Below are 54,972 nucleotides of genomic sequence, written 5' to 3' on the forward strand. Positions count from 1 at the left end.
ACACCGGCTTCGAACTGCAAGTGCCGCTCTTCTGCAACATCGGCGACAAGATCGAAATCGACACCCGCACCAACGAATACCGCAGCCGCGCGTAAGACGTAAGCCTTACGTCTTCACGCCGAGAGCGGGGCGGCGGTTCCGACGCCGCCCTCCGCCGCTGTTACGAAAAAGCGCCCCATCGCGGGCGCTTTTTCTTTTGCATGAAGTTTTTGACAAATTCAGGCAAACTTTACCGGCCATCGTCGCGTTTGTCGTGCGGTCGCGCTGGTTGAAACGCCGGGCTTCGCGCCCCTTTTCCTTGCCGAATCAAGCGCCGTCGCGCCGGGCAGTCAGCAATAATCGCTTGGCACAGTTCCTGCTCAGTTGGCTTGATACGGACCAAACAACACGACATGCGCAACTCGCCATTCATCTTCGGCCGATTGATGATCGTCGCGGCGCTTGCTCTTCCTGCCTTTTTCATCGCGGGATGCACGTCGACACCGACCAGCGAATCTGCCGGAGATTACGCGTCGGATGCGTCGGTGACCGCGCGCGTGAAGGCGGCGCTCCTGGCCGATCCGGGATTGAAGTCGCTGGCGATGAGCGTCTCGACGTATCGCGGAGTCGTGGTGTTGTCCGGTAACGTGAATTCGGAGGAACAGATTCAGAAGGCCGTCGCCGTAACCCGCAGCGTGTCGGGGGTGCAATCCGTCAACAACGATCTGCACGTGAAGCCGCAATGACGCAATAGTCCGATCCAATCGCAGGACGAAGACAAACCGCAGCGGGATGCACGCGCCGATCCGATGCTCGACCGAGACGAGACGCCGCAGCCCGACCACGAGCGCCCGAGTTTCAAGCGCCGCCCTCGCCCGGCGACGCATGCGGCAACGGCTCATTACAGTCCACTTTGATACGTTGTGTCTGCCATGCCACACGCTCTGATTGTCGAAGACGATCCCAATAGCCTTTCTGGCCTGTCCGCGATCCTGTCCGCCGACGGCTTCTCGGTCGACACCGCCACGACGCTCGCCGAAGCCCGCTCCGCACTGACGCGCTTCATCCCGGACGTCGTGTTGATCGACCTGAACCTGCCCGACGGCAGCGGACTCGACCTCCTGCCGAGCCTGCCCTCGCAACCGCCCGACGGCGCGCTTCCCGTTATCGTGATGACGGGCAACGCGACGGTCGAAAGCGCGATCGAGGGCCTGCGCCACGGCATCTGGGATTACCTGCTGAAACCCGTCAACATCCCGCGCCTGCGCAGCCTGCTCGCGCGCATTCCGCGTCCCTACGAGCTGACCGAAGAAGTCCAGGCGCTGCGTTCGACGCTGCGCGAACTCGGTCATTTCGGCGACATGCTTGGACGCAGCGTGCCGATGCAGCACGTCTACGATCTGATCGAACACACCGCGCCGACGGAAGCCGCCGTGCTGATCTGCGGCGAGCCGGGAACGGGCAAGAAACTCGCCGCGCACACCATTCATCAGTTGAGCCGCCGTCGCAAGGGACCGTTTATCAGTTTCGACTGCTCGACGATCCGCGAAGAAGGCGCGCACCGTTCGATGGACAGCATTCTGTTCGGGCACGAGCGCAACGCGTTCGCCGGCGCGGAAAATCGCGAGCCGGGCCTGCTGGAACAGGCGGGCGGCGGCACGCTGTTCCTCGATCAGATCGATTCGCTGCCCGCCGCGCAACAGGAAGCGTTGCTGCGCGCGCTGGACTCGCAGACGTTCATGCGCGTCGGCGGCAGCAATCGCATCATGACGGACTTCCGCCTGATCGCGGCATCGCGCACGCCGGTACGCGATGCGGTGTCGAGCGGCGCGCTGCGCGAAGACCTGTTCCAGCGCCTGTCGGCGTCGTCGATCGTGCTGCCGCCGCTGCGCGAACGCGACGACGACATCGCGCTGATGGCCGAGCAGTTCGTCGACGAGCTGAACCGCGAGAACCACATCGCGGGCATCACGAGCGGGTCGCCAAAGCGCATCAGCCCGGCTTTCCTGCGCGAATGCCTCGCGAACGACTGGCCGGGCAACGTGCGCGAGATGCGCGAGCGCGTGCGGCGCGCATACCACGCGTCGGGCGAGACGATCGAGACGTTGCGCGTCGACGAGCCGGGCGGGATCGGTGGACGCGGACTCAACGGCAGCAGCGTGCAGGTGACGGTCGGCACGGCGCTCGCGGATGTCGAGGACATGCTGATTCGCGCGACGCTGGAAGCGGTCGGCGGCACGCGGCATCGGGCGGCGACGCTGCTCGGCATCAGCCCGAAGACGCTCTATAACAAGCTTCAGCGCATGAAGCTGGAATCGTCGTAAAGAGCCCTGCGCTTCCCCCGAAAAAACGCCACAGCCGTGGCGTTTTTTTCCATTCCCAGCAGGCGATTCAGCCCAGCGCGCTTTTCACGAGCTGACGCGCGGCCTGATACTCCGGCTGACTTTGCAGCTTGCTCCAACGCAGCGCCTTGCCGCGCGGACGCATCTGCTTGATGCGCTGCTGCGACGCCTTCGTCGGCGTGAAGCGCAACTGCTCCAGCACCTTGCCCGCCTCCTCCGGCTGATTGCAGATCAGCACCATGTCGCAGCCGGCGGTGAGCGCGGCCGTCGCGGCTTCGGTGAGCGTGCCGCCCGCGCGGGCGGCTTCCATCGAAAGATCGTCGCTGAAAATCGCGCCGTTGAAGCCGAGCTTGCCGCGCAGAATGTCCTGCAGCCAGATGCGCGAGAAACCGGCGGGCTTGTCGTCCACTTGCGTGTAGATGACGTGCGCCGGAATCACCGACGCGAGCGAGTGCCCGAGCCAGTCGTACGGACGGACATCGGCGGCGAGGATGTCGTCGAGCGGGCGATCGTCCGTCGGCAATGCGACGTGAGAATCCGCCGCCGCGAAGCCATGCCCCGGAAAGTGCTTGCCGCAGTTCGCCATGCCCGCGAGCGCGAGACCGTGATTCAGACTCTTCGCGAGCATCGTCACCACGCGCGGATCGCCATGCAGCGCGCGGTCGCCGATCACCTGCGACTGTCCGTAGTCCAGATCGAGCACCGGCGTGAAGCTCATGTCGATGCCGCACGCGCGCAGTTCCGACGCGAGCACGTAGCCGAATGCCGTCGCCGCCTTGCTCGCGGCCAGCACGTCCCGATCCCACAACGCGCCGAGCTTGCCCGGCGCCGGCAGGACCGTGAAGCCATCGGTGCGAAAACGCTGCACGCGCCCGCCTTCGTGATCGACCGCGATCAGAATGTCGTCGCGCACGGCGCGGATCGCGTCGGTGAGCGCCACCAGTTGCGCGCGATCCTGAAAGTGCCGCGCAAAGAGAATGATCCCGCCCGTCATCGGATGCGACAGGCGCTCGATATCCGCGTCGGTGAGCGTCGTGCCGGCGACGTCGAACATGACGGGGCCGGGAATGCGTTTCATCGGATTCAATTGGCTTCTTGTTGTGGTGTGGGTGTGATGATTCGGCGCGATTACGCCTTATCCGCGATTTCGGCGATAACGAACGTGACCGCGTAGTCGCGCTCGTCGCTGAGCGTCACCTGCGCCGTGATGCCGCGTTCTGCGAGCCATTCGGCCAGTTCGCCCGATGCCGCGATCACCGGCTTGCCGCTCGGCTCGTTGAGCGTCTGCAGCGCGCGCCAGGTCATCGGCCAGCGCATGCCGAGGCCGATCGCCTTCGAGAACGCTTCCTTCGCGGAAAAGCGCGTGGCGAGAAACGCGAGCCCGCGCACTTCCGAGCGCGCGCGCCGCGCGTGATAGATGCGCAGTTCGTCCGGGCCGAGCACTTTCTCGGCGAAGCGCCCATTGGTGCGCTCCATGACGCCCGCGACGCGGCTCACTTGCACGAGGTCCGTGCCGATTCCGTAGATCGCCATGGCTGTGCTTAACGCTTCGTCTGCGCGGCGAGACGCGAGGCGACCATGATCGCCTTCATCTCGCGCACCGCGTTGTCCCAGCCCGCGAAGATCGCGTGCGCGACGATCGCGTGTCCGATGTTCAATTCGACGATGCCATCCAGCGCGGCGATCGGCTGCACGTTGGTGTAATGCAGACCGTGGCCCGCGTTCACCTTCAGGCCGAGCGAATTGCCGAACTCGACGCTCGCCGCGACGCGCTCGAATTCGCGCTGCTGCTCGGCTTGGTCGGTCGCTTCGGCGTAGCGCCCCGTATGCAGTTCGATGACGGGCGCGCCCGCTTCCTTCGCGGCGCGAATCTGCGTCTCGTCCGGATCGATGAAAAGCGACACGCGGCTGCCCGCGCCCGCAAGCTGCGCGCACGCGGCCTTCACGGCTTCGAACTGGCCGGCGACATCGAGGCCGCCTTCGGTTGTCAGTTCCTGGCGCTTCTCGGGCACGAGGCAGACGTCGTGCGGCTTGATCTCGCACGCGATGTCGAGCATTTCGCGCGTCACGGCGCATTCGAGATTCATGCGCGTCTTGAGGAGCGGTCGCAGCGTGCGGACGTCGGCATCGACGATATGACGGCGATCCTCGCGCAGATGCAGCGTGATGGCGTCCGCGCCCGCTTCTTCGGCGGCGAGCGCGGCGCGGATGGGATCGGGATACGACGTGCCGCGTGCGTTGCGCAGCGTGGCGACGTGATCGATGTTCACGCCGAGATCGATCACGTTCGCGGGCGATGAGAGAAAGAAGCTCATAGATTTTGCAGGTCGATCAGAATCTGACGGGTGGCGAGCGGCGCGCCGCCCAGATGATAGTTGAGCAGAAAGCGCATCAGCGTCTTGCTCTGCGCGCCGGTCTGCGGGCTCGTGTAGTCGTCGCGCTCCATGTCGATCAACGTCTGCCCCGCGATGACCGGCCATTGCGCGGGAAGATCGTCGGAGGCTTCGCGCACGCCGCGCTCGGGATCGAAGGTATAGCGGCCTTCGGGCAACACGGCCTGCCGCGTCACCGTGCGCGTGAGCGCCATCGCGTAGCCGGTTTCGCGCAGGAGCACGCGCTCGAACGAACGTAACACCTGCACGGCGGGTTCGTCGTGCGCGAGCCGCGACAGCGTCAGCACGTAGTGATTGAAGAGCGCGGGATGCGGGTCTTCGCGCGCGCAGAACTTGACGAGCAGCTCGTTGACGTAGAAGCCGCACAGAAGCGCGTCGCCTCGCAACGGCAGCATGCCGCCGACCCATTCGGCTGTGGTCAACGTGCGGACTTCGCCCTTGCCGGTCCACGAGAGGCCGAGCGGCTGGAAGGTTTGCAGCACGCCGCGCAGCGCGGAATGCGGACGCTTCGCGCCCTTCGCGACGAGCGCAATGCGGCCGTGATCGCGCGAGAACACGTCGATGATGAGGCTCGTCTCGCGGTATGGATAGCTGTGCAGCACGAAGCCCGGCTGCTCGCTGACGCGAAAATCGGAGCGCGGACGCGGACGCGGGCGTGGCGCGCTCGTGCCGGCCGCCGCCGTGGACGACGATGCCCGCCGCCGCTTCGGCGCGGGGCGCTCGCTCGCGCCGAAGTCGTCCTCGGGACGATCGTCGGCGGGCGGGGTCATCCACGCGTCGTTCGAGCCGGCGTCCATGAGCGTCGTCCGGGGCTCACTCGTAGCCGTACGCGCGCAGGCCCGCTTCGTTGTCGGCCCAGCCGCTTTTCACCTTGACGAAGGTTTCCAGATACACGGGACCGTCGAAGAGCTTCTCCATGTCGAGCCGCGCCTCGGTGCTGATCTGCTTCAGCTTCGCGCCCTTCTGGCCGATGATCATCGCCTTGTGGCCGTCGCGTTCCACCAGAATGGTCGCGAACACGCGGCGCAGGCGCCCTTCGGTCTCGAACTTGTCGATCAGCACGGTGCTCGTGTACGGCAACTCGTCGCCGGTCCAGCGGAACACCTTCTCGCGCAGGATTTCAGCCGCGAGAAAGCGTTCGCTGCGGTCGGTCAGATCGTCCTCGCCGTAGATCGGCTCGCCTTCCGGCAGATACGGCTTCACGACCGACATGAGGCGCTTGATGTCCTCCGGATGCTTCGCCGACAGCGGCACGATTTCGCGGAAGTCGCGCCGCGCGGACATCTGCTGCATGAACGGAAAGAGCGAATCCTTGTCGCCGACGCGGTCGAGCTTGTTCGCGATCAGGAGCGTCGGCGTGCCCGCCGGAATCAGATCGAGCACTTTCTCGTCGTCGGGACCGAAGCGGCCCGCTTCGATCACGAAGAGGATGGCATCGACCGACGTGAGCGTGGACGTGACCGCGCGGTTCAGCGAGCGGTTGAGCGCGCCGCTATGGCGCGTCTGGAAGCCGGGCGTATCGACGAAGATGTACTGGGCGTCGTCGACCGTGTTGATGCCGGTGATCCGATGGCGCGTCGTCTGCGCCTTGCGCGACGTGATGCTCACCTTCTGGCCGACGAGCGCGTTCATGAGCGTCGACTTGCCGACGTTGGGCCGGCCGACGATTGCGACCATGCCGCAGCGGAAACCGGAAGATGTAGGAGCGTTCATAGTGGTGTGCGGCGAAGGTTCGTTGAGCGCAATGTTGCGATGGCGCGATGCGGGCGCGAGGCGTGTCAGTGGCCGGCGTCGGCGGCGCGCACCACGCGGCTGGCCGGTGCGTCGGCGCTGGCGCTGCTGCGCTCGTCGTCGGGAGACGGCGCGCTGCCGGCGTTCGCATCCGTCGCTGGCGCCGTTTCGCTGCGGACTGCCTTGTCCGGACGATGGATGACGTGCCGCTCGGGTTTCTCGGCGGCGGCATACGAAGCAGCGGACGGCTCGACGTGCGTCGCGCGGATCACGGCGAGCGGCGCGGTCGCGGTTTGCTCGCCCGGCGCGCTCGCCTCCGAAGCATGACCGCGCTGACGGTCGCGTTCGCGGCGTTCCGGCGAGCGCAAGTCGAGCGCGGCCTGCACGCCGGTCACGCCCGGCACCACTTCGACCTGCGCGAGCTTGGCCGCGCGCGCGCCCTTGCGCTTCGGCTTGACGCCGAGCGTCGGCGCGGCAGCTACCACTTCGTCGAGCGCCTTCTTGGCGGCCGCCTGCTCCGCCGCGCGGCGGCTCGCCCCGGAGCCGGACACTTTCACGTCGAGCTTCGGCACCGAACATTCGACTTCGAACTGCTGGTTGTGCGCGGCGCCGTGCGTCGCGACCACCGTGTAAGTCGGCAGCGCGATCTTGTGCCCCTGCAGATATTCCTGAAGCAGCGTCTTCGCGTCCTTGCCGATCGTCCGCGGATCGATGTGATCCAGCACCGGCGTGTAGAGCCGCTTGATGACGGTCAATGCGGCGTCGAAACCACCGTCGAGGAAAATCGCGCCGAAAATGGCTTCGAGTGTATCCGCCAGAATGGACGGACGCCGAAAGCCGCCGCTACGCAGTTCACCTTCGCCCAGACGCAGGCCTTCGGATACGTTGAGCGCCTGCGCGATCTCGTAAAGTGATTGCTGTTTGACGAGGTTGGCCCGCACGCGCGAGAGATCGCCTTCGTCGAGCTTGCTGAATCGTTGGAACAAAAGCGCCGCCACCACGCAATTAAGAACGGAGTCGCCGAGAAATTCGAGCCGTTCGTTGTGCGTGGCGCTGTGACTGCGGTGGGTCATCGCCTGGCGCAGCAATTCCGCATTGCGGAATTCGTACTGCAGCCGGCTTTCCAACGGAGAAGATGGCATGGACAGAGTATAACGCGCCCGCGCGGGCGGCCGATTCCGCCCGGCGAGCCGGGAAAACGCGTGGCGAGACGGTCTTAGCCGCGCTTCTTCACGCCGTTTCGAAGCAGCGCCGCCGCGTGCGCGACGGCACTGCGATGGGTCACTGGAACGAGCCGATGCGCTTCAGGTTGCTGAAGTTCATCCAGATGAAGAACGCGCGGCCGACGATGTTCTTGTCCGGCACGAAGCCCCAGTAGCGGCTGTCGGCGCTGTTGTCGCGGTTGTCGCCCATCATGAAGTAATGACCCGGCGGCACTTTGCAGGTCACGCCCTGCGCGTTGTAGACGCAGTTGTCGCGGAACGGAAAGTCGTCCGCGCCGATGACGAACGGCGGCACTTGCGGGTTGTTCAGGATCGCATTCTTGCGGCCGTCGAGGTCTTCGACGAATTGCTTCGCGTAGCCGATGCGCTCGTCGTCGAAGTAATCCGCCTGCGGCGTTTCCGGCACAGGCTTGCCGTTGATGGTCAGCTGCTTGTTTTCGTACGCGACGGTATCGCCCGGCAGCCCGATCACGCGCTTGATGTAATCGACCGATTCGTCCTTCGGATAGCGGAACACGACCACGTCGCCGCGCGTAAGCGGCTTGCCTTGCGTCAGCTTGGTGTTCGTGATCGGCAGGCGCAGGCCGTATTCGTATTTGTTCACGAGGATGAAGTCGCCGACGAGCAGCGTCGGCACCATCGAGCCCGACGGAATCTTGAACGGCTCGACGATGAACGAGCGCACCACGAACACCGCGAGAATCACCGGGAAAAAGCTCGCCGTGTACTCGAGCCACCACGGCTGGCGCAACGCCTCGCTGCGCAGGCGCGCGCGCGTCTCTCCAGCGTTTTCATCGGCGAAACGCTCGCCCACGCGCTCCTGCTGGCGGTCGAACTCGGCCACCGCCGCATCCGCCGCGCGGCGGCGGTGCTTAACGAACATCAGTTTGTCCAGCACCCATGCAATACCCGTCACCACGACGAGGATCAAAAGAATCAATGCGAAATTCATCAATCGCTTCCAGTTGTTATCGTCGATTGTTCTGCGCCTGAAGGCGCGCGAATGTCAGTCGTCCACGCGCAGGATGGCGAGAAAAGCCTCTTGCGGAATCTCGACCGAGCCGACCTGCTTCATGCGCTTCTTGCCGGCCTTCTGCTTTTCGAGCAGCTTCTTCTTGCGCGTGATGTCGCCGCCGTAGCACTTCGCGAGCACGTTCTTGCGCAGCGCCTTGATGTTTTCCCGGGCGATGATGTTCGAGCCGATGGTCGCCTGAATCGCCACGTCGTACATCTGGCGCGGGATCAGTTCGCGCATCTTCGACGCGACTTCCCGGCCGCGGCTCTGGCTCTGCGAGCGGTGGACGATGACGGACAACGCATCTACCTTGTCGCCGTTGATCAGCATGTCGACCTTCACGACGTCCGCCGCGCGGTATTCCTTGAACTCGTAGTCCATCGACGCGTAGCCGCGCGACGTAGACTTCAGGCGGTCAAAGAAATCGAGCACGATTTCGGCCATCGGGATTTCGTACGTCAACTGCACCTGACGGCCGTGGTACTGCATGTTGATCTGCTGGCCGCGCTTGTTCGTGCACAGCGTGATGACCGAGCCGACATACTCCTGCGGCATGTACAGGTTCACGGTGACGATCGGCTCGCGCACTTCCTCGATCTTGGGAGGCTCCGGCATCTTCGCCGGGTTCTCGACCTGAATCGTGCTGCCGTCGCGCTGGACGACTTCGTAGACCACCGTCGGCGCGGTGGTAATGAGGTCCATGTCGAATTCGCGTTCGAGCCGTTCCTGCACGATTTCCATGTGCAGAAGGCCCAGGAAGCCGCAACGGAAACCGAAGCCCAGCGCCTGCGACACTTCCGGCTCGAATTGCAGCGACGCGTCGTTCAACTTCAGCTTTTCGAGCGATTCACGCAGCGCGTCGTACTGGTTCGCTTCGACCGGATACAGCCCCGCGAAAACCTGCGGCTTCACTTCCTTGAAACCCGGCAGCGGCTCGGCGGCCGGGCGATTCGCGACGGTCACGGTGTCGCCGACCTTCGCGGCCGTCAGTTCCTTGATACCCGCGATCACGAAGCCGACCTGCCCCGCCGCCAGTTGCGAAAGGTTCGTCGACTTCGGCGCGAACACGCCGAGATGCTCGACCGGATACTGCGCGCCGGTCGCCATCATCTTGATCTTGTCCTTGGGCTTCAGCGTGCCATTGAAGATGCGCACGAGCATCACGACGCCGACGTAATTGTCGAACCACGAGTCGATGATCAGCGCCTGCAGCGGCGCGTCCGGATCGCCCTTCGGCGGCGGCACTTTCGCGATCAGCGATTCGAGCACGTCTTCCACGCCCAAGCCCGTCTTTGCGCTGCAATGCACGGCGTCGGTCGCGTCGATGCCGATGACGTCTTCAATTTCCGCGATCGCGTTTTCCGGATTCGCGGCGGGCAAGTCGATCTTGTTCAGCACCGGCACGACTTCGACGCCCAGTTCGATCGCCGTATAGCAATTTGCAACGGTTTGCGCCTCGACGCCCTGACTGGCATCGACGACGAGCAGCGCGCCTTCGCAAGCGGAAAGCGAACGGCTGACTTCGTAGGAGAAGTCGACGTGTCCCGGGGTATCGATCAGATTGAGGTTGTAGACCTGGCCGTCGCGCGCCTTGTAGGTGAGCGCCGCCGTCTGCGCCTTGATCGTGATGCCGCGCTCGCGTTCCAGGTCCATCGAATCGAGCACCTGCGCTTCCATCTCACGATCGGACAGCCCGCCGCATAACTGGATGATGCGGTCCGCGAGCGTGGACTTGCCGTGATCAATGTGCGCAATGATCGAAAAGTTACGAATATGATTCATTCAGTGCCGATCAAGCGAAAAAGGCGCGCCCTCACACACGCGGAGCACGCCTTGAAAATTTGGGGAAAAACTTCTGTATTTTAGCCCAAACGGGGGTGGACAGGCGGTTTCGGCGTTGGACGCCTTCATGCGCCCCGCGCGGCGAGCGCCGTCTGCACGGCTTTCGCGTCCAGCCGGTGCTCGCACAACTCGACGCCGTCCAGCATCAGCACCGGCACGCGCTCGTTGTAACCCGCTTCCAGCAGCGGATCGTCGTCGATATCGATCCAGTCTATCGGCACGCCAAAGCGTTGCGCGATCGGCTCCAGTTCGGCGCGCATGTCCTCACAGAGATGACACCACGCGCGGCCGTACAGCAGGAACCGCGCGCCTGCGTTCGCGGTCATCGCGCTTTGTCACTTCTGCGCGGGAACGCGCGGGCGCAGCGGCACGAACTGCGTGTTGTCGCCACGGCGCACGAGAACCGCGACCATCTTGCTCGCGTCCAGACCCTGCGCGACCGATTCGAACTGCTTCGCGCTCGTGATGTCCGTGTCGCCGATCCGCATGATGATGTCGCCCTTCTGGAAGCCCGCGCGAGCCGCCGGGCCTTCGACCGCGTCCACCTGCACGCCGCTGTTGAGCTTGAGCGCCTTCTTCTGGTCGGCCGGAATGTCGCTCACGGCGAGCCCGAGCGAATTGCTCGCGCGCTCCTTCGGCTGCGGCGCGCGGCGTTGTTCCGTCTTCGCGACCTTGTCCGGCTGCATTTCCGCGATGGTGATCGGCAGATCGCGCGACTGGCCCTTGCGCCAGACGGTGATGGTGGCCTTCATGCCCGGCTTGCTGTCGCCGACCATGCGCGGCAGGTCGGTCGCGGTATCGACATTCGCGCCGTTGAACTTCAGGATGATGTCGCCCGGCTGGATGCCGGCCTTGTCCGCGGGGCCGCCCGCCTCGACGCTGCTCACGAGCGCGCCCTGCGCTCTCGGCAGGCCGAGCGAATCGGCGACGTCCTTCGTCACTTCCCCGATCGCGACCGCGATCCGACCGCGCGTGACCTTGCCCGTCGTCTTCAGCTGATCGGCCACGCGCATCGCCTCGTCGATCGGAATCGCGAACGAAATGCCCATGAAGCCGCCGGTCCGGCTGTAGATCTGCGAATTGATGCCGATGACTTCGCCCGCCATGTTGATGAGCGGACCGCCCGAGTTGCCGGGATTCACCGCCACATCGGTCTGGATGAATGGCAGGTAGTCGCCCGTGTCGCGGCCCTTGGCGCTGACGATGCCGGCTGTCACCGTATTGTCGAGGCCGAACGGCGAGCCGATGGCGAGCACCCATTCGCCGACGCGCACCTTGTTCGAATCGCCGATGGTGATGGCCGGCAGGTTCGACGCGCTGATCTTCACGACCGCGACGTCCGTGCGTTCGTCCACGCCGATGAGCCGCGCCTTGAACTCGCGCTTGTCGGTGAGCGTGACGTAAATGGTGTCCGCGTCGTCGACGACGTGCGCGTTGGTCATCACGTAGCCGTCGGTCGACAGGATGAAGCCCGAGCCGACGCCGCTGCTCTGCTCCGAGTTGTCCTGGCTGTCGTCGGGCGGCAGGCTGCGGCTGCCGCCTTTGCCTTGATCGCCTCCGCTGCCGCCACCGCCGTGACCGCCGCCACCGTTGCCGCCACCCCCATTACCGCCGCCACCGTTGCCGCGCGGCGAGCCCGGCTGTCCTGGCATCGGAATGCCGAAGAAACGGCGGAAGAACTCGGACATGTCGCCGTCATCGAGGCCGGGCGGCAAGCCGTGCATGTCGCCCGAGGAGCCGACGCGCGAAGTCGTGCGGATATTCACGACGGAAGGCCCGACCTTGTCGACGAGCGAGGTGAAGTCCGGCAGGTTCACCGTGGGCGCTGCTGCCGCCGCGTGCGAAATGAACGGCAGGCACACGGCGAGCGCCGCGGCCGCGATGAACTTGCGCAGCGAGTAGTTGCTCATGGATGGAAGGCCGAGGGATTCGATTACTTGGAAGGCTTGTATTCTATGGTAGAAGCAAATTGCTGCAACGTGGCTTGCGGCACTTCACCCAGCAAAGTAATCCAGAAATCGCCGCGACGCTTCACGAGCACATGTGTGGCGCCGCTATTACCCGCGCCTTCCTTGCGGGTATTCTTTTCGACCGGCTCGACGAACACGGAAATGGCGGCAAGGCCATCCGAGAAGACGGCCTGATCGACCGGAATCGGCGGCTGGCCCTGCTCGCTCGACGCCATCGGCCGGCGCAGTTCGCGAATCAGCCTGAAGCCGGGGATGGTCGGCTTGATTTGCCAGCCTTGCGCCTGCATGTCGACCGGCTGCACCGGCGGGCGCACGATGTTCCACCCTGCCGTGGCGCGCATGCCGCTCGCAATCGCCGCCTTATCGATGGCCCCGCCGATACGCACCTGCGAGAACGAAAGCTGTTCGAGCACCTGGCCGTCCGGATCGAGCGTCTGCGCGCGCAGCAGCAGTCCGGTCTTCGCGTCCGCCCACAGTTTGTAGGCAAAACGATAGGAATCTTTTGGATCCAGCTCGATGACTTGACTCTCGATGCCGGCGACGCGGTCATTGCCGAGCAGCTTCGGCTCGTATACCGCCAGCACCTGATCGCCGCTCGTGGCAAGCAGCGAGGGAAACGAGTCCTTGCTCTGCCGATGCTCCATGACGAGCAGATGCCGCTCCGGCACGAACGTGAACATGTCGTCGTCGTGGCGCAGCATTCGGCGCGGCGCGCCGTCGAGACTTTCGAGCGATTCGTAGTCGCCGTCGCCGTGCGTGGCGACGTGCGTGATGCGCGACGACTGAACCGTCGCGCCGCGCTGATAAAGGAACGTGCCCTCGTAGTTCTGCTGCTGGGCCGCTTCCTGAATGCGGTTGAGCAGATTGGCAGCGGTTTTGCGATCCGGCGCGTTGCCGCTGTCAGCGAACGATGCCGATGCCGCGCACAACAACGCGGCTGCGCAGACCATCAATGCCGGCAGCCGCCCCCAATATCTAGTTTTATTCAACCGCACACCTGCCTTCAGTTATTGGCTCTGCGTCGTCACCGCGGCGCGAATCAGTGGCATGGAGCCGGGCATCGCAGGCTGCTGCGAGAACTGCTGATGCGCCTCGAGGTATTGATCGAGACTCGCGTCGCGGATGATGTTCGCCTCGACGACCGGCGCTGCCGTGGTCGCCGCCGGCACGGACGCGAGCGCGACGCGCTGCACCGCATCCGGCTGGGCGACGCTCGCCACCTGCGCGCCCGGGTGGAAGCCCACGCCCTGCATCTGCGGCACGACGATCCACGTGAGCGTCGCCGCCGCGGCCGCCACCGCGAACGCAGGCACCACGCGCCGGCGCAGCATGCCGCCGCGCGCCTTCGCGGCCGATGCAGCAGGCGCCAGCACATGCGCTTCGGACTCGAAGCGCGCCGCGAACGACGTCATGAACGCGCGGCTGCGGGCCGGGCTTTCCGCGAGATCGTCGGAACGCAGCGCGTCGCCGATCAGATGATAGTCGGACCACGCCGCACGGTCCTCTCTGGCCAGTTCTGCGAGAAACTGACCGATATTTCCGATTTCGCCGAGCGATTCACCGTCGACGAACGCCGACATGCGCTCGCCGCGCGAGCTTGCCTGCGGATTTGTGTACGAATCCGCGCGCGTATTTGCGTTCGATTGCATCGAGACCGACCCCATGATGCTCCCCAATCCTTCGAAACCAGCCGTAGTGACACCAACTAACCCAGATATCGCGTCCCTGTCCCGAGGCGTGAGCCGTCTCACCAGCGTTTGCCTTCGGGAGTGTCCAACAACGGACGCAATTTTGCCGCAATGGCTTCCCGAGCACGGAAAATTCTCGATCTGACGGTGCCGATCGGGCAGTCCATCATCTCCGCGATTTCCTCGTAACTCAATCCTTCGATTTCCCGGAGCGTGATGGCGGTGCGCAATTCTTCCGGCAGCAGCGCCATCGCAGCATTGACCGTTTGAGCGATCTGCTTGCTCATCAACATTGACTCGGGCGTGTTGATATCCCTTAGTTGGTCGGCATCGGAGAAAGTTTCCGCTTCTTCCGCATCTGCTTCGGTAGAAGTGGGCGCGCGGCGTCCCTGGGTGGCCAGGTAGTTCTTCGCCGTGTTGACGGCAATGCGGTAGAGCCAAGTGTAGAACGCGGATTCGCCGCGAAACTGCGGCAGCGCGCGGTAGGCTTTGATGAAGGCGTCCTGGGCGACGTCCTCGACTTCGGCGGGGTCGCGCACGAGGCGCGAGATCAGTCGAATGATCTTGCGGTGGTATTTGGCGACCAGCAGTTCGAACGCGGCTTTGTCGCCCTTCTGCACGCGTTCGACCAGCACTTGGTCGATTTCTTTTTCGCTCACCTGGAAATCCGTTTGACTTGGGGCTGTTGCGCGGACGGGTATTGTAGCCTCACCGACTTCGCGTTATCCCGGACGCTCATCGACCGTTACAGTCGTTACAGGTACGCGCTCGCGGCGCGGCGGGCGCGTACGGCAAGCTGGCGGAAGGAGTCGGAATCGATGGAATCCGCTGCGACGAGGAGCGTGCGCGGCCTGCCTTTTTCCGATGACAACGTGAGCGCAATGAGCCGCGCGCTCCATTGCGCACAGCCGACGATCCGCCGATAGCGCGCGTGCCCCGCGCGGTCCCAGACGGTGATGCCATCCGCATGCAAGCCGATGGCAGCGGGCTGGCGGCGCGCCCAGCGCCCGGCCGCGAGCCCGAGTCCGCCCAGGCACGTGAGCGCGGCAACCGCTGCGTGAAGCAGCCCGACGTGCGGCAAGACAGCCTGAAAGACCGCTGCGTCCGCCACCGCGATGAATCCACAGACGCAGCCGAGCAGAAACCGCGACGGCCGGATCGGAATGCACGGCGGCGCGCCCGCTTCCCCATACGGCCGGTTCATGTGCGCGCCCGTCATTGCGTTCCCCGTCCTGACGAGCGCGCCGTGCTCAGTGACGCTTGAAGACGAGCGAGCCGTTCGTGCCGCCGAAGCCGAACGAGTTCTTCACCGCGACGTCGATCTTCATTTCCCGCGCCGTGTTCGCGCAGTAATCCAGGTCGCACTGCGGGTCCTGATTGAAGATGTTGATGGTCGGCGGCGAGATCTGGTGATGCACGGCAAGCACCGTGAACACCGATTCCAGCCCGCCCGCGCCGCCGAGCAGGTGCCCGGTCATCGACTTCGTGGAGTTCACGACGACGTTCTTCGCGTGATCGCCGAGCGCGCGCTTGATGCCGATGGTCTCCGCGATGTCGCCAAGCGGCGTGGACGTGCCGTGCGCGTTCACGTAGTTGACCTCGTCGGCGTTGACCTTCGCGTTCTTGAGCGCGTTGACCATCGCGCGGCGGCCGCCGTCGCCGTCTTCGGGCGGCGCCGTCATGTGATACGCGTCGCCGCTCATGCCATAGCCGAGCACTTCCGCGTAGATCTTCGCGCCGCGCGCTTTGGCGTGCTCGTATTCTTCGAGCACCATGACGCCCGCGCCTTCGCCGAGCACGAAGCCGTCGCGGTCGGTGTCCCACGGGCGGCTGGCCGTGGCGGGATCGTCGTTGCGCTGCGAGAGCGCGCGCGCCGCCGCGAAGCCGCCGATGCCGAGCGGGGAAACCGTCGCTTCCGCGCCGCCCGCGATCATCACGTCGGCGTCGCCGTATTCGATCAGACGCGACGCTTCGCCGATGCAGTGCAGGCCGGTAGTGCAGGCCGTGACCATCGACAGATTTGGGCCCTTCAGGCCGAAACGGATCGACAGATGGCCGGAGATCATGTTGATGATCGACGCGGGCACGAAGAACGGCGAGATGCGGCGCGGGCCGCGATTGAGCAGCTCCGTTTGCGTGACTTCGATCATCGGCAACCCGCCGATGCCCGAGCCGACCACCACGCCCACGCGCTCCGCGTTATCGTCCGTGATCGCGAGGCCGCTGTCCTGCATCGCCTGAACGCCCGCTGCGAAGCCGTAATGGATGAAGGTATCCATGTGGCGCGCTTCCTTGGCGGGCATGTAGTCTTCGATGTTGAAGCCCTTCACCTCGCCCGCGAAACGCGTGGAGAAGTTCGTGGCGTCGAACTTCGTGATGTTGGCGATGCCGGACGTGCCCGCCACCAGATTGGCCCAGCCGTCGGCAACGGTATTGCCGACAGGCGAAACGAGCCCAAGGCCTGTAACAACAACTCGACGACGGCTCACGGTAACCCCTTATCCATAAAATGACAAAAAGCAAAAGCCACAGCGGCCACAGGAAACCGCCCTGTGTGCCCTGTGGCTGTTAAATCGGTCTTTGCAGCGACGATGCTTCAAGCTCGAAGAGCGACGGGTCGCTGGCGCGTCCGGCCTTAGGCCTTGACGTTGGCGCGAGCGTAGTCGATCGCTTGCTGAACCGTGGTGATCTTCTCGGCTTCTTCATCGGGGATTTCCATGCCGAACTCGTCTTCCAGCGCCATCACCAGTTCGACCGTGTCGAGCGAGTCAGCGCCCAGATCGTTCACGAACGACGCTTCGTTCTTGATTTCGGCTTCCGCCACGCCCAGTTGTTCGGCGACGATCTTCTTCACGCGCTGTTCGATGTTGTCCATGCAGCCCTCCGAGGGAATAAAAGTTCAAAAATACAAGTGCGCGCATTTTATCAGGTTTGTACCCGCAAAATACGGCGCGTCAGTTCCATGCTTCGCCGCCTGCTGCGCTTCATCAAGGCGCTGGCCGACGGCCTGCATCGTTCGTTGCTGCCGCGCTGCGACGGGGCGCGCATGCCGGTGACAGCATTTTGCGCGCCTGTCTGCCGCGCGGATATTAAGCGAAATTCGGCGAAATGCCTATTACATGTACATGCCGCCGTTCACGTGCAGCGTCGTGCCCGTGATATAGCCGGCAAATGGCGACGCCAGGAACGCCACCGCATGCGCGATATCGTCCGGACTGCCGAGCCGGCCGAGCGGAATCTGCGCAGTAAGCGCGGTCCGCTGCTCTTCCGGCAGCACCTTCGTCATGTCGGTGTCGATGAAGCCCGGCGCGATGCAGTTCACGGTGATGCCGCGGCTGCCGATCTCACGGGCGAGCGCACGCGTCATCCCCGCGACGCCGGCCTTCGCCGCCGCGTAGTTCGCCTGTCCCGGATTGCCCGACGAGCCCACCACCGACGTGATGTTGATGATGCGGCCGCCGCGCGCTTTCATCATCGGGCGCAGCACAGCGCGCGACAGACGAAAGACTGCGCGCAGATTCGTGTCGATGACGGCGTCGAATTCGTCGTCCTTCATGCGCATGGCGAGCTGATCTTTGGTAATGCCCGCGTTGTTCACGAGCACGTTGAGGCCGCCGAACTCGTTCACGGTGGCGTCGATGAACGCGTCGGCCGCTGCGGCGTCGTTCACGTTTAGCACCGCGCCGCGGCCTTTTCCGCCTGCCTGCGCCAACGCTTCGCTGATACCCGCCGCGCCGCTTTCGCTCGTGGCCGTGCCGATGACCGTCGCGCCCTGACGCGCCAGTTCCAGCGCAATGGCGCGCCCGATGCCGCGCGAGGCGCCCGTGACGATAGCTACGTGATTGTCCAGATTCATGTCGTCGCCTCCTATCCAGCGATCAGTTTGCGCGTTTCCTCGAGCGAAGCGGGATCGAACACCGCGCCGCCGACGAGATTGCCGTCGATGCGCTTCGTCAGACCCGCGAGCACCTTGCCCGGACCGCATTCGATCACGTGCGTCACGCCTTCGCGCGCCATCGCCTGCACGCATTCGACCCAGCGCACGGGGCCCGCAGCCTGACGCACGAGCGCGTCCTTGATTGCAGCGGGATCCGAGACCGTGGCGACGTCGATGTTATTGATCAGCGGAATGCGCGGCGCCTCGATGCGAACGTTGGCGAGATAGTCGCGCAACTGGTCGGACGCGGGCTTGAGCAGCGACGAATGGAACGGCGCCGACACCGGCAGCGGCAATGCGCGCTTCGCGCCCTTCGCCTTCGCCACTTCGCAGGCTTTTTCGACGGCCGCCTTGGCGCCCGCGATCACGACCTGCGACGGCGCATTGAAGTTGACCGCTTCCACGACGCCCGCCGACGCGCTTTCCGCGCACACCGCGCGCACGGTGTCGTCGTCGAGGCCGAGAATCGCCGCCATGCCGCCCTCGCCGACCGGCACCGCGCTCTGCATCGCCTGCGCGCGAAAGCGCACGAGCGGCACGGCGTCCGCGAATGCGAGCGCGCCGGCCGCGACCAGCGCCGTGTATTCGCCAAGGCTGTGGCCCGCGACCAGCGCGGGCGCGAGGCCGGTCTCTTTTTCCCACACGCGGTAGATGGCGTACGCCGCCGTGAGCATGACGGGCTGCGTGTTCGTCGTCAGGTTGAGTTCTTCGGCAGGGCCTTCCGCGATCAGCTTGGCGAGATCCTGACCGAGCGCATCCGATGCCTGCTGCACCGTCTCGCGCACCACGGCGTGATCGGCGAACGCGTTGAGCATGCCGATCGATTGCGAGCCTTGGCCCGGGAAAACGAACGCAAATTTCATATCGTCCTCGTTGGATTGGAATGATCCGCGTAGGCGTCGAGGGCGCGCGCGGCGTCGCCGGTTGCGCACGCGGCGCGCGGCTTCATCGACAGCGGATCAGTTGCAGATTAAGGGAGGGAGAGGGATGAAAGAATCAGTAGCGGAATACCGACGCGCCCCACGTGAAGCCGCCGCCGACGCCCTCGATCAGCACGTTCTGTCCGCGCTTGATGCGGCCGTCGCGCACGGCGACGTCGAGCGCCAGCGGAATCGACGCCGCCGAGGTATTGCCGTGCTCGCCGACCGTCACGACCATGCGCTCCTGCGGCAAGTGCAGCTTGCGACAGGTGCTCTGCATGATGCGGATGTTCGCCTGATGCGGGATCAGCCAGTCGATTTCCTGCGGCGTCAGATGCGCTTTCTGCAGGGCTTCGATCGCGACCTTCTCGAGCACGTTGACGGCGAGCTTGAACACCGCCTGGCCGTCCATGTGCAAGAACGCGCTGCCGCTAATCACGCCGCCGTTCACGTTGCCCGGCGTGCAGAGAATGTCGGCATAGCTGCCGTCGGCGTGCAGCGCGCTCGCGAGCACGCCCGGCTCTTCCGAAGCCTGAAGCACGACCGCGCCCGCGCCGTCGCCGAACAGCACGCAGGTCGTGCGGTCCTTGAAGTCCAGAATGCGCGAGAACGTTTCCGCGCCCACGACGAGCGCCGTGCGATGCATGCCGCTACGAATGAAGCTGTCCGCCGTCGCCATGCCGTACGCGAAGCCCGAACACACGGCCTGAACGTCGAACGCCGCGCCGTTGTTCTTGATGCCCAGCTTGTTCTGCAACAGGCACGCGGTGCTCGGAAACACGAAGTCGGGCGTCGAGGTGGCGACGATGATGAGATCGATCGACTGAGGATCGATACCTGCCGCCGCGATGGCCTTTTGCGAGGCGATGAGCGCGAGGTCGCTGGTGGTTTGATCGGGAGCCGCGAAGTGCCGCGCATGGATGCCGGTGCGCGCGACGATCCATTCGTCGTTCGTCTCGACGCCTTGCTGCGCGAGACGGTCCGCCAATGCCTGATTCGTGATGCGCTCGGACGGCAGATAGCTGCCGGTGCCGAGCACGCGAGCGTAGAGATTGGATTGAGCCATTATGCCTTCGTGTGTTGCGCGGTGCCGGACGCGTCCGGCGGGTTTGGCGAGGGGTTCGGCTGGAGCGCCGCCGCGTTGGCGGACGCATCGGCAGCCGTTGCGCTCGTGCCCGCGTCTCGCGCGGACGGCGCATTCTCGTCCATCGCGCGCACGAGGCGTTCGAGCACGCCATTTTTGACCGCATCATACCCGCGTTTGATCGCCCACTCAAAGCCGTAGGCTTCCGCCGAGCCGTGACTTTTGATCACGAGTCCGCGCAGGCCGAGCAGCGCGGCACCGTTGTATTGCGCGGGATCGACGCGCTTCCTGAAACGCTTGAGCACGGGCATGGCGACGAGCGCCATCAGCTTGCTCGACAGCGAGCGCGTGAACTCTTCCTTGATCATGTCGGAGAGCATCTTGGCGAGCCCTTCCGACGTTTTCAGCGCGACATTGCCGACGAATCCATCGCACACGACCACGTCGGTCGTGCCTTTATAGATGTCGTTGCCTTCCACGTTGCCGTAGAAGTTGAGCGTGCTCGCGCGCAGCAGTTCGCCCGCGCGCTTGATCGTTTCGTTGCCCTTGATGACTTCTTCGCCGATGTTGAGCAGCCCGATGGTGGGCCGCTCGCGCCCTTCGATCGCGGACACGAGCGCGTGGCCCATCTCGGCGAACTGCAGCAGATGCTCGGGCTCGCAATCGACGTTCGCGCCGAGATCCAGCACGGTCGTGTAGCCTTTCTGGCTCGGCATGGCGAACGCGATGGCCGGCCGCTCGATGCCCGCGAGCGTTTTCAAAACATAGCGCGACACCGCCATGAGCGCGCCCGTGTTGCCGGCGGAAATGCAGGTCTGCGCCTCGCCTTCCTTCACGAGGTTGAGCGCCACGCGCATCGACGAATCTTTCTTCTTGCGCAGCGCGACTTCGACCGGATCGTCCATGGCGACGACTTCGGTCGCGGGAACGACGGTCAGGCGCGGTTCGTCGAGCGCCTTCGACTTTTTCAGCTGAGCGCGGATGGCCTGTTCGATGCCGACGAGCATCAGGTGCGCGTCGGGATGCGAGCGCACGAAATTGACAGCGGCGGGAACGGTCACGGCCGGACCGTGGTCGCCTCCCATGCAGTCAATGGTTATCTTTACGGTCATGGAAAGCGACGAATTTCAGGCACAAAAAAGCGGCAGTGAAATGCCGCCTTCTTGTCGTACCGAGAAAGTGTCAACAGCGTGCCAGGCGCGAGCCACCGAAAGACGGCGATGCACGCGCGGCAAGCGTAGAACGAACGCTTAGTCGTTCTTCGTCTTGACGACTTTCTTGCCACGATAGTAGCCGTTCGGGCTCACGTGGTGACGCAGATGCGCTTCACCCGTGCTCGGTTCGACAGCCAGCGGCGCCGTCGGGAGGAAGTCGTGGGAACGATGCATGCCGCGCTTCGACGGCGACTTCTTGTTTTGCTGAACTGCCATGATTACTCCAGAAAAATTTTGCGAATTCTAACATAGGGCGGCCCGTCTCCGCGTTCGCGGAAGAACTCCGGCCGTCCCGGCCACCGCTCGAAGCGGGAGACTGCGTGCGGCGAAGACTCGCCGCACTGCGCCATCAATGCTTCTTGTCGTCAGGATCGCTCGTCTTGAGCTTCTCCAGAACGGCAAACGGATTCGGTTTCTCAGCTTCTTCGTCGCCTTCGACAGCTTCGTCTTCCGCGCTGGCCGAAAGCAGGCTTTCATGCACTTCCGGACAAACGCTGTGCTTCGGCACGAGCGGCAAGGAGAGCAACAACTCTTCTTCGATCAAGTCGACGAGATCGAACTGGCGCGAGCCGACGATCACTTCGATTTCATCTTCGTCGAGCGGATACTCGTCCGCCTCTTCCTCCGTCGCGACGATCCGATACGTCGCATCGACGTCGAGATGCTGCGAATACGGCGAAAGGCAGCGTTGGCACGTGAGCCACACCGAACCGTGCACCGCGAGGCGCAGATAAGGCTGCGGCGCTTCCGTGCCGTCGTCCTGCAATTCCGGCTGGGTCGAGCCCTCGCCCTGCCAGGTGAAGACGGTGTCGTCCTCTGGCGCATCCGCCGGCACTTCGGCTAACATGCGCGGCATTTGCGACGTACGCAACCCACCCGCTGCCTGCCGCTTGTTCTCGGCGAAGTCGTAAAGGTCGAGCGCGCGCAGGTCAGCGGGGCTCGCAGGTTTGCCAGGATTCTGAGTCATGTGCGCTCCTGCCTATGCCGAATTGTTCGTTGTTTCATCGACCGATGCGGCGTTTCTCTGCAAGCAGCCGGCCGTCCAAGGTTCCGTGTGCCTCAGTATGCACCGGCCAGCCTTACCGGAGCACGCGTCACTCGCTCGGATTTACACCGCTTGCGTCCGCGTGGACTGTCTGCGTGGTGCTTGGTGGTGCCTGGTGATGTCTGTTCGGTCTTACTGCCCCGGCCAAACGGCCATCCCGCGCGAAACGCTCTGCCAGCCGATGAAAAGCCCAAAATCATATAGGCTTTATTCTTTCGAGTCAAATAGTTAAGGCTGCGCACGCGGTCCGTCGTTTATCTGCCCCATTCACCGGTTCCGAACATGTCGATTCCTCAAGCGCCGCGCCTCGTGCTGGCGTCCAGTTCCCCGTATCGGCGCGAGTTGCTGCAACGCCTGCGCATTCCGTTCGATGTCGTTTCGCCCGATATCGAAGAAACGCCGCTCGCCAGCGAAACGCCCGACGCCACGGCCGTGCGGCTTTCGATCGCGAAGGCGCGCGCCGCCGCGCAGCGCATGACGGACGCAGGCGGCGCGCTCGTGATCGGCTCCGATCAGGTCGCGACCCTCGATGGCCGTCAGCTCGGCAAGCCGGGCACGCACGATAACGCCATCGCGCAGCTTCGGTCGATGCGCGGCCGCAGCGTCGAGTTTCATAGCGCGCTCGCCCTCTTCGACGCGCGCACAGGCGACGTGCAATCCGCCGATATCGTCACGCGCGTGCGCTTTCGCGACTACTCCGACGCCGAAATCGAAGCCTATCTGCGCGCCGAAACGCCTTACGACTGCGCGGGAAGCGCGAAGTCGGAGGGGCTCGGCATCGCGCTTCTGGACGCGATCGACTCCGACGACCCGACGGCGCTCATCGGCCTGCCGCTCATCGCGCTGACAAAAATGCTGCGCGCCGCCGGCTTTCCTGTTCTGGGGGCGGCATGAGCGGCGTCCTGTATTTGATTCCCAACACGCTTGGAGAAGGCGACACCGCGGCGCTCGCGTCCGTGCTTCCGGAGCCGGTGCGCGCGCGGGCTGCGGCGCTCGGCTACTACATCGGCGAAAACGCGAAGACCACGCGGGCGTTCCTGAAGAAAGTCGGCACCGAGCGGCCGATTCAGGAAATCGAGATACGCGAGCTGAACGTGAACACGCCGCGCGCCGAAATCGACCGGCTGCTCGCGCCGATTCTCGCGGGCGCCGACGCGGGCCTCGTTTCGGAAGCGGGCTGTCCCGCCGTCGCCGATCCGGGCGCGCTGCTCGTGCGGCGAGCGCACGAACGCGGCGTGAAAGTGGTGCCGTTCGTCGGTCCGAGTTCGATCTTGCTGGCGCTGATGGCTTCGGGCATGAACGGCCAGAGTTTCGCGTTCAACGGCTATTTGCCGGTCGATGCCGCTGAGCGCGGCAAGCGCCTGCGCGAACTGGAACAGGTGTCGCGCAAGGCGAATCAGACGCAGATTTTCATCGAGACGCCGTACCGTAACCGCGCGATGCTCGACACGCTCGTTGCGGCCTGTGCGCCTTCGACGCTCATTTGCGTGGCCGTCGATCTGACGCTGCCGGGCGAAACCATCGTCACGCGCACGGCAGCCGACTGGAAGAAAGGGGCCGCGCCGGACCTGCACAAGCGCCCAGCCATTTTCCTGCTGCTCGCGTCGTAAGAACGCGTCGTAAGGATCAGCGCAATTGCACCTTGCCGCCGAGCGTCAACGCGCGCACGGCGGCATCGCCCACGGAGGCGCCGAAGCGCCGCACCACGCGCGCGCTGATGCTTTCCTTCTGCGTGTAATCGACGATATCCGGCTGCTTGATGATCTCGCGCGCCACGTAGTTCGCGTCACCGAAGCCGTCCGCAAGGCCGAGCTGCACGCTTTTCTCGCCAGTCCAGAACATGCCGGAGAAGAGGTCCGGATCGTCCTTCAGACGCTTGCCGCGACCCTGCTTCACCGCATCGATGAACTGCGTGTGAATTTCGTCGAGCATCGCCTGTGCGTGCGCGGTCATCTGCGGCGTTTCGGGCGAAAACGGATCGAACGCGCCCTTGTTCGCGCCCGACGTGTGCATGCGGCGCTGGATGCCGAGCTTGTCCATCAGGCCGGTGAAGCCGAAACCGTCCATCAGCACGCCGATCGACCCGACAATGCTCGCGCGATCCACATAAATTCGATCGGCCGCCGCCGCGACGTAATAGCCGCCCGACGCGCACATGTCGTCGACGACCACGTACAGCGGCGTCTTCGGATATTTCGCGCGCAGCCGGCGAATCTCGCGATTGATGATGCCCGCCTGCACCGGACTGCCGCCCGGACTATTGATGCGCAGAATCACGCCGGCGGTGCCGTCGTCTTCGAACGCACTTTCCAGCGCGCCGTCGATGTTGTCGGCGCTGGCGTCGCCGTTCGCCGAGATTTCGCCCTGGAGGTCGATCAGCGCCGTGTGCTTGCCGGATTTGGCGACGTGATCGCCGGTGAAATCGAACACGCCCCACGCGATCAGCGCGAGCACCGCAAGGAAGACGAAGCGAAAGAAGATGCGCCAGCGGCGCGCGGCGCGTTGCTCGCGAATGGCGGCCAGCGCGACACGTTCGAGCGCGTCGCGCTCCCAGTTGTCGTTGCCGTGCGGGTTGGGCGAAAGGTTATCGGACATGCGTGATCTTCCGGGCGTGCAGCCGCGTCAAGGGATAGAAAGGGGAAATCAGGCGGGCCGAAGCGCGTCGTCGGGCAGCCAGAAGACCGCGCGGCCTTCCGGCGTCTCGCGCTCCTCGACCGCGACAGGCCGAAGCCGCGCGCCGCGGCACGGGCCGCCGACGCACTTGCCGGTGTCCGGCTCGTAGATCGCGCCGTGCGTCGCGCACATCAAGTATAGGCCCGAGCTTTCGAAGAACTGGCCCGCGGCCCAGTCGAGTTCCATCGGCACGTGCGCGCAGCGGTTCAGATAGCCGTACGGCTTGCCGTCGTAGCGGACGAAGAACACGACCGCCTCGCCGCCCGCGTCCTGCGCGTCGAGCCGGACGCCCGCGCCGCCGTCGACGAGTTCGTCCGACGCACAGACGCGCACCGCTTCCCGTGTCGGCTCGCTCATGCGTGTTCCCTGAGCCAGCCGGCGAGCGACGCGACGCTATCCGCGCAGAAACGCGGCTGCAACGCGGTGAGCGAATTCGCCGGATGCGCGCCGTACGCGACGCCCACGCCCGCCGCGCCCGCGTTGATCGCCATTTGCAGGTCGTGCGTGGTGTCGCCGATCATCAGCGTGCGGGACAAGTCCTGCCCCAGTTCGCGCGTAAGTTCCTGAAGCATCGCGGGATGCGGCTTCGAGAAGGTTTCGTCGGCGCAGCGCGTGCCGTCGAAAAGGCTCGTCAACCGCGACTGATCGAGCGCCCGGTTCAGCCCGACGCGGCTCTTGCCCGTCGCGACCGCCAAAAAATAGCCCTCGTCGCGCAATTCCTGAAGCAGTTCGCGCACACCGGCGAAAAGTTCGGTCTGCTGACCCATCGTCAGAAAATGGAAGCGATACCGCTCCGCGAGGCGCGGATAGTCCTTCGAATCGAGCGTCGGCGCGCAGATTTGCAGCGCGTCCTTCAGGCCGAGGCCGATCACGTAACTCGCGGATTCGTCGGCGGGAACGGGCAGGCCGAGATCGCGGCAGGCAGCCTGAATGCTCCGCGTGATATGGACGGTCGAGTCCATCAGTGTGCCGTCCCAGTCGAAAACGATCAGATCGAATTGCTGCCGCGCCATTTATGTCTCTCGGTTTTTGAGTTGTTCGATGAAGCGCCTGCACTCGGCTGGCAGCGGCGCTTCGAACTGCAGCGGCGCGCCCGTCGCGGGATGCGTGATTTTTAGTCGATATGCGTGCAAAAACATGCGCTTGAGCGAAGGCATCGCCTTCGGGCGCGCGAGTTCCTTGTTCAGCGCGAAGTCGCCGTATTTGGCGTCGCCCGCAATCGGCAGGCCGATGCTTTGCATGTGGACGCGAATCTGGTGCGTGCGGCCGGTCTTGAGTTCGGCTTCGACCCACGCGTAGTCCGGCCAGCGTTCGATCAGATTGAACACCGTATGCGACGCGAGCCCGTTTTCCTGAATACGCACGCGCCGCTCGCCGTCCGCCGCCACATATTTGTGCAGCGGCGCCTTGACGATGCGCCGCCGGCCCCAGTCGTTCTGCCAGTCGCCGTGGCCGAGCGCGTAATACCGCTTGTCGACGCGGTTCTCGCGAATTTGCTCGTGCAGATTCACGAGCGCAGCGCGCTTTTTCGCGAGCATGAGCACGCCCGACGTTTCCCGGTCCAGCCGATGCACCAGTTCCAGAAACTTCGCCTGCGGCCGCGCATTGCGCAACTGCTCGATGACGCCGAACGCCACGCCGCTGCCGCCGTGCACCGCGACGCCCGAGGGTTTGTCGATGACGATCAGGTGGTCGTCCTCGAAAATGATCGGGAATTCGGCGGCGGGCGCGTTCGACGACACGGGCGCTTCGTCGGCTTGCGCGGTGCGAATGGGCGGCACGCGCACGAGATCGCCCAGTTCCAGCCGGTACGCGGCGTCGATGCGGCCCTTGTTCACCCGCACTTCGCCGCTGCGGAGAATCCGGTAAATATGGCTTTTCGGCACGCCCTTGCAGACGCGCAACAGGAAATTGTCGATGCGCTGCCCGGCAGCGGTTTCATCGACTTCGATCATCGACGTGCGCTCGCTTGCAACTTGTTTATGGGATGTTTTGCCTAACTCATTCATTCTGAATATAATTTGCGAGCAGCCTGAAAAGGCCGGACTCGACTCAGTTACCCATGAGGAGCTACGGCGCGATTCATCAGACTGTACAGGTGCAAGCGATAAACCGTTATTTTACTTGCGCCCAGGGCCGGTTGCTCGCCCGGAAAATCGAGCAACGAGTTGCACGCACGGCGAGATCACCGGCAGGGACGGAGCCCACAGGCGCGTTCGGTCGGGTCGATCGCCGATCGGTAACGGATTTTTGGTCAAAAAGAATTTCATCGGCGAGAACCGACGGCGTCCGGCGTTAAACCGGCCGCCCGCCCGATTCAGCCCTGCCATCGAGCGAGGGTTAAGAGGGCACATCGAGGCTCGCCGATTTGCGAACAACGGCGACGCATCTCGCTGCTGCGCTGATTCCTGCGAAGCGCGAGACGCGAAAAAAACGCCGCAACGAGGCGAGACACGGCAAGCAGGCGGGAGCACGTAGCCCGCTGCTGCCGGCGCGGCCCGTCCGCGATAACGAAGATCGGTAACGAAGCATCGCGCCGGTTCGCGCGACACCGCTCTTCCTTTCGCGGACGCCGTCGGGAGGGAAAGGCTCTGTTGAAAGAGCGCAGTGGCTTCGGCGCGTCCATTTTGAGACGCGGAAAGCCCCGCGCCGCCGTTCGTCCTTGCCACGGGCCGCATCGCCTCTGCGCGCTGCCGTTGTCGCATGTGCCCCATGGCCCGGCCGCCGCGTTCGTCGGCCCTAAGCCAGCTTTCGGCAATTCTCCCGCCTAGAATCCGCTCCGGCGTGCTTTTGTGACAACACAAAAAGCGTGGCACGCCCACCCTCCCGCTTCGCGCGCCGATGTTCGAATCCGCGCCGATTCGCCAGACGAGGAAGGGTCAAAGCCGCTCTGGAGCCGTTCAATGAAACGCATGCTGTTCAATGCGACGCAGCAAGAAGAACTGCGCGTCGCCATCGTCGATGGCCAGAAGCTCATCGACATCGACATCGAAACCGCCGGGCGCGAACAGCGCAAAGGCAACATCTACAAGGGAGTCGTCACCCGCATCGAGCCGTCGCTCGAAGCCTGCTTCGTCAACTACGGCGAAGACCGCCACGGCTTTTTGCCGTTCAAGGAAGTCGCCCGCCAGTATTTCCGCGACGGCGTCGAGATGCGCTCCGCGCGCATTCAAGACGCGCTCCGCGAAGGCCAGGAACTCATCGTTCAGGTCGAAAAGGAAGAGCGCGGCAACAAGGGCGCGGCGCTGACCACGTTCATTTCGCTGGCCGGCCGCTATCTCGTCCTGATGCCGAACAATCCGCGCGGCGGCGGCGTGTCGCGCCGGATCGAAGGCGACGAGCGGCAGGAACTGCGCGAAACCATGGCGCAGCTCGAATTGCCGGAAGGCATGAGCATCATCGCGCGCACGGCGGGTATCGGCCGTTCGGCGGAAGAGCTCCAGTGGGACCTGAACTACCTGATGCAACTGTGGCGCGCGATCGAAGCCGCGTCGCAGAGCGGCGTCGCTGGCCAGCCGATGCTCATCTATCTCGAATCGAGCCTCGTCATCCGCGCGATTCGCGACTACTTCCAGCCGGATATCGGCGAAATTCTCATCGATACGACCGAAATCCATGATCAGGCGCGCGCCTTCATGGATATCGTGATGCCCGACAACCTGCAAAAGGTGAAGCGGTATCACGACGACGTGCCGCTCTTCTCGCGCTTCCAGATCGAGCATCAGATCGAGACGGCGTACTCGCGCACGGTGCCGCTGCCCTCGGGCGGCGCGATCGTGATCGACCACACCGAGGCGCTCGTCGCCATCGACGTGAACTCGGCGCGCGCCACCAAGGGCGCGGATATCGAGGAAACCGCGACGCGCACCAATCTCGAAGCCGCCGACGAAGTCGCACGCCAGCTTCGTCTGCGCGATCTGGGCGGCCTGATCGTGATCGACTTCATCGACATGGAGTCGGCCAAAAGCCAGCGCGAAGTCGAGCAGCGTCTGAAAGACGCGCTCAAGCACGACCGTGCCCGCGTGCAAATGGGCAAGATCTCGCGCTTCGGTTTGATGGAACTGTCGCGTCAGCGTCTGCGTCCGGCGCTGTCGGAAGGCAGCCACGTGACCTGCCCGCGCTGTAACGGCACGGGCCATATCCGCGATACCGAATCGTCCGCGCTGCAAGTGCTGCGGATCATTCAGGAAGAAGCGATGAAGGAAAACACCGCGGCAATTCATTGCCAGGTGCCGGTCGAAGTCACCGCCTTCCTGCTGAACGAAAAACGCTCGGAAATCAACAAGATCGAGTCGCGCTTCAAGGTCAACGTCGTTCTGATTCCGAACAAGCATCTGGAGACGCCGCATTACAAGCTGGAACGTCTGCGCCACGATGACGCGCGTCTGGACGAACCGCGCGCCTCGTGGAAGATGGCCGTCGAAGCGGCGAGCGAACTGGAATCCGAAACCGGCTACAGCAAGCGCGCCGAGGAAGTGAAGCCGAAGCAGGAAGCGGCGGTCAAGGGCATCACGCCCGAGAAGCCGGCGCCGAGCGCGCCGGTGAAGCCCGCGCCCGTCGAGGCCGCGCCTGCCCCGGCTCCGGTGGCCGTGCCGGCGAGCGGCGGTTTCATCGCGTGGATCAAGAATCTGTTTGGCATTCAGCCGGAAGTGAAGCCGGCGCCGGCGCCCGTCGAAGCGCAACCGGCGGCGCGTCCGCAGCGCGAGCGCACCGAGCGCGGCGAACGCGCGGGCGGCGGCGACCGCAACCGCAATCGTCGCGGTGGCGCGGGCCGTGAAGGCGCGGCCGCCAACGGCGCGGCGCTCGGCGGCAACGGGGCGGGCCGTCAGCCTGCGCGTCGGGAAGATCGCGAAGCGCGTGGCACACGTGAAGGCCGTGAGCCGCGTGAGGGACGCGAAGGACGCGAAGGCCGCGAACTGCGTGAAGCACGGGAACCGCGCGAGGCACGTGAGCCGCGTGAAGCACGTGAGCCGCGCGAGACCCGCGAAGCGCGCGAGCCGCGCGAGCCGCGTGAGACGCGCGAGGCACGGGAGCCGCGTGAACCGCGCGATCGCGGTCAGGAGCGTGGCGCCGAGCGTGCGCCGCGTCCGGAAGCCGCCGAGCGTCAGGAACGCCGCGAGCGTCCGGATAGGGTCGAGCGTGCCGAACGCGCTGATCGCGGCGAACGCGCCGACCGCGGCGAACGCGCGGAACGGACGGAGCGTGCGGAACGCCCCGAGCGCGCGGAGCGCGGCGAGCGCCGCAAGCCGCAGCCGGAAGCCGCCGTCGAGGCATTGACGCAAGGTGAAACGGTGGCATCGGAAATTGCGGATACCACGCCGCTCGATGCCGATGTGCCGCAGCAAGACATCGACGCCCTCTCCGCCGATCAGGCCGCAGCCGCACGCGAAGGCGAAGAGCGCCGCCGCCGCCGTCGTGGCCGCCGTGGCGGCCGTCGCGATCGCGATGAGGAAGGCATGACCGTCAACCACGCCGCCGATGTCGCGGAAGCCGAAGGCGCAGCGGAAAGCACGTCGGCGCAGGCCGGTGTCTTCGACGCCGAAGCCGCGCAGGAAGCCGCCGCGCGCCGCGAAACGCGCCCGGGCGCCGTCGAAGCCGAGCCGGTCGCGGAACGCCGCGAAGCGAAGCCACAGGAAGCCGCGCCGGTGGCCGTGCAAGCCGCGCCCGCGCAGCCTCTGGAAGCCGCGCCAGCCGAGCCGTCGGAAGCCAAGGAAGAAGTGAAGGTCGAAGCGAAGGTCGAAGCGAAGGCGGATGCCCAGCCCGCGCCCGATATCTTCGCGAAGCCCGCTGCGGCGCCGGCCGTCGAGAACCCGTTCGGGTCGTCGCCGAAGGTTGCGGAAACGAAGCCTGCCGATCCGTTCGCGCCGGTGGTTGCGCACGAGCCGAAGCCTGCCGAAGCCGCGACTACCAGCGAAACGGTAGCGGAAGCCGCTGAAATCTCCGAGCCGGTGAAAACCGCCGCGATCGCTTCGACGCCGGCTGCAACCGCCGTCGAGCCGATTCAGACGGAAGCCGCGCCGGTCGCGAAGCCCGAAGTGACGACGCAGCCGTCGGCCCCGGTCGTTTCGGAGCTGGTGAAGCCTGCCGCGACGCGACCGACGCCCGCTGCATCGTCTACGGGAACGGAAGGCTTGAAGCCGATGCTCGACACCGCCGGCCTCGTCTGGGTGAACACGGACGCCGACAAGCTGCGCGCGGCCGACGCCGCCGCCGCACAGGAACCCGCGCCGGTTCGCGTGCCGCGCGAGCGCAAGCCGCTTCCGCCGGTCGACGCCGCGCCGATGCAGCAGGTGGAAACCGGCAAGAGCGCGCATTGACCGGATCGCGCGGCGCCCAAGGGCCGCGCAACGAAGTCTGCCAAACGCCATCGACGCCAAGTCGATGGCGTTTTTCTTTTGGCACTAGTGGAAAGCCCGGTCCGCCGAGCCTTGTCATGGCCGGCCGGACTGGCGCGCTTCCGCTAAAATGGGCTGATTGCCTATCCGACCGAAGCCCTGAGCAGCCATGTCCCGACGCATCATCCCGTTAGCCGATGTCAGCGCGATTCCGGATTTTGCCGGCGCCGCCGCAGCGCCATCCGGCTTGCTGACGGACACGCTCGCGCGTCCCCTGCGCGACTTGCGCATTTCGGTCACGGATCGCTGCAACTTCCGCTGCGTCTACTGCATGCCGCGCGACGTCTTCGACAAGGACTATCCGTTTCTGCCGCATTCCGCGCTGCTGTCGTTCGAGGAAATCGAGCGGCTCGCACGCGTGTTCGTCGCGCACGGCGTCGAGAAAATCCGGCTGACGGGCGGCGAGCCGCTCCTGCGAAAGAACATCGAATTCCTGATCGACCGGCTCGCGCAGTTGCGCACGCCGCAGGGCCGGCCGCTCGACATCACGCTCACGACGAACGGTTCGCTGCTCGCGCGCAAGGCTCAGTCGTTGAGGGACGCGGGGCTGTCGCGCGTCACGGTCAGTCTCGATGCGCTCGACGACGCCCTCTTTCGCCGCATGAACGACGCGGACTTCGCTGTCGGCGATGTGCTCGACGGCATCGCGGCCGCGCAAGCGGCCGGCCTCGCGCCGATCAAGGTGAACATGGTCGTCAAACGCGGCACGAACGATCAGGAAATCGTGCCGATGGCGCGTCACTTCAAAGACAGCGGCGTCGTTCTGCGGTTCATCGAATACATGGATGTCGGCGCGTCCAACGGCTGGAACATGGGCGAAGTGCTGCCGTCCGCGCAGGTGGTCGAGCGCATCGCGGCGCACTTCCCGCTCGCGCCGCTCGAAGCGCACACCGCCGCCGAAACCGCGCAACGTTGGGGTTATCGCGACGGAGGCGGCGAAATCGGCGTGATTTCGAGCGTGACGCGCGCCTTCTGCGGCTCGTGCACGCGCGCCCGGCTGTCGACCGAAGGCAAGCTGTATCTGTGCCTCTTCGCGAGCGCAGGGCACGACCTGCGCGCCCTCATTCGCGGCGGCGCGAGCGATGAAGACGTGGCCACGGCCATCGCCCGCATCTGGGAAGCGCGCGGCGACCGGTACTCGCAGTTGCGCGGCAGCGCGTCGGCGGAAGCGCGCAAAGACGGCCCGCGCGTCGAGATGTCGTACATCGGCGGTTGAGCGGACCGCTCCGTGACAGCACCAGCCCGCGCCGCTTCGGCCTCGAACGTGACCGGACTCGTGCTCGCGGGCGGGCGCGGTTCGCGCATGGGCGGCGTCGACAAGGGCATGCAGCCGTTTCTCGGCGAACCGCTCGCGCTCCATGTGCTACGCCGCGTCGCGCCGCAAGCGAGCGACATGCTGATCAGCGCGAACCGCAATGTCGAAGCCTATGCACGGCTCGCCGCGCCGTTCGGCGCGCGGGTGATCGCAGACGCGCTCGGCGACTACCCCGGCCCGCTCGCGGGCATCGCGGCGGCGTTGCGCGCAGCGCAGACGGAATTCGTGCTGCTTGCACCGTGCGACGCGCCGTTCGTCGATGAACGGCTCGGCGCGCTGCTCGGCGAAGCACTCGACGCCGAACACGCCGACATCGCCTATGCCGCGACGATCGAACCGGCTGGCGAACGCATCGCGCATCCGGTTTTCGCGCTCCTGCGCACGTCGCTCGCCGACGATCTCGACACCCGGCTCGCGTCCGGCGAGCGCAAGGTCCGCGCGTGGTACGCGCACCACAAGGCGGTGCAAGTGCCATTTCACGATGATCGCGCGTTTTACAATATCAATGATTTACGCCAGCTAGCCGAGCTGGAACGCCGCTAGCCGGCATCCGCGCTCGCCCAGCGTAGCGCCAGCTCACCGGCAGGCTTTCGTCACGCGGTCTCTGCCGCTTCCTCGCGCGCCGCACGTCGCGCCCACCCCTGTCCATGACCACGTTGAAGCCACTGTCCGGTTGCGTCGCTCACTATGATCCGAACGCGTTGCCCGTCGAGGCGGCGCAGGAAATCGTGCGCCAGTGGGCCATGCCGCACGGGCAGGCGCAGCGCGTGGAGCGCGTCGGCCTTTTCGATGCGCTGAACCGCGTGCTCGCCGAGGACGTCATCTCGCCCATCGACGTGCCCGCGTTCGACAATTCCGCCATGGACGGCTATGCGTTCTCCGGCGCGGCGCTGTCGTCGGTCCTCACGTCGGCCGGGCAGTCCTTGACGCTGAACGTCGCGGGCGCCGCGCTCGCCGGACGGCCGTTCGCCGGTCAGCCGGGCGCGGGCCAATGCGTACGCATCATGACCGGCGCGCTGATGCCGCAAGGTTGCGACACGGTCGTGCCGCAAGAACTCGTCACCCGCGAAGGCGAAGCCATTCGTTTCTCCGCCGACGCCCTCCGCGCAGGTCAGAACCGGCGGCTCGCGGGCGAAGATCTCGCGCGCGGAAAACCCGCGTTGCGCGCCGGCCGCGTCGTGCGGGCGTCGGATCTCGGCTTGCTGGCGTCGCTCGGCATCGCGGGAGTGAACGTGCGAAAACAACTCGTCGTCGCGTTCTTCTCGACGGGCGATGAACTGCGCTCCGTCGGCGAACCGCTGACGCCCGGCACGCTCTACGACAGCAATCGCTACACGCTTTTCGCTATGCTGCGCCGGCTCGGCGTCGAGACCGTCGATCTGGGCATCGTCCGCGACGATCGCGCGTCGCTCGACAAGGCGCTGCGCGAGGCGACGGAAGCGGCGGATGTGGTCATCAGTTCCGGCGGCGTGTCCGTGGGCGACGCCGACTTCACGCGCGAACTGATGAACTCGCTCGGGGATGTCGCGTTCTGGAAAATTGCCATGCGCCCCGGGCGGCCGCTCGCGTTCGGCCGGCTGTGGTCCGGTCCGCGTGCGGGCACGGGCAAGTCCGCGCTCTTCTTCGGCTTGCCGGGCAATCCAGTCGCGGTCATGGCGACCTTCTATTTCATCGTGCGCGAGGCGCTCATGGCGATGTCGGGCGCGACGCGGCAGGCACCGACCGTCATCAACGCGCGTTGCGCCGAGCCGATCAAAAAGCGCGCGGGCCGCACGGAATTCCAGCGCGGTATCGCCATGCGCGACGCCGCCGGGCGGTGGAGCGTCGTCACGACCGGCCCGCAAGGCTCGGGCGTGCTGAGCTCGATGAGCGAGGCGAACTGTTTCATCCTGCTGGAACACGACCGCGCGGATATCGACGCGGGCGACGAAGTGAACATCGTGCCGTTCGACGGCCTCATTTGACAGCTAACAGCGAACCCATCATGCACGAAGCCGCGGCGACCCACATTCCAACTATCGATAGACGGGGTTCTTCTCCCATGAAAAAGCAGATCTCATCCATCGCACCGGGACAGACGGCCAAGGCGCTGATCCTCGTGTATCTGACCTTCAGCGTGCCGATCGTGCTGCTCGGCGTGGTCGTCGCGTTCGTGCGCTACGGCTCGGTCGAAGTGAGCACGGTCACGAGCGCGCTGCTGCTGAACGCGATTCTCGGCTTCGTGCTGCTGTGGATTGCGTGCCACGCTTATAACTGGGTGGCGTCGCGCTTTGGCGGCATTGAAATCGTGCTGTCCGACGCGCCGGAAGAAGCATGAGCGCCGCGTCCGTTCGCCCGGCCGCGCCCGCTGATATCGGCGCCATCTTCGGCCTGATGCTCGAACTCGCGGAGTTCGAAAAGCTCACGCATCTTTTCATCGCGACGCAAGACGGCCTGCGCGACGCGCTCTTCGGCGCGCGCCCCGCGGCTGAGGCGCTCGTCGCGGAGCAGGCAGGCGAAGTCGTCGGCTACGCGCTCTTTTTCCACAACTTCTCGACGTTCCTCGGCAAGCGCGGTCTTTATCTGGAAGACCTCTACGTGCGCCCCGCGCTGCGCGGCAGCGGCGTCGGCACGATGATGCTGAAGCAACTCGCCGCGCTCGCCGTCGAGCGTGAGTGCGGACGCTTCGAGTGGTCGGTGCTGGACTGGAACCAGAACGCCATCGACTTCTACGAGAAGATGGGCGCGACCGTCCTGCCGGACTGGCGCGTGGTGCGCGTCACCGGCGATTCGCTCGACCGTCTCGCGAACGGCGCGCGCTGAGCGCGGTTCACGGTTCGTCGTCGCTCTCGGGCGACGATAAGTCCCCGAGCACGCCCGCCGCCTTTTCGTGCGGCAGCGCCTCCACCTCGCGCAGGCGCTTGCCCATCTGACGCGTGCGCGTCTGCGCCGCTTCGATCGACCGCGTGACGGTTTCCAGTTGCGCCTTCGTTCGCGCGAGCACGTCGCCGAACTTGCCGAATTCCGTCTTCACCGCGCCGAGCACCTGCCACACTTCGCTCGACCGCTTCTCGATGGCAAGCGTCCGGAACCCCATTTGCAGACTGTTGAGCAGCGCGGTCAACGTCGTCGGACCGGCCACGCTCACGCGATACTCGCGTTGCAGGAAGTCGCTCAGGCCGGGACGACGCAGCACTTCCGCGTACAAGCCTTCGGTCGGCAGAAACAGCAACGCGAAGTCCGTCGTATGAGGCGGCGCGACGTACTTCTGCGCAATGGCCCGCGCCTCGGCGCGCAAGCGGCCTTCGAGCGCACGCGACGCATCTTCCACCGCGACTAGATCGGCGCGCTCCTGGGCGTCGATGAGACGCTCGTAGTCCTCACGTGGAAACTTGGCGTCGATGGGCAGCCACACGGGCGTCGCGACATCGCTCGATGAACCGGCGACACCCGGCGCGTCGTGCCGCCCCGGCAGCTTGATCGCGAACTCGACGCGTTCGTTGCTGTTCGGCACGGTCGCGACGTTCTTCGCGTACTGATCGGGCGTGAGCAACTGCTCCAGCAGCGATTCGAGCTGCACTTCGCCCCAGATGCCGCGCGTCTTGACGTTGGTCAGCACTTTTTTCAGATCGCCGACGCCCGCAGCCAGCGACTGCATCTCGCCCAGCCCGCGATGCACCTGCTCCAGCCTCTCGGACACGAGCCTGAACGATTCGCCCAGCCGCTGCTCCAGCGTCGCGTGAAGTTTTTCGTCGACGGTGCGGCGCATTTCCTCGAGCTTCGCCGCGTTGTTCGCTTCGATGTCCTTGAGACGCGCTTCCAGCGTCGCGCGCACTTCCGTCAGGCGCCGATCGTTGGCTTCGGACAGTTGCCCGAGATGCAGCGTCATGGAATCGGCGAAACGCTTGAGCGCGTTGCCCTGCTCCTCGCGCGCATCCTGGCTTTGCTGCGCGAGTTGCTGGGCGAGCGCGTCGAACTGCGCGTTCTGCACGCTCGACGTGCTCGCCAGTTGCGTCGCGAGCGTCTGGTGAAACTGCGCGAAGCCGCTCTGCGATTCCATGCGCGACACGCGCGCGTGTTCCGCGATATCGCCGCGCAGCCCTCGTTCGAGCCGCTCTTGCGCGCGTCCGTGCGCTTCGCCCATGTCGTTCACGCGATCGGTCAGGGCGGCGAACTCCTCGTCGATATCGACGTTCGCAGCGCGCCGCATGGCCGCGGCGAGCGCGATCAGCGCGATGACCAGCGCGACCGCCACCAACGCGAGCGCGCCGTACAGCCATTCGATCATGAGCCGAGCACGTTAGGGTTGATCGGATTCGGCGGATTGCCCGCGCGCGGGCCTTCGTCCAACGCGGCGATCAGATTGTCCGCAGCGAGATTCGCCATCGCGCGACGCGTCGTTTCGGTCGCGCTCGCAATATGCGGCGTGAGCACGACGTTGTCCAGCGCCAGGAAATCGGGATTCAGGTTCGGCTCGCCCTCGAACACGTCGATGCCCGCTGCCGCGATGCGCTTTTCGCGCAGGGCTTCGATCAACGCCGCGTCATCGACGATTCCGCCACGCGCGATGTTCGTCAGCGTGGCCGTCGGCTTCATCAGCGCAAGCTCAGCCGCGCCGATCGTGTGATGGCTTTCCTTCGAATACGGCAGCACGAGCACGACGTGATCCGCGCGCTTGAGCAAATCATCCTTCGACGCGTATTCCGCATTGAGTTGCGCTTCGATTTCCGGCGCGACGCGCGAGCGATTGTGATAGATCACGCGCATGTCGAAGCCGCGCGCCCGCCGCGCGAGCGCCTGCCCGATGCGTCCCATGCCGATCACGCCCAGCGTCGAGCCGTACACATCGACGCCGAGAAACGAATCGAACGACCACTTCTGCCACTTGCCCGCGCGCAGAAAGTGCTCCGACTCGGTGACGCGGCGCGCTGCCGCCATCATCAACGCCCAGCCGAAATCGGCGGTGCTTTCGTTCAGCACGTGCGGCGTGTTGGTGCCGAGCACCTTGTGCGCGTCGAACGCCTGCATGTCGAAGTTGTTATAGCCGACCGCCATGTTGGCGACCACTTTCAGCTTCGGCGCGCCCGCCAGTTCGTTCTCGCCGACCATCTCGCCCGCCGTGAACGCGCCGTCCTTGTCGGCGAGACGGCGCGCGAATTCGTCTTGCGGCATCACGTCGCCCAGGTTCACGTCGACTTCGAAATACTGTTTCAGGCGCTCGATCACGTCGGGAAACGTCGGGCGAGCCACAAGCACTTTCTTCATCGCATGCTCCTAGAAAAATAGCCAGCCGGTGACGGCGAAAAGCGGCAACAGCACGACGCACGACCAGCCGATATAGCCGAAAAAACCGGGCATGCGCACGCCGCGCGATTCCGCGATTGCCTTCACCATGAAATTCGGCGCGTTGCCGATGTACGAGTTCGCGCCCATGAACACCGCGCCCGCCGAAATCGCCGCGAGCGTCGTGGCGCCCGTGGTCATGAGCGTCTGCGCGTCGCCGCCGGCGAGATTGAAGAACACCAGATAGGTCGGCGCATTGTCGAGGAACGAGGACAACAGCCCGGTCGTCCAGAAATAGGCGATATCGACAGGCTTGCCGTTCGCGTCCGATACCGCGCGGACGATGCCCGCGAACGCGCCCGCCTTGCCCACGCGCAGAATGATGATGACCGGGGCGATGGTCACGAAGATCGCCGCGAAGAGTTTGGCGACTTCGACGATGGGCGCCCAGTCGAACGCGTTGCCCGCACGGGCCGCCTTGGGCGTCAGCACGAGCGAGGCCAGCAACACGACGACGAGCGCGCCGTCCCGCAGGACGTTCTGCAACGCGACATGCGTGCCGAACACGTCGAATTCGACGCCCGGCTTCCACACGCCGCTCATCAGCACGAGCGCGACGATGACCGCGAGCAACACGAAATTGATCTTGCCGTCGATGCCGAGACTGGGCGTGTCCGGCGTCGGATCGAGAAACGGCCGCCGCGATTCTTCCTTGTGCCGCCAGTAATAGCTGTCGAGCGCGTAGAACAGCGCGAGCAGCACGGCGCAGATGAAGAGCATCGGCAGCGCGAGATGCAGCGTGGTCCAGAAAAAACCGACGCCGTTCAGAAAGCCGAGAAAGAGCGGCGGATCGCCGAGCGGCGACAGCGAGCCGCCCGCGTTCGCCACGAGAAAAATGAAGAACACCACGACATGCACGGCATGCTTGCGATTGTCGTTGGCGCGCAAGAGCGGGCGGATGAGCAGCATGGCCGCGCCCGTCGTTCCCATGATGCTGGCGAGCGCAGTGCCGAGCGCGAGCAGCGCGGTATTGACGCGCGCCGAGCCGTGCAGATTGCCGCGCACGCAGATGCCGCCCGCCACGGTATAGAGCGCCGCAAGCAGAACGATGAACGGCACGTACTCTTCGAGCATCGCGTGGACGAGCACGCCGAACGCCGTGCCGATGCCGAACGCCAGCGCGAAGGGCGCAAGGAACGCCAGCGCCCACGCCGCCGCGATCTTGCCGAAATGGTGATGCCACACTTTGCTGGCGACGAGCGGAAACACCGCAATGGACAGCAGAATGCCGATGAACGGAATGCCCCACGCCGCCGACAAGGACGCGCCGTCGAGCGTGGCAGCCGAAGCATTGGACATCGCAAAGAGCGATAGCAGAAAGCCAGAAACGAAACGCGGCACTGTCCTTACGCTCCCCGCACGATGATGGCGTGTACGCGATACGGACCGTGTGCGCCGAGCACGATGGTCTGCTCGATGTCGCCGGTGCGGGACGGCCCCGACACGAAGTTCACGGCGCGCGGGAGTTCGCCCCGCTCCTGCCGCATCAGCGCGAAGGCGTCCTCATGGGCCGCGACGATGCGCGATGCCGGGACGATGGCGATATGCGTCTGCGGCAACAGCGCGCCGGACGCGGGCGTTTCGGGCCCCGACAGCAGCACGATGGAGCCGGTCTCGGCAGCCGCGCAAAAGCAGCCGGTGATGCCGACGAGGTCCGCGTCCACCGGCTTGCGCAGCGACGCCGCAATGCCCGCTTGCGCCCACGGCAAACCGCCGAGCGCGGGCCACGCGACGACATCGCGGGAAAGATCGAGCGCGTGGAGATAGCGCGCGGCTTCGGCGGGGGCATCGGCGAGCGTCTCGACTTCGGCGACGCTCGTCGAAAGACGTTCGGCCTCCAGACGAAAACGCGCGATCAGTTCGTCCCGCGTGGCGGGAAGCGGTGGACGCGGGCCAGCGGGATGCCGCGCCAGATATTCTTCGGCGGCGGCGCGCTCGGCGTCTGTCGGCGCGCCTCGCCTGCCCTGCGCGTTTCGAATGCGCGCGAGAATGTTGCGGCGCGCGGCCGATGTGTCCATGGTGCCGTCCTCGTGGATGCAAGCGTGGGAACGTCGCGGCGGATTATCCGCGACGTGAAGCTGAAAGTGATTATATCGACCGGTCCGCGCGCGCGAACCTCAGCCGAACGGCATAGGCCGCGTGACGTGTCAGCTTTCCTCGACCGGCTGCTCGATGCCGAACACCTGACGCAGGTACGCGAGATACGCCTTGTCGTCGCACATGTTCTTGCCGGGCGAATCGGAGAGTTTCGCCACCGGCTGCCCGTTGCAGCGGACCATCTTGATTACGATCTGCAGCGGCTGATAACCGAGATCGTTCGTGAGATTCGTGCCGACGCCGAACGCGAGCTGACAGCGGCCACGGAAACGCTCGTAGAGTTGCAGCACTTTGGGAATGTCGAGCGCGTCGGAAAAGACGAGCACCTTCGTGCGCGGATCGCAGCGGTTTTCTTCGTAATGCTTGATGAGACGCTCACCCCAGTCGAAGGGATCGCCCGAATCGTGGCGCGCGCCGTCGAAAAGCTTGCAGAAATACATGTCGAAGTCGCGCAGGAACGCTTTCATGCCGTAGACGTCCGACAGCGCGATGCCGAGATCGCCCCGATATTCCTTCGCCCACATCTCGAAGCCGAAAATCTGCGAATCGCGCAGGCGGGGGCCGAGCGCCTGACACGCCTGCAAATACTCGTGCGCCATCGTGCCGAGCGGCCGCAGACCGTGCTTCATCGCGTAGAACACGTTGCTCGTGCCCGCGAACTGTTCGCCGAGCCGCTCCTTGAGCGTCAGCACGACTTCCTCGTGCCACTGCTTCGAGAAGCGGCGGCGCGTGCCGTAGTCGGCGATCTTGCAATCGGAATATTCGGGCGGCGTGGCGAGCAGCTTGATCTTGTCGCGCAGACGCTCGCGCCCGGTTTCGTACTCCGGCTGACGCTGCGTGTTGCGAAAGTAGACCTCGTTGACGATGGCGAGCATCGGGATTTCGAACAGGATCGTATGCAGCCACGGGCCTTCGATCAGAATGTCGATCTCGCCATTGTTCTTCGGCGACGGTGAAATCCGAATGGACTTCTCGTTCAGATGGAAAAGCGCGAGGAAGTCGATGAAATCGCTCTTCATGAAGCGCATGCGCCGTAGATAGTCGAGCTCTTCTTCACGGAAGCGCAAGTTGCAAAGCTGGCGCACTTCGTCGCGGATCTCGTCGATGTACGGCACGAGATCGACATTCGGCGTGCGGCAGCGGAAGCGATACTCCGCGTGCGCAGCCGGGAAGTGATGCAGCACGACCTGCATCATCGTGAACTTGTAGAGGTCGGTATCGAGCAGCGAATTGATGATCATGGTTTGACTGGAACATCGAGCGATGAGACCGCGCGCCGTCTTGCTGCGGCGTGCTTTTGGGCCATGTTACCCGAATGCGCGGACCGGCAAGATGCTCGCCGACCCTTTTTGCCAGGCGCGCATATCTACATTGCAAAACGATATAAGGCAGCTCCGGCGGCGTCCGCGCCCGTTTGGACCGTTACGCTACAATACGCGTTTCGGCGCGCGAACTCGCCCGGCCCACGCAGGCCGCCCGACGCCGCCCCCACGAATTGCGCATGCAGGAGCCTGAATGACTCACGTTGTGACCGAAAGCTGCATCAAGTGCCGCTACACCGACTGTGTGGATGTGTGCCCGGTGGATTGCTTCCGCGAAGGTCCCAACTTTCTCGCGATCGATCCGGACGAGTGCATCGACTGCGCCGTGTGCGTGGCCGAATGCCCGGTGAATGCCATTTATGCCGAAGAAGACGTGCCCGGCGACCAGCAGCAGTTCATCGAACTGAACGCCGATCTCGCGCGCAACTGGCCGAGCATCACGAAGACAAAGGCGCCGCTGGCCGAAGCGGACGAATTCAAGGACGTGAAGGACAAGCTGAATCTGCTCGAGCGTTGAGGCAAACGCTCGTCCTTCGGACGAGTTCGCGTCGGTGCAAAAAGGTGTTTCGAGTGAAGAATCGGCGTTGACAGGGTAAGAGACGCTCCCTATAATTCCGCTTCTCTGCTGTAGATGTTCCCCGATAGCTCAGTCGGTAGAGCGCCGGACTGTTAATCCGTAGGTCCCTGGTTCGAGCCCAGGTCGGGGAGCCAAAAAATTCAGCAAAGCCCAGTCAGTTCACTGGGCTTTTTAGTCAGTCTCACCGTTGTAGATGTTCCCCGATAGCTCAGTCGGTAGAGCGCCGGACTGTTAATCCGTAGGTCCCTGGTTCGAGCCCAGGTCGGGGAGCCAGAAGTTTCAAGCAAAAGCCCAGTCATACGACTGGGCTTTTTGCTTTTCAGCCCTTCCCCACGTCTCAGCGCGCGGTTTAAGCGGACACTCAATTTCCACTTGCATGATTCCGTCACGGCTCGTTGACGCAGATAAAGCCACCGCAGGTGCGCGGCATCGCGGTGTCCCTCTTCTGGCGCTACTGAATCCACACGACGGTCAGCGAGCGCACGCCCTGCGCGCCGCGAATCAGCACGCCTTCGATATCCGCCGTCGCGGATGGTCCCGTGACCAGCACGGCATAGCGCGCCGACTGGAAGTCGGGCCGCCGATACACCTGCTGCAAGCCGTCGACGAGTTGCGCGGGATCGAGCAGCACGACAAGATGCTGCACGAGATAGCCGATCGAATTGACGACGTACTCCGCTTCGCTGAACCAGACGGACCCCGTTTCCGCGACGCCGAAGCGCCCGCGCACGACGCCCACGTCGACATCCTGTAGCGACGCAGGCGACGTCTCGCGCGACAGCGCGCGCGTGCCTTCGATGCCCGGCACGGCGGAGGCCACGACCGCATCCGCACCGAAACGCGCGGCGATCATCTCCTTCACTTCGTCGAGGCTGTGCGCGTGCGCCGTGGTTCCGCCCATCGCGGTGAGCGCGGCGATGAAGCGCGTCTGCAAGTCGCCTTCAGGCGACGGAAAAATCGGCAGTTCGGGGCGCGGGCGCGCGGCGGGCTGCGCTGCGCGAATTTTCGCGAGAAAGGCATCACGGGTCGTCATTTGACGGGCTTCCGGTTTTTCTTGTACCACTCATGGAAGGTCTCGGCGGGCGCTTCGGGCAAGTCGCGCCCGCGTCCCCAGATGTTGAGCGGGTTATACAGCATGAAGTTGGGCAGGCGCTTCAACGCGCCGCCAAGCGACGCGACCGTCGCGCGATAAAGCGTCGGACTCGCGAGCAGACGCCCCGCCATCTTCAGCACTTCCTGCTTCACGAACGGCACTTCGTGACGCTCCGCGATCACCGCGCGCCACTTGTAGATCTGCTCGTGAATGTTGACCTTCGTCGGGCAGACGTTCGTGCAACTGCCGTTGAGCGTCGAGGCGAACGGCAGACTGCTGTAGCGCTTCAAATCGTGGGTCGGGTTGATGATCGCGCCGATCGGCCCCGTATACGTGCCGCCATACGAGAGCCCGCCGCTTCTCCGATACACCGGGCACGTGTTCATGCACGCGCCGCAGCGGATGCACTTGAGCGAATACCAGAAGTCTTCCAGCGCAAGCCGCTCGGAGCGCCCGTTATCGACGAGGATGAAGTGCATCTCCGTGCCCGGCCGGGGCGCGCGAAAGTGCGACGTGTACTGCGTGATCGGCGAGCCGAGCGCGCTGCGCGAGAGCATCCGCACGAAGACGCCGAGATCGGCAATGGTCGGAATCAGCTTCTCGATGCCGATGGACGCGATATGCATCGGCGGCACATTCGCGGAGAGATCCGCGTTGCCCTCGTTCGTGCAGACGACGACCGTTCCCGTCTGTGCCACCGCGAAATTGCAGCCCGTCATGCCCGCCGTCTTCTCGCGCACGAAGTACGGCCGCGTGTTCATGCGCTGGCTTTCCGCGAGATAGTGGATGTCGCTATTCTTCGGATCGGTGCCGATGGTCTTGCCGAACAGTTCGGCTACGTCCGCGCGCAGCTTGTGGACGGCCGGGACGACCATATGGCTCGGGTCCTGATGATCGAGCTGCTGAATGCGTTCGCCCAGATCGGTTTCCATCACCGTGATGCCGCGCGGCTCCAGATAATCGCGCATGTAGCATTCGTCGGTCAGCATCGACTTGCTCTTGACGAGCGTGGTCATGCCGCGCTCGCTCATCAGCTTGTGAACGAGCGCGTTGTGCTCTTCCGCGTCCGCCGCGAAATGCACGACGACGCCGTTTCTCTCCGCCTGATCCGCGAATTGCGCGATGTAATCGGCGAGGTTGGACAGCGTGTGTTCCTTGATGCCCGAGGCCAGATTGCGCAGCGTTTCCCATTCGGGAATGCCGTGCGCCTGCGCATCGCGCTTCGTGCGCAAATCCCAGAGCCGCTTGTCGTGAAACGCGACGTGGTCGCTCTTCTGCAGGAACGCGCCCGCAGCCTTCGCGTGATCGATGCGAACGGTCTTCGTCATGCCCGCGCTCCGTTCAGAACCTGCGCAATGTGGATGAACTTCGCGTCGAGCTTCATGCGCTCCGCGCAGCCCTGCTGATGCATGAGGCACGACATGTCGCCCGACACGATGTACTCCGCGCCCGCGCCGATGTGATCGCGCACCTTGTCCTGCCCCATGCGCACGGACACCGCTTCCTCGGTCACGGAGAACGTGCCGCCGAAGCCGCAGCATTCATCGGGCCGCGCGGGCGACACGAACTCGATGCCCTTCACGCGTTCGAGCAAGGCGCGTGGCTTCGAATAAGGCGTTCCCGCCACTTCCGAATTCGATGTCTCGCGCAGATGCCGCACCGCGCTGCAACTGTTGTGCAGGCCGACGCGATGCGGAAACTCGGCCCACGGGAAGTCCCGCACCTGCAAGACGTCGTGCAGGAATTCGACCAGTTCGTAGGTGCTTTTGCGCACCTTCTGGACGGCGCTCGTCTGCTCGATGGCAGTGAAATGCTCGCGTACATGATGCGTGCAGCTCGCCGACGGCCCGACCACGTAGTCGTAGTCCGCGAAATTGCGGGCGAATACGCGCTCCGCGCCGGCGGCGTCGGCGTGCGCGCCGCTATTGGCCATCGGCTGGCCGCAGCACGTCTGATCCTGCGGATAGTCGACATCGACGCCCAGCCGCTCCAGCAATTCCAGCGTGGCAATGCCGATTTGCGGGTAGAACGCATCGATGAAACAAGGGACGAACAGGGCAACTTTCATAGGATCGCGTCGGAGGAAGTCCGCTTTGGTCAGCTTGGTCTGACCAAGACTTTAGGGAAGTGGCGCTTTCGTGTCAAACTAGGGTAATCCAAAGCCTCTCGCCGCGTTGCTTCAAACGATGACCTTCCAGCCCGTCCACTCGCACGCCTACGCCCGCGTGCGCCTCGCCGATGTCGTGTCAGGCCAGATTCGCGGACTGATCTCGAACGGCACGCTGCTGCCCGGCCAGCGCCTGCCCGCCGAGCGCGACCTCGCCGAGCAGTTGAACGTGTCGCGGCCGTCGTTGCGCGAGGCGCTCATCCGCCTCGAATCGGATGGATTCATTCGCGCAGTGGGACGCGGCGGTTTCGTCGTATCGGACGTGACCGCGCCGCTCGTCTCGCTTCCGCTTGCCGCCCTGCTCGAACAGCAGCCCGACGCGAGCGGCGATGTGCTCGAACTGCGTCACGGCCTCGAAACGCTCGCCACGGCCTACGCCGCCGAGCGCGCCACCGATGCCGACCTCGCGCGCATCGCCGCCGCGTTCGACGCGCTGCAATCCGCCGTCGCGCAGAAAAGCACGCGCATCGCGGAGAAAGACGCGGCGTTCCATCTGGCGATTGCGGATGCGACGCACAACATCGCGCTGACGCACGTGATGCACGGCCTGAACGAAGTGATGCGCGAATCCATGCTCACGTCGCACCGTCTGGTCGATTACGACGACGCAGTCGAAGCCGACCTACTGGCCCAGCATCGCGCGATGCTCGATGCAATCGTCGCACGCGATCCCGCCCGCGCGCGCGAATGCGCGGGCGCGCATCTGGACTACGTTCACGCGCTCTATCGCGATCGTCCGGGGCGCAAGACGCGCGGCGGCGTATCTCACGATGGCATGACGAATCCGTAACGCCGCCGTAATAGTTGATAGGACTACGCCTACACGCATTTCGGACGCGCACCGCTAACGCGAACCTCCACGGTCCGCGATACTGGAATCGTCAAAAACAACATGCGAAGGAGGACGACATGCCTTACCTACTCGGATGGCTGCTCGGTGTGCCGGTCGTGGTGCTGGTGATCCTTTATCTGATCTTCCATTGATGCGGGAACCGCACGCAGCAGAAGAAACGAAGGGCGTCGCTACAATACGACGCCCTTTTCTTTTATCCGTGAGATTCCGATGAAACGCGCCGCCACCTTCGCTTTGTCCGCATCGCTCCTGTCTCTCGGCGCTGCGCTCGCGCACGCCGAGGAAATCGCGAGCGTCAACACCAACTTTCGTTTCACCGGCTCGGACCGCGTGAGCGTCGAAGCCTACGACGATCCGCTCGTCTCGGGCGTGACCTGCTACGTGTCGCGGGCGCGCACGGGCGGCGTGAAGGGCACGCTCGGCATCGCGGAAGACCCGACGGAGGCATCCATCGCATGCCGTCAGGTCGCGCCGATCAAGATCGCGCAGCCGCTCAAGCAAAAGACCGATGTGTTCACGGATCGCATGTCGCTGATCTTCAAGACGCTGCATGTGGTTCGCATCGTCGATACGAAGCGCAACACGCTCGTGTATCTGACGTACAGCGACCGCGTCGCGACCGGCAGCGCCAAGAACAGCGTCACGGCGGTTCCGGTGCCCGAAGGCACGGCCATTCCGGTGAAGTGAGCGCCGCCTGCCGTCTGCGGTTGACGGAAGCGGTAGACTGAGCGATTCCCGCCCAGCCTTCCCATTGACCGATGAGCGCCCCACGCTTTCGCAACGCCGCGCGTTACTGGCGCTCGCCGCTCGTGCCGGACGCGGACATGGTCACCGCCGAGTACTACGATCACGCGTTCACCCCGCACTGGCACGACGCGTACACGGTGCCGGTGATCGAAGCGGGCGCGGAGTGTTACGACTATCGCGGCTCGCGTTATGTGGCGGACGCCGGCTCGGTGCCGGTCATCAATCCGGGCGAGGTGCATACGGGCGCGCGAGCCGTCGATACGGGATGGCGCTATCGCGTGTTCTATCTGCCGGTGCCGTTCGTCGAGGCGCTTGCGCGCGAACTGTCGCCGCGCGCCGCGTCGCCGTGGTTCGCGGCGTACATCATCCGCGATGACGATCTCGCGCGCCGGCTCGTGACCGCGCATTGCGCGCTCGAAAACCTGACGCGCGCCGATCCCCTCGCCGCCGATCCCCTCGCCGCTGAAACCGCGCTTCTCGATGCCGTGACGACGCTGCTTGCGCGGCACGCGCTCGAACGGCCGTCGTGCGCGCCGCCCGCCGCCGATGCCGCCCGCGTCGCCACGATGAAAGCTCGCCTCGCCGACGATCTGCCCGAACCCGTCACGCTCGCCGAACTCGCGCGCACCGTCGGGCTGTCGACGTTTCACGCGGCGCGGCTTTTCTCGCGCGAAACGGGTCTTGCGCCGCATGCGTGGCGCAACCAGTTGCGCATCGCGCGGGCGTTGCCGGCGTTGCGCGCGGGGGCGTCCATCGCGCACGTCGCGGCGGCGAGCGGCTTCACCGACCAAAGCCATTTCACGCGCCATTTCAAGCGGGCGTTCGGCGTCGCGCCTGGGCGCTGGCGCTGATTCGCCGGCCGCGCGCCGCAAGAACGTACAAGCCTTCCCGCGCCTTCGGGCTTATCCTCCGCGCATCAGGAGGACGATTTTGAACGCACCATCCGGCAACGCCTGGCGGGAACTCGCCGCCGGCGCACGCGACACCATTCCGATGATGATCGGCGCGGCGCCCTTCGGCGTGATCTTCGGCACGCTCGTCACCGCCAGTCCGCTTGCGCTCTGGCACGGCCAGCTGATGTCGCTCGCGGTGTTCGCCGGCTCGGCGCAGTTCATCGCGGTCGGCATGATCGCGGGGCACGCGAGCTTCGCCGTGATCTGGGGGACCACCTTCGTCGTGAATCTGCGGCACGTGCTCTATTCGGCGACGCTCGCGCCGTACGTCGCGCATTTGCCCGCGCGCTGGCGCTGGGCGCTGGCGGGCCTCATGACCGACGAAGTGTTCGCCGTCGCCTACGCGCATTATCGGGGGCGCACACCCGGCGAAACGGGGCCGCACTATTTCCTCGGCTCCGGTCTCGCGATGTACGTCAACTGGCAGGCGTGGACGCTCATCGGACTCTTCTTCGGCGCGGCGTTTCCGGGCCTGAAATCGCTGGGTCTCGACTTCGCGATGGTCGCCACGTTCATCGCGATCATCGTGCCGCAACTCGTGGCGCTGCGCTTCGTGGCGGCGGCGCTGGCCTCGGGCGTGCTCTCGTTCGCGTGGCAAGGCTGGCCGTACAAGCTCGGGCTGCTGGCGGCGGTGCTGGCGGGCGTCGGCGTCGGCTTGCTGCTGACGCTCGTCGAACAACGGCCGCGCATGAAAGACGCGAAGGAGCGCACGCAATGAACTACGTCATCCTGATTGTCGGCATGGCGCTCATCACGTACCTGATCCGGGCCGCCGTGTTCGTGCTCGGCGAGCGCCTGTCGTTCGCGCCCGTCGTGGGCACGGCGCTCGGCTTCGTGCCGGTGACGGTGCTCACCGCGATCATCGTGCCGATGACCGTCTCGCCGCACGGCAACGGCGCCGAGCTGACGTGGCGCAATCCGCAACTCGTCGCGGCGGCGGTCGCCATCCTCATTTGCGCGTCGACGCGCCGCGCGCTGCTGACGATCGCCGTGTCGCTCGCCGTGTTCTTCGTCTGGCAGCTTGTCGTGCTGCGCTGACGATCAGCGCGACGCCTTTCAGAAAGCCCTCAAGTTTCCGGCCGCCCCGCCGTTATCTGAAACGAACGGACTCCGCCCGCGCGGCAGGCCGACAGCATCTCCCGCCATCGGGCCAGCCGAGCGCGGAACCGGAAACCGACATGCGTCAAATCACCCTTTCGTTGCGCGACGAGACGATCGCGTCGCTCAATCGCGACTTCGAGGCGTTCCTGCGTCTGTCGCTCAAGCTCGACCCGCAGTTCGTCACGCCCTCTTTCGAGGATTTTCTGCGCGCGAAGCTGCTCGACAACGACACTCCGCTCACCGAGCAGGCCGTGCAGCGCATGCTCACGCACGGCCAGTATGCGTGGGCCAAGCGCGCGCTCGACAAGGAGTTCCCGGATGTCGTCGAAATCCTGATCCGGCAGGCGGCCGAGCACGGCTTCGCATTCGCGATCCGCTCGGACTGGAACGCAGAGGATCTGGTGAAGGCGTCGCGCGAATGGGCGACGGCGATCGTCACGGAAGCCAACGGCGACGCCTCGCAGGTGGACGTGCTCGCCTCGCAGATCAAGTCGGCGGCGGTGGATATCCGCGAAGTCGAGCAGAAAATGCAGACGCCCGCCTGGCGCCTCGCCGATTCCCTGCGCCAGCGCGTATTCGAGGCGAAGATCGCGGTCGAAACGAACGTCGGCTCGGCGGCGCGCGAAAAGCTCGGCGAATTGCGCGCGCTGCTGCGCCTCGGCATCTTCTATGGATCGATTCAGAAACAGGAAGCGCAGCAACTGCTCGAATATCTTCGCTCGCTGCGGCCCGAGCTTTTCGTCGACGAGCCCTACGACGGCTTCACGCGCTTCGCGGCGTGGCTGCGCAGCATCTTCGGAAACGCGCCGCGCGCACCGAAGACTTCGCGCGCCGCGCGCTGAAGCCCGGCCACGCTACTCCCACATTCCCTTTAGCCGCGCGGCGATATCGATTTTCGCTTTCGCCGCCGCCGCGAGCCCCGCAGCGGTCGGCGCCGCGGCGACCGGCACTGGCGGCCACGCGGCGGCCTCGAAGTGCTGCATCAGATGCGGCGGGATGAAGCGCGTGCGCTGCGCCCACACGTGACGGTCGCCGAGATTCGTCTGGTTGTGAACGTAAAAACGCTGCGGCGTGACGATGTGCAAGTCTTCCTTCGCGCGCGTCATGGCGACATACAGCAGGCGGCGCTCTTCGTCGATTTCCTCGTCGCTGCCCGTGCCGAGATCGGACGGAATGCAGCCGTCCACGCCGTTCAGCACGAACACGTTGCGCCACTCCTGACCTTTCGCGGAGTGGATGGTCGAGAGAATCAGATAATCCTCGTCGATGAGCGGCACGCCGGATTCGTCGCTCGTCGCATCGGGCGGATCGAGCGTTAGTTCGGTCAAGAAACGCTCGCGCGTTGGGTACGTGGACGCGATGCTTTCCATCTGCAACACGTCGCCGATGCGGATGGCCGCGTCTTCGTGATTGCGTTCGAGGTGCGGCTCGTACCAGCGGCGGATCATCTCGAATTCGGCGGGCCACGGCGATTCGCGGCCGCAGAGCTTGCCCATGAGCGCGACGAAGCGCGGCCAGTCTTCGCTCGCCCGCGCGGGCGCATCGAACGCCGCGAGCGCAGTGGGCGCGCGCTCGGCCTGCGCGACGCTATCGAGCAAACGCCCGGCAATCGCCGGTCCGATGCCCGGCAGCAGTTGCGCGACCCGAAAGCCCGCGACGCGATCGCGCGGATTCTCGGCCCAGCGCAGCACCGCGAGCACGTCTTTGACGTGAACGGAGTCCAGAAACTTCAGGCCGCCGAACTTCACGAACGGAATATTGCGCCGCGTGAGTTCGATTTCGAGCGTCGCGCTGTGATGCGCCGCGCGAAACAGCACCGCCTGCGACTTGAGCTTCATGCCGGCCTCGCGGGCCTCCAGCACTTTCTCGACGACGTAGCGCGCCTGATCCGCCTCGTCCGCGACGGAAACGACGCGCGGCTTCTGCGCCGACGCCTTGTCGGTCCATAGATTTTTCGTGTAACGCTCGGCGGCAAGATCGATCACCGCGTTCGACGCTTCGAGAATCGGCTGCGTCGAACGGTAGTTGCGGTCGAGCGTGACGGTCGCGGCGGGCGGATCGAAGTGCTGCGGAAAATCGAGGATATTGCGCACCGTCGCGCCGCGAAACGAATAGATGGACTGCGCGTCGTCGCCGACGACGGTGAGGCCGCGTCCATCCGGCTTCATCGCAAGGAGAATGGTGGCCTGCAGGCGGTTCGTGTCCTGATATTCGTCCACGAGCACGTGGTCGAAGCGGCTCGACAGGTCCGCCGCGATGCTCGGCTCGGCGGCGAGATGCGACCAGTAGAGCAGCAGGTCGTCGTAATCGAGGACGCTTTGCGCCTGCTTTGCGCTCACGTAGGCGGCGAAGAGGCGCTTCAGGTCCGCTTCCCATTCGCGGCACCACGGATACGACTGGTCGAGCACGGTCGCGAGCGACGCCCCCGTGTTCACGACGCGCGAATAAATGGCAAAGCACGTGGATTTGGCGGGAAACCGCTTCTCTTTCGACGACAGCCCGAGTTCGTGCCGCACGAGGTTCATCAGGTCGGCGGAGTCTTCGCGGTCGTTGATGGTGAACGACGGCGCGAGGCCCACGAGATCGGCGTAATCGCGCAGCAGCCGCGCGCCGATGCCGTGGAACGTGCCGGACCACGTCAGCCCCTGCGCGATGGCGCTCTTGCTGCCGAGCGCGCTCGTCGCGATGCGCGTCACGCGCCGCGTCATTTCGAGCGCCGCGCGGCGCGAAAAGGTGAGCAGCAGAATGCGGTGCGGATCGGCGCCCTTCACCAGCAGATGCGCGACACGGTGGGCGAGCGTGTTCGTCTTGCCGGAGCCCGCGCCCGCGATCACGAGCAGCGGACCGCCGCAGCGCCCAGGCGCCTCGACGCCGAATTCGACCGCCCGGCGCTGCGCATCGTTGAGCCTGGCGAGGTAAGCGGCGACGTTCTCTGTGGAAGCGTCGGCGGTGGCGGTGTCGTCCGGAAGGGTCAGCACAGAGAAAAGCGGGCGTCGAAAGAAGTGACGCACACTGTATATCCATACAACCCGCGCACGCAAGTCTTTGCCGCGGCACGTCTTTCTTTCGACGGCCGCGGCTTGTCAAAACGCGCGCGGGCGAGGCGCTTAGTCGGCCTTCTTCGCGTCCTTCAGGTTGGCTTTGGCAGCGGCTTCGTTCGCTTCCGACTGCGATTCGGTCTTCTTCTTGTCCGCCTTCGCCTGCGCGACATTGGCGTCCTTGTCGGCTTCGGCCTGCTTCTTCGCGGCCTTCTTGTCGGCGTGGGTGGGCGCGTCGCTCGTCGTCTGGGCGAAAGCCGGTGCCGCGCTCACGCTCGTCAGTGCGCCCGCGATGAGCGCAGCCAGCAGGGTATGGGTGCGTCGATTCATGGCGTCCTCCGTGTGGTCGTTAGTGTGGTTGAGGGTCGTGCGCGTGTCTTGGCCGCGAAGCCGGCACAAACCGGCTCGCGGCCCACGCGATTAGTGCTGCTCGCCTTCGTCCTTCGGCGTGCGGTCGGCGGCGGCGTTCAGGTCATCCTTCGCGGCTGCCTTGTCGGCCTTGCGATTGATTTTCGCGTTACGGACCTGCTCCTTGTATTGCTGCTTGGCCTGCTTGTCGGCGGCCTTCATTTCCACCTTCGACGCCGTCTTCGACGCGCGATACTCGGCGTTGGCCTGCGCATCGGCGTTGCGCTTTTGGACCAGCGGATCGGGCGATGCCGGCGCGACCACGTTCTGCGGCGGCGGCGACACCTGCTGCTGCGCCTGCATCGACGCCTGGCCGGGCGCGGCGTCCGTCGGCTGGGCGGTCTGCGCTTGTGCGCCGGTGGCGGCGAGCGCGGCGAAAGTGGCGCCGATCATCAGAATTCGAGCCTTAGTCATGAGCTAGTCCTCTCTGGGTGTGTCCGCCAGGCGCGATCGATCAATCCGAGCGCGATGACGCGACTTGTCGTTTAGAAGATGACCGAAGCTGCATCGATCAAACGTACAGACCGGCCGAGCCACGGACGAGTTTCGCGAAATCAGTCATCGTTACCGACGGTTTCACTTCGCTACATCTGCTCATCCGACGAATCGACGGTCGAATGGCTACCGAGCACGGCCCATGCCCGGATGAAGCACGGCGCTGGTTTATCATTGAGGTCCTTGTGTCTGAAACGCCCGCCCGCCATGCCGCAGCTTCAATTCACCCTCACGGGCGACTACGTCGAACTCCACAATCTGCTCAAGCTGATGGGCCTCGCCGACAGCGGCGGCTCCGCGAAGGCGCGCGTCGCAATGGGCGATGTCACCGTCGACGGCAAAGTGGAACTGCGCAAGACGTGCAAGATCCGCGCGGGTCAGGTCGTGATGCTCGACGGCCAGAAGATTCGCGTGCGCGCGCCGCAATGAGCGTTTGCGCGCATGCGCCCGTCAATTGCGAAAAGCCGACCATAACGGGGCGCGTCATCGACATGCCGCGTGTGAGGCAATAAGCTAGTCGTCTTTCGTTCAGGTTTCAGCGCGGGCAGATGCACGTGTCTGCGCACGTTTGCGCGCCCGTTCCGCTCCCTTCTCTCGACCATGCAATCGCACACCAGCCGCGCGACACGCGCGCATTCGGGACACGTCAGCCTGTCTCGCCATGCCGTCGATACCGCGCGCCTCGCCGCGCCGCTTGCCATCGCACAACTCTCGCAAATGGCGATGGGCGTCACGGACACGATCCTGCTCGGCTCGCTCGGCCCGGACGCGCTCGCGGCGGGCGGTCTGGGCGCGAACATGTTCTTCGTCGTGGTCACGCTGCTGCAAGGCGTGTTGACGTCGGTGAGCGTGGCGGTGGCCCATGCGCGCGGCGCGGACGCGGAAGAGCGCGTGCCGGGCATCTACTGGACGGGGCTCGTGCTGTCCATGCTGCTCGCCGTGCCGGCGTTCGTGCTGCTTTCGTGCGCCGAGCCGATTCTGCTCGCGTTCCACGAACCGGCGACGCTCGCGCACAACGTCGGCGAATATTGCGCGGTGCTGCGCTGGGGCACGCCGGGCAGCCTGATCGGCATCGGCATGATGCGTGCGTTCCTGCCTGCCATCGGCGCGGCGAAGCGCCTGCTGTGGGTGTCGATCGGCGGCGTGTTCGTCAACGGCTTTCTGAACTACGGGCTGATTCACGGCGCCTACGGCCTGCCGCGCGAAGGTTTTCTCGGCTCGGCGGCGGCGACCGCGATCACCGTTTGGCTCACGGCCTTCTCGCTCGTCGCGCTGCTGCATCTGCGCCCGCGCTACCGGCACTTCGTCGCCGCCGCGCGGCCGCATCTGCCGCTCATGGGCGAACTGTTCGGCATCGGCTGGCCGGTTGCCATCACCTACGGCGTCGAATCGACGCTCTTTCTCGCCACCGGCATGATGGTCGGCCTGCTCGGCGAAGCGCCGCTCGCCGCGCATCAGATCGCGCTCAACGTGGCGTCGGCGGCGTTCATGGTGCCGCTCGCGATCGGACAGGCCGCGAACGTGCGCGTCGGCTACTGGGCCGGCGCGGGCGTGCCGGTCGCGGCGCGCCACGCGGGGTTCGTCGCGCTCGCGCTCGGCGTCGGCTTCATGATGTGCTCGGGCCTCGTGCTGATTACCGCGCCGCGCGCGATTGTCGGCCTGTATCTGCATCTGGACGATCCCGCGAATGCGCGCACCGTCGCGCTCGCCGCGTCGCTTCTGGGCGTCGCGGCGGTGTTTCAGATCGTCGATGGCATGCAGACGGTCGGCTCAGGCTGCCTGCGCGGCCTGAAAGACACGCGCGTGCCGATGCTCGCCGCCGCCTTCGGCTACTGGGGCGTCGGCTTTCCGACGGGCTATGTGCTCGCGTTCCACTTCGCGCTCGGCGCCAAGGGCTTGTGGTGGGGACTCGCCGCAGGGCTGGCGAGCGTCGCCGTATTGATGACGCTGCGGTTTCATCGCATCAGCAAGCGGCTTGTGGAAATCAGCGTCGCGCGTGCCGGCGATCGCGTCGACGGTGCTTCGAAGCGCGT

General features: G+C 65.0%; 57 protein-coding genes and 2 tRNA genes (2 of these 59 running past the window's edge). 22 read left to right on the forward strand and 37 right to left on the reverse strand.

The annotated features are described in order from the left end of the window. From efp to GV035_RS19680, 3 genes are all read left to right on the forward strand, one after another. Nucleotides 1-95 carry the final stretch of an elongation factor P gene (gene efp, locus GV035_RS19670; protein WP_159836646.1) on the forward strand. 463 nt of this gene lie to the left of the window's left edge, so only the last 95 of its 558 coding nucleotides appear in the window; its start codon lies off the left edge, out of view; it ends in the stop codon at nt 93-95. 330 nt (nt 96-425) lie between these two features. Continuing rightward, nucleotides 426-725 (forward strand): BON domain-containing protein, encoded by a 300-nt coding sequence (locus GV035_RS19675; protein WP_328698926.1) that lies wholly within the window; start codon nt 426-428, stop codon nt 723-725. Nucleotides 726-911: 186 nt separating this feature from the next. Continuing rightward, nucleotides 912-2,303, forward strand: a complete 1,392-nt coding sequence (locus tag GV035_RS19680; RefSeq protein ID WP_159836648.1) for a sigma-54-dependent transcriptional regulator — start codon at nt 912-914, stop codon at nt 2,301-2,303. A 67-nt stretch (nt 2,304-2,370) separates the two neighbouring features. On the opposite strand, the gene nagZ is transcribed toward GV035_RS19680, so the two are convergent. From nagZ to GV035_RS19790, 22 genes are all read right to left on the reverse strand, one after another. Then, on the reverse strand, nt 2,371-3,399 hold the full coding sequence (gene nagZ / locus GV035_RS19685; protein ID WP_159836649.1) for a beta-N-acetylhexosaminidase: 1,029 nt from the start codon (nt 3,397-3,399) through the stop codon (nt 2,371-2,373). A gap of 50 nt (nt 3,400-3,449) precedes the next feature. Next, on the reverse strand, nt 3,450-3,854 hold the full coding sequence (acpS, locus tag GV035_RS19690; RefSeq protein WP_159836650.1) for a holo-ACP synthase: 405 nt from the start codon (nt 3,852-3,854) through the stop codon (nt 3,450-3,452). An 8-nt stretch (nt 3,855-3,862) separates the two neighbouring features. Continuing rightward, nucleotides 3,863-4,636, reverse strand: coding sequence for a pyridoxine 5'-phosphate synthase (gene pdxJ, locus GV035_RS19695; RefSeq protein WP_159836651.1), 774 nt, complete (start codon nt 4,634-4,636; stop codon nt 3,863-3,865). Continuing rightward, nucleotides 4,633-5,511 carry a DNA repair protein RecO gene (recO, locus tag GV035_RS19700; RefSeq protein ID WP_159836652.1) on the reverse strand — a complete coding sequence of 293 codons (879 nt, stop codon included), beginning with the start codon at nt 5,509-5,511 and terminating at the stop codon, nt 4,633-4,635. The genes pdxJ and recO overlap by 4 nt, the downstream gene beginning before the upstream one ends. Before the next feature lie 16 nt (nt 5,512-5,527). Then, a complete protein-coding gene (gene era / locus GV035_RS19705) occupies nt 5,528-6,427 on the reverse strand; it encodes a GTPase Era (protein ID WP_159836653.1) in 900 nt (299 codons plus the stop codon). Nucleotides 6,428-6,492: 65 nt separating this feature from the next. Further along, nucleotides 6,493-7,587 carry a ribonuclease III gene (gene rnc / locus GV035_RS19710; RefSeq protein WP_159836654.1) on the reverse strand — a complete coding sequence of 365 codons (1,095 nt, stop codon included), beginning with the start codon at nt 7,585-7,587 and terminating at the stop codon, nt 6,493-6,495. A 139-nt stretch (nt 7,588-7,726) separates the two neighbouring features. Next, complete coding sequence (gene lepB / locus GV035_RS19715; protein ID WP_159836655.1) at nt 7,727-8,620, reverse strand: signal peptidase I; 894 nt, start codon at nt 8,618-8,620, stop codon at nt 7,727-7,729. Between the two features lie 54 nt (nt 8,621-8,674). Continuing rightward, nucleotides 8,675-10,465, reverse strand: a complete 1,791-nt coding sequence (gene lepA / locus GV035_RS19720) for a translation elongation factor 4 (RefSeq protein WP_159836656.1) — start codon at nt 10,463-10,465, stop codon at nt 8,675-8,677. Nucleotides 10,466-10,590: 125 nt separating this feature from the next. Then, complete coding sequence (locus GV035_RS19725) at nt 10,591-10,851, reverse strand: glutaredoxin family protein (protein ID WP_159836657.1); 261 nt, start codon at nt 10,849-10,851, stop codon at nt 10,591-10,593. A 9-nt stretch (nt 10,852-10,860) separates the two neighbouring features. Continuing rightward, nucleotides 10,861-12,435: a DegQ family serine endoprotease gene (locus tag GV035_RS19730; protein WP_159836658.1), complete on the reverse strand. Its 1,575-nt coding sequence runs from the start codon at nt 12,433-12,435 to the stop codon at nt 10,861-10,863. A 23-nt stretch (nt 12,436-12,458) separates the two neighbouring features. Then, complete coding sequence (locus GV035_RS19735; RefSeq protein WP_159838081.1) at nt 12,459-13,445, reverse strand: MucB/RseB C-terminal domain-containing protein; 987 nt, start codon at nt 13,443-13,445, stop codon at nt 12,459-12,461. Nucleotides 13,446-13,502: 57 nt separating this feature from the next. After that, complete coding sequence (locus GV035_RS19740; RefSeq protein ID WP_442859579.1) at nt 13,503-14,159, reverse strand: sigma-E factor negative regulatory protein; 657 nt, start codon at nt 14,157-14,159, stop codon at nt 13,503-13,505. Between the two features lie 83 nt (nt 14,160-14,242). Further along, complete coding sequence (gene rpoE / locus GV035_RS19745; RefSeq protein WP_159836660.1) at nt 14,243-14,842, reverse strand: RNA polymerase sigma factor RpoE; 600 nt, start codon at nt 14,840-14,842, stop codon at nt 14,243-14,245. Nucleotides 14,843-14,937: 95 nt separating this feature from the next. Then, nucleotides 14,938-15,402, reverse strand: coding sequence for a protein YgfX (locus GV035_RS19750; protein WP_236572670.1), 465 nt, complete (start codon nt 15,400-15,402; stop codon nt 14,938-14,940). A gap of 31 nt (nt 15,403-15,433) precedes the next feature. Beyond that, nucleotides 15,434-16,672 (reverse strand): beta-ketoacyl-ACP synthase II, encoded by a 1,239-nt coding sequence (gene fabF / locus GV035_RS19755; RefSeq protein WP_159836661.1) that lies wholly within the window; start codon nt 16,670-16,672, stop codon nt 15,434-15,436. A gap of 146 nt (nt 16,673-16,818) precedes the next feature. After that, entirely contained in the window at nt 16,819-17,058 is a 240-nt protein-coding gene (gene acpP / locus GV035_RS19760; protein ID WP_004197638.1) for an acyl carrier protein, read from the reverse strand. Between the two features lie 240 nt (nt 17,059-17,298). Further along, nucleotides 17,299-18,039 carry a 3-oxoacyl-ACP reductase FabG gene (gene fabG, locus GV035_RS19765; protein ID WP_159836662.1) on the reverse strand — a complete coding sequence of 247 codons (741 nt, stop codon included), beginning with the start codon at nt 18,037-18,039 and terminating at the stop codon, nt 17,299-17,301. 11 nt (nt 18,040-18,050) lie between these two features. After that, entirely contained in the window at nt 18,051-18,983 is a 933-nt protein-coding gene (fabD, locus tag GV035_RS19770) for an ACP S-malonyltransferase (RefSeq protein WP_159836663.1), read from the reverse strand. Between the two features lie 133 nt (nt 18,984-19,116). Further along, nucleotides 19,117-20,106 carry a beta-ketoacyl-ACP synthase III gene (locus tag GV035_RS19775; RefSeq protein WP_159836664.1) on the reverse strand — a complete coding sequence of 330 codons (990 nt, stop codon included), beginning with the start codon at nt 20,104-20,106 and terminating at the stop codon, nt 19,117-19,119. Further along, nucleotides 20,106-21,236: a phosphate acyltransferase PlsX gene (gene plsX, locus GV035_RS19780; RefSeq protein ID WP_159836665.1), complete on the reverse strand. Its 1,131-nt coding sequence runs from the start codon at nt 21,234-21,236 to the stop codon at nt 20,106-20,108. Before plsX ends, GV035_RS19775 begins: the two co-directional genes overlap by 1 nt. Nucleotides 21,237-21,374: 138 nt before the next feature. Further along, complete coding sequence (gene rpmF / locus GV035_RS19785) at nt 21,375-21,554, reverse strand: 50S ribosomal protein L32 (protein WP_159836666.1); 180 nt, start codon at nt 21,552-21,554, stop codon at nt 21,375-21,377. Nucleotides 21,555-21,687: 133 nt separating this feature from the next. Next, a complete protein-coding gene (locus tag GV035_RS19790; RefSeq protein ID WP_159836667.1) occupies nt 21,688-22,305 on the reverse strand; it encodes a YceD family protein in 618 nt (205 codons plus the stop codon). A 360-nt stretch (nt 22,306-22,665) separates the two neighbouring features. Between GV035_RS19790 and GV035_RS19795 the strand changes: the two genes are divergently transcribed. Together GV035_RS19795 and GV035_RS19800 are read left to right on the forward strand one after the other, a co-directional pair. After that, on the forward strand, nt 22,666-23,277 hold the full coding sequence (locus GV035_RS19795; protein ID WP_159836668.1) for a Maf-like protein: 612 nt from the start codon (nt 22,666-22,668) through the stop codon (nt 23,275-23,277). After that, entirely contained in the window at nt 23,274-23,993 is a 720-nt protein-coding gene (locus GV035_RS19800) for an SAM-dependent methyltransferase (RefSeq protein WP_159836669.1), read from the forward strand. The genes GV035_RS19795 and GV035_RS19800 overlap by 4 nt, the downstream gene beginning before the upstream one ends. A 16-nt stretch (nt 23,994-24,009) precedes the next feature. On the opposite strand, the gene GV035_RS19805 is transcribed toward GV035_RS19800, so the two are convergent. Genes GV035_RS19805 through GV035_RS19820 form a run of 4 tightly spaced genes read right to left on the reverse strand, consistent with a single transcriptional unit; the run spans nt 24,010 to nt 27,065 of the window. Then, nucleotides 24,010-24,978, reverse strand: coding sequence for a S49 family peptidase (locus GV035_RS19805; RefSeq protein WP_159836670.1), 969 nt, complete (start codon nt 24,976-24,978; stop codon nt 24,010-24,012). A gap of 48 nt (nt 24,979-25,026) precedes the next feature. Further along, on the reverse strand, nt 25,027-25,413 hold the full coding sequence (locus tag GV035_RS19810; RefSeq protein WP_159836671.1) for a Rieske (2Fe-2S) protein: 387 nt from the start codon (nt 25,411-25,413) through the stop codon (nt 25,027-25,029). Continuing rightward, the gene (locus GV035_RS19815) at nt 25,410-26,069 is read right to left on the reverse strand and encodes an HAD-IA family hydrolase (protein ID WP_159836672.1); all 660 of its coding nucleotides are present in this window, start codon (nt 26,067-26,069) and stop codon (nt 25,410-25,412) included. Before GV035_RS19815 ends, GV035_RS19810 begins: the two co-directional genes overlap by 4 nt. Then, nucleotides 26,070-27,065, reverse strand: coding sequence for an RluA family pseudouridine synthase (locus GV035_RS19820; RefSeq protein ID WP_159836673.1), 996 nt, complete (start codon nt 27,063-27,065; stop codon nt 26,070-26,072). It lies immediately after the preceding gene. Nucleotides 27,066-27,959: 894 nt separating this feature from the next. On the opposite strand from GV035_RS19820, the gene GV035_RS19825 reads away from it, so the two are divergent. From GV035_RS19825 to GV035_RS19850, 6 genes are all read left to right on the forward strand, one after another. Further along, the gene (locus tag GV035_RS19825; protein WP_159836674.1) at nt 27,960-31,373 is read left to right on the forward strand and encodes an Rne/Rng family ribonuclease; all 3,414 of its coding nucleotides are present in this window, start codon (nt 27,960-27,962) and stop codon (nt 31,371-31,373) included. Nucleotides 31,374-31,560: 187 nt separating this feature from the next. Next, nucleotides 31,561-32,667 carry a GTP 3',8-cyclase MoaA gene (gene moaA / locus GV035_RS19830; RefSeq protein ID WP_159836675.1) on the forward strand — a complete coding sequence of 369 codons (1,107 nt, stop codon included), beginning with the start codon at nt 31,561-31,563 and terminating at the stop codon, nt 32,665-32,667. A gap of 87 nt (nt 32,668-32,754) precedes the next feature. After that, nucleotides 32,755-33,309, forward strand: a complete 555-nt coding sequence (gene mobA, locus GV035_RS19835) for a molybdenum cofactor guanylyltransferase MobA (protein ID WP_236572756.1) — start codon at nt 32,755-32,757, stop codon at nt 33,307-33,309. Between the two features lie 104 nt (nt 33,310-33,413). Then, the gene (gene moeA / locus GV035_RS19840) at nt 33,414-34,730 is read left to right on the forward strand and encodes a molybdopterin molybdotransferase MoeA (protein WP_159836677.1); all 1,317 of its coding nucleotides are present in this window, start codon (nt 33,414-33,416) and stop codon (nt 34,728-34,730) included. A gap of 77 nt (nt 34,731-34,807) precedes the next feature. Then, nucleotides 34,808-35,083, forward strand: coding sequence for a hypothetical protein (locus GV035_RS19845; RefSeq protein WP_049655276.1), 276 nt, complete (start codon nt 34,808-34,810; stop codon nt 35,081-35,083). Continuing rightward, entirely contained in the window at nt 35,080-35,568 is a 489-nt protein-coding gene (locus GV035_RS19850) for a GNAT family N-acetyltransferase (protein ID WP_159836678.1), read from the forward strand. Before GV035_RS19845 ends, GV035_RS19850 begins: the two co-directional genes overlap by 4 nt. A 7-nt stretch (nt 35,569-35,575) precedes the next feature. On the opposite strand, the gene GV035_RS19855 is transcribed toward GV035_RS19850, so the two are convergent. From GV035_RS19855 to pncB, 5 genes are all read right to left on the reverse strand, one after another. Further along, on the reverse strand, nt 35,576-37,033 hold the full coding sequence (locus tag GV035_RS19855; protein WP_159836679.1) for a DNA recombination protein RmuC: 1,458 nt from the start codon (nt 37,031-37,033) through the stop codon (nt 35,576-35,578). Then, nucleotides 37,030-38,010 carry a 2-hydroxyacid dehydrogenase gene (locus GV035_RS19860; RefSeq protein WP_159836680.1) on the reverse strand — a complete coding sequence of 327 codons (981 nt, stop codon included), beginning with the start codon at nt 38,008-38,010 and terminating at the stop codon, nt 37,030-37,032. Before GV035_RS19860 ends, GV035_RS19855 begins: the two co-directional genes overlap by 4 nt. 9 nt (nt 38,011-38,019) lie before the next feature. Then, nucleotides 38,020-39,387, reverse strand: a complete 1,368-nt coding sequence (locus tag GV035_RS19865) for a sodium:proton antiporter (protein WP_159836681.1) — start codon at nt 39,385-39,387, stop codon at nt 38,020-38,022. A gap of 47 nt (nt 39,388-39,434) precedes the next feature. After that, entirely contained in the window at nt 39,435-40,106 is a 672-nt protein-coding gene (locus tag GV035_RS19870) for a LutC/YkgG family protein (protein ID WP_159836682.1), read from the reverse strand. A gap of 129 nt (nt 40,107-40,235) precedes the next feature. Further along, nucleotides 40,236-41,426 (reverse strand): nicotinate phosphoribosyltransferase, encoded by a 1,191-nt coding sequence (gene pncB, locus GV035_RS19875; protein WP_159836683.1) that lies wholly within the window; start codon nt 41,424-41,426, stop codon nt 40,236-40,238. Between the two features lie 274 nt (nt 41,427-41,700). Between pncB and fdxA the strand changes: the two genes are divergently transcribed. The 3 genes from fdxA (at nt 41,701) to GV035_RS19890 (ending at nt 42,357) form a co-directional block, all read left to right on the forward strand. Then, entirely contained in the window at nt 41,701-42,024 is a 324-nt protein-coding gene (gene fdxA / locus GV035_RS19880) for a ferredoxin FdxA (protein WP_159836684.1), read from the forward strand. 118 nt (nt 42,025-42,142) lie between these two features. Further along, nucleotides 42,143-42,218: transfer RNA gene (locus GV035_RS19885), tRNA-Asn, on the forward strand. Nucleotides 42,219-42,281: 63 nt separating this feature from the next. Beyond that, nucleotides 42,282-42,357, forward strand: a tRNA-Asn gene (locus tag GV035_RS19890). A gap of 178 nt (nt 42,358-42,535) precedes the next feature. Here GV035_RS19890 and GV035_RS19895 read toward each other — a convergent pair. The 3 genes from GV035_RS19895 to GV035_RS19905 are packed head-to-tail and all read right to left on the reverse strand — an operon-like array spanning nt 42,536 to nt 45,245. Continuing rightward, complete coding sequence (locus tag GV035_RS19895; RefSeq protein WP_159836685.1) at nt 42,536-43,117, reverse strand: LutC/YkgG family protein; 582 nt, start codon at nt 43,115-43,117, stop codon at nt 42,536-42,538. Further along, the gene (locus GV035_RS19900; RefSeq protein WP_159836686.1) at nt 43,114-44,505 is read right to left on the reverse strand and encodes a lactate utilization protein B; all 1,392 of its coding nucleotides are present in this window, start codon (nt 44,503-44,505) and stop codon (nt 43,114-43,116) included. Before GV035_RS19900 ends, GV035_RS19895 begins: the two co-directional genes overlap by 4 nt. Then, entirely contained in the window at nt 44,502-45,245 is a 744-nt protein-coding gene (locus tag GV035_RS19905; protein WP_159836687.1) for a (Fe-S)-binding protein, read from the reverse strand. Before GV035_RS19905 ends, GV035_RS19900 begins: the two co-directional genes overlap by 4 nt. Nucleotides 45,246-45,363: 118 nt before the next feature. On the opposite strand from GV035_RS19905, the gene GV035_RS19910 reads away from it, so the two are divergent. The 6 genes from GV035_RS19910 to GV035_RS19935 all read left to right on the forward strand — a co-directional run bounded on the left by GV035_RS19910 (nt 45,364) and on the right by GV035_RS19935 (nt 49,840). After that, entirely contained in the window at nt 45,364-46,134 is a 771-nt protein-coding gene (locus GV035_RS19910; RefSeq protein WP_159836688.1) for a FadR/GntR family transcriptional regulator, read from the forward strand. Between the two features lie 273 nt (nt 46,135-46,407). Then, nucleotides 46,408-46,884, forward strand: a complete 477-nt coding sequence (locus GV035_RS19915) for a CreA family protein (RefSeq protein ID WP_159836689.1) — start codon at nt 46,408-46,410, stop codon at nt 46,882-46,884. 71 nt (nt 46,885-46,955) lie between these two features. After that, nucleotides 46,956-47,795 carry a helix-turn-helix transcriptional regulator gene (locus GV035_RS19920; RefSeq protein ID WP_159836690.1) on the forward strand — a complete coding sequence of 280 codons (840 nt, stop codon included), beginning with the start codon at nt 46,956-46,958 and terminating at the stop codon, nt 47,793-47,795. A gap of 142 nt (nt 47,796-47,937) precedes the next feature. After that, nucleotides 47,938-48,615 carry an AzlC family ABC transporter permease gene (locus GV035_RS19925; protein ID WP_159838085.1) on the forward strand — a complete coding sequence of 226 codons (678 nt, stop codon included), beginning with the start codon at nt 47,938-47,940 and terminating at the stop codon, nt 48,613-48,615. After that, the gene (locus GV035_RS19930; RefSeq protein WP_159836691.1) at nt 48,612-48,935 is read left to right on the forward strand and encodes an AzlD domain-containing protein; all 324 of its coding nucleotides are present in this window, start codon (nt 48,612-48,614) and stop codon (nt 48,933-48,935) included. Before GV035_RS19925 ends, GV035_RS19930 begins: the two co-directional genes overlap by 4 nt. A gap of 140 nt (nt 48,936-49,075) precedes the next feature. Then, nucleotides 49,076-49,840, forward strand: coding sequence for a DUF4088 family protein (locus GV035_RS19935; RefSeq protein ID WP_159836692.1), 765 nt, complete (start codon nt 49,076-49,078; stop codon nt 49,838-49,840). A 12-nt stretch (nt 49,841-49,852) separates the two neighbouring features. Here the strand turns inward: GV035_RS19935 and GV035_RS19940 are convergent, their stop codons facing one another. From GV035_RS19940 to GV035_RS19950, 3 genes are all read right to left on the reverse strand, one after another. After that, nucleotides 49,853-51,976, reverse strand: coding sequence for an ATP-dependent helicase (locus GV035_RS19940; RefSeq protein ID WP_159836693.1), 2,124 nt, complete (start codon nt 51,974-51,976; stop codon nt 49,853-49,855). A gap of 129 nt (nt 51,977-52,105) precedes the next feature. Further along, nucleotides 52,106-52,366: a hypothetical protein gene (locus GV035_RS19945; RefSeq protein ID WP_159836694.1), complete on the reverse strand. Its 261-nt coding sequence runs from the start codon at nt 52,364-52,366 to the stop codon at nt 52,106-52,108. Nucleotides 52,367-52,456: 90 nt separating this feature from the next. Then, on the reverse strand, nt 52,457-52,858 hold the full coding sequence (locus GV035_RS19950) for a hypothetical protein (RefSeq protein WP_159836695.1): 402 nt from the start codon (nt 52,856-52,858) through the stop codon (nt 52,457-52,459). A gap of 288 nt (nt 52,859-53,146) precedes the next feature. Between GV035_RS19950 and GV035_RS19955 the strand changes: the two genes are divergently transcribed. Next, complete coding sequence (locus GV035_RS19955; protein ID WP_159836696.1) at nt 53,147-53,368, forward strand: RNA-binding S4 domain-containing protein; 222 nt, start codon at nt 53,147-53,149, stop codon at nt 53,366-53,368. Between the two features lie 171 nt (nt 53,369-53,539). Beyond that, on the forward strand, nt 53,540-54,972 hold the 5' portion of the coding sequence (locus tag GV035_RS19960) for an MATE family efflux transporter (protein WP_159836697.1). Its footprint extends 7 nt past the window's final position; 1,433 of the gene's 1,440 nt are visible here — the first part of the coding sequence; it begins with the start codon at nt 53,540-53,542; its stop codon lies beyond the right edge, outside the window.

The sequence above is a fragment of the Burkholderia sp. 8Y genome (assembly GCF_902506145.1).
Lineage (GTDB): Bacteria > Pseudomonadota > Gammaproteobacteria > Burkholderiales > Burkholderiaceae > Caballeronia.

Bases quoted from the DNA above. Each gene is read 5' to 3' on its own strand.
- fabD (WP_159836663.1), bottom strand. From the start codon at position 18,983: ATGAAATTTGCGTTCGTTTTCCCGGGCCAAGGCTCGCAATCGATCGGC.
- GV035_RS19920 (WP_159836690.1), top strand. From the start codon at position 46,956: ATGAGCGCCCCACGCTTTCGCAACGCCGCGCGTTACTGGCGCTCGCCG.
- rpmF (WP_159836666.1), bottom strand. From the start codon at position 21,554: ATGGCAGTTCAGCAAAACAAGAAGTCGCCGTCGAAGCGCGGCATGCAT.
- pncB (WP_159836683.1), bottom strand. From the start codon at position 41,426: ATGATCATCAATTCGCTGCTCGATACCGACCTCTACAAGTTCACGATG.
- fdxA (WP_159836684.1), top strand. From the start codon at position 41,701: ATGACTCACGTTGTGACCGAAAGCTGCATCAAGTGCCGCTACACCGAC.
- GV035_RS19810 (WP_159836671.1), bottom strand. From the start codon at position 25,413: ATGAGCGAGCCGACACGGGAAGCGGTGCGCGTCTGTGCGTCGGACGAA.
- GV035_RS19825 (WP_159836674.1), top strand. From the start codon at position 27,960: ATGAAACGCATGCTGTTCAATGCGACGCAGCAAGAAGAACTGCGCGTC.
- GV035_RS19930 (WP_159836691.1), top strand. From the start codon at position 48,612: ATGAACTACGTCATCCTGATTGTCGGCATGGCGCTCATCACGTACCTG.
- GV035_RS19910 (WP_159836688.1), top strand. From the start codon at position 45,364: ATGACCTTCCAGCCCGTCCACTCGCACGCCTACGCCCGCGTGCGCCTC.
- GV035_RS19870 (WP_159836682.1), bottom strand. From the start codon at position 40,106: ATGGACACATCGGCCGCGCGCCGCAACATTCTCGCGCGCATTCGAAAC.
- GV035_RS19725 (WP_159836657.1), bottom strand. From the start codon at position 10,851: ATGACCGCGAACGCAGGCGCGCGGTTCCTGCTGTACGGCCGCGCGTGG.
- pdxJ (WP_159836651.1), bottom strand. From the start codon at position 4,636: ATGAGCTTCTTTCTCTCATCGCCCGCGAACGTGATCGATCTCGGCGTG.
- acpP (WP_004197638.1), bottom strand. From the start codon at position 17,058: ATGGACAACATCGAACAGCGCGTGAAGAAGATCGTCGCCGAACAACTG.
- GV035_RS19865 (WP_159836681.1), bottom strand. From the start codon at position 39,387: ATGTCCAATGCTTCGGCTGCCACGCTCGACGGCGCGTCCTTGTCGGCG.
- GV035_RS19805 (WP_159836670.1), bottom strand. From the start codon at position 24,978: ATGTCCGATAACCTTTCGCCCAACCCGCACGGCAACGACAACTGGGAG.
- GV035_RS19950 (WP_159836695.1), bottom strand. From the start codon at position 52,858: ATGACTAAGGCTCGAATTCTGATGATCGGCGCCACTTTCGCCGCGCTC.
- GV035_RS19735 (WP_159838081.1), bottom strand. From the start codon at position 13,445: ATGGTCTGCGCAGCCGCGTTGTTGTGCGCGGCATCGGCATCGTTCGCT.
- plsX (WP_159836665.1), bottom strand. From the start codon at position 21,236: ATGACCGTAAAGATAACCATTGACTGCATGGGAGGCGACCACGGTCCG.
- GV035_RS19740 (WP_442859579.1), bottom strand. From the start codon at position 14,159: ATGGGGTCGGTCTCGATGCAATCGAACGCAAATACGCGCGCGGATTCG.
- GV035_RS19845 (WP_049655276.1), top strand. From the start codon at position 34,808: ATGAAAAAGCAGATCTCATCCATCGCACCGGGACAGACGGCCAAGGCG.
- acpS (WP_159836650.1), bottom strand. From the start codon at position 3,854: ATGGCGATCTACGGAATCGGCACGGACCTCGTGCAAGTGAGCCGCGTC.
- nagZ (WP_159836649.1), bottom strand. From the start codon at position 3,399: ATGAAACGCATTCCCGGCCCCGTCATGTTCGACGTCGCCGGCACGACG.
- GV035_RS19675 (WP_328698926.1), top strand. From the start codon at position 426: ATGATCGTCGCGGCGCTTGCTCTTCCTGCCTTTTTCATCGCGGGATGC.
- moaA (WP_159836675.1), top strand. From the start codon at position 31,561: ATGTCCCGACGCATCATCCCGTTAGCCGATGTCAGCGCGATTCCGGAT.
- GV035_RS19860 (WP_159836680.1), bottom strand. From the start codon at position 38,010: ATGAAGAAAGTGCTTGTGGCTCGCCCGACGTTTCCCGACGTGATCGAG.
- GV035_RS19955 (WP_159836696.1), top strand. From the start codon at position 53,147: ATGCCGCAGCTTCAATTCACCCTCACGGGCGACTACGTCGAACTCCAC.
- GV035_RS19895 (WP_159836685.1), bottom strand. From the start codon at position 43,117: ATGACGACCCGTGATGCCTTTCTCGCGAAAATTCGCGCAGCGCAGCCC.
- GV035_RS19795 (WP_159836668.1), top strand. From the start codon at position 22,666: ATGTCGATTCCTCAAGCGCCGCGCCTCGTGCTGGCGTCCAGTTCCCCG.
- rnc (WP_159836654.1), bottom strand. From the start codon at position 7,587: ATGCCATCTTCTCCGTTGGAAAGCCGGCTGCAGTACGAATTCCGCAAT.
- GV035_RS19730 (WP_159836658.1), bottom strand. From the start codon at position 12,435: ATGAGCAACTACTCGCTGCGCAAGTTCATCGCGGCCGCGGCGCTCGCC.
- GV035_RS19790 (WP_159836667.1), bottom strand. From the start codon at position 22,305: ATGACTCAGAATCCTGGCAAACCTGCGAGCCCCGCTGACCTGCGCGCG.
- GV035_RS19750 (WP_236572670.1), bottom strand. From the start codon at position 15,402: ATGACGGGCGCGCACATGAACCGGCCGTATGGGGAAGCGGGCGCGCCG.
- GV035_RS19855 (WP_159836679.1), bottom strand. From the start codon at position 37,033: ATGATCGAATGGCTGTACGGCGCGCTCGCGTTGGTGGCGGTCGCGCTG.
- moeA (WP_159836677.1), top strand. From the start codon at position 33,414: ATGACCACGTTGAAGCCACTGTCCGGTTGCGTCGCTCACTATGATCCG.
- recO (WP_159836652.1), bottom strand. From the start codon at position 5,511: ATGGACGCCGGCTCGAACGACGCGTGGATGACCCCGCCCGCCGACGAT.
- GV035_RS19915 (WP_159836689.1), top strand. From the start codon at position 46,408: ATGAAACGCGCCGCCACCTTCGCTTTGTCCGCATCGCTCCTGTCTCTC.
- GV035_RS19850 (WP_159836678.1), top strand. From the start codon at position 35,080: ATGAGCGCCGCGTCCGTTCGCCCGGCCGCGCCCGCTGATATCGGCGCC.
- mobA (WP_236572756.1), top strand. From the start codon at position 32,755: ATGGGCGGCGTCGACAAGGGCATGCAGCCGTTTCTCGGCGAACCGCTC.
- GV035_RS19680 (WP_159836648.1), top strand. From the start codon at position 912: ATGCCACACGCTCTGATTGTCGAAGACGATCCCAATAGCCTTTCTGGC.
- GV035_RS19775 (WP_159836664.1), bottom strand. From the start codon at position 20,106: ATGGCTCAATCCAATCTCTACGCTCGCGTGCTCGGCACCGGCAGCTAT.
- GV035_RS19935 (WP_159836692.1), top strand. From the start codon at position 49,076: ATGCGTCAAATCACCCTTTCGTTGCGCGACGAGACGATCGCGTCGCTC.
- GV035_RS19900 (WP_159836686.1), bottom strand. From the start codon at position 44,505: ATGACGAAGACCGTTCGCATCGATCACGCGAAGGCTGCGGGCGCGTTC.
- GV035_RS19815 (WP_159836672.1), bottom strand. From the start codon at position 26,069: ATGGCGCGGCAGCAATTCGATCTGATCGTTTTCGACTGGGACGGCACA.
- GV035_RS19925 (WP_159838085.1), top strand. From the start codon at position 47,938: ATGATGATCGGCGCGGCGCCCTTCGGCGTGATCTTCGGCACGCTCGTC.
- GV035_RS19905 (WP_159836687.1), bottom strand. From the start codon at position 45,245: ATGAAAGTTGCCCTGTTCGTCCCTTGTTTCATCGATGCGTTCTACCCG.
- fabG (WP_159836662.1), bottom strand. From the start codon at position 18,039: ATGAATCTGGACAATCACGTAGCTATCGTCACGGGCGCCTCGCGCGGC.
- lepB (WP_159836655.1), bottom strand. From the start codon at position 8,620: ATGAATTTCGCATTGATTCTTTTGATCCTCGTCGTGGTGACGGGTATT.
- GV035_RS19820 (WP_159836673.1), bottom strand. From the start codon at position 27,065: ATGAATGAGTTAGGCAAAACATCCCATAAACAAGTTGCAAGCGAGCGC.
- GV035_RS19945 (WP_159836694.1), bottom strand. From the start codon at position 52,366: ATGAATCGACGCACCCATACCCTGCTGGCTGCGCTCATCGCGGGCGCA.
- GV035_RS19800 (WP_159836669.1), top strand. From the start codon at position 23,274: ATGAGCGGCGTCCTGTATTTGATTCCCAACACGCTTGGAGAAGGCGAC.
- lepA (WP_159836656.1), bottom strand. From the start codon at position 10,465: ATGAATCATATTCGTAACTTTTCGATCATTGCGCACATTGATCACGGC.
- era (WP_159836653.1), bottom strand. From the start codon at position 6,427: ATGAACGCTCCTACATCTTCCGGTTTCCGCTGCGGCATGGTCGCAATC.